Origin of the sequence: Rhodanobacter sp. AS-Z3 (assembly GCF_029224025.1) — a bacterium.
Lineage (GTDB): Bacteria > Pseudomonadota > Gammaproteobacteria > Xanthomonadales > Rhodanobacteraceae > Rhodanobacter.
Window position 1 is genome coordinate 3,262,519 of sequence record NZ_CP119392.1, and the last position, 57,671, is coordinate 3,320,189.

Genomic DNA, 57,671 nt, shown 5'->3' on the forward strand with positions numbered 1-57,671 from the left:
TCGCGGGCCAGCGTGGCGAGCTCATCGACATCAGCGGGATCACGCTTGCCCCCGGGCTGCTGGAACACCGCCGCACCGCGCTTGCGCACCAGCAAGATGCGGCCGCGATCATCGCGAATCACCGCCGCGACAATGCGTATGACTTGCGCGTCGCTCAACGGCTGTACGACCACGATTGCATGCATCCGTCCTTGTACGGCATCACGCCATGGAACGGGCGCGGGTCGCCATCGAACACCAGCGGCAGAAAATGGCGGTCGCCTTCCCACATCGGCAGCTCCATAAGGCGATCCAGCGCCACCCATTCCAGCGTGCCCTCGGGGTTGCTCGTCAGCGGCGTACCGCTGTAATGATCGATCACGAAGATGAAGCCCAGCCAGTCCTCACCCTGCTTGCCAAAGCCCGGCCAGTTGAGTGTGCCGCGCAGTTGCATCGACTCGCACTCGATGCCCGCCTCCTCGCGAATCTCGCGGCGCATGCATGCAGCGATATCTTCTTCCGGCTCCATCTTGCCGCCCAGGCCGTTGTACTTGCCCAGGTGCTGGTCATCCGGCCGCGCGTTACGGTGAATCATCAGCACCTCGCGACGATCAGGCGAGAGCACGTAACCGAGTGTCGCCACTATCGGGGTATAGGGCATGGAGGAATACCGGGGAAAACGCCAAGTTTAACGACAGATGGTCCGGTGCGCAGTCGCATCACCGGGCTTGCACCCACGCGGCAGGGCGGCGACCATCGACACATGTCTTCCCATATTCCGCGTCTGCCCCATCCTCCTCGCCTTCGTCGACTGCTGCACCTGCTGCTGCCGCTGGTCTTGCTGGCCGTCGTTCCCGGCTGCGCACCCACCGCACAGGCGCTGGACAGCAGCGACGTCGCGTTCGATGGGCAAAATTATCGAATCGTGCACGTCGATCTCAAGCGCGAAAACTTGTCATTGCACTGGCGCGACCCAACCAGCGGGCAACCGTTCGGCAGCATCGAAACACTGCGCCAATGGGGCGAGGCACGCGGGCAGCGGCTGCTGTTTGCCGCCAACGCCGGCATCTACGATCACAAATTCGCGCCACTGGGACTATATGTGGAAGATGGCAAGACGCTGGTGCCGTTGAATCTGGCGCACGGCAACCCGGCATCCGGCAATTTTTCGCTGCTGCCCAATGGCGTCTTCGCGGTGTATCCCGATGGCCATGCGGCCGTGCGTACCAGTGAGGCGTTCAAGGCGGATGGCCAGGCTGCGCGCTGGGCTACCCAGTCCGGCCCGATGCTGCTGATCGACGGCAAGCTCAACGAGCAATTCGTCGATGACTCGGCGAGCCTTAAATGGCGCAGCGGCGTTTGCGCAAGAACGTCCACTGACGTGGTGTTTGCTGCCAGCGAAGCACCGGTCAACTTCCATACGTTTGGACGGCTGTTTCGCGACAAGCTCGGTTGTCGCAATGCGCTGTATCTGGATGGCAGCATCTCGCAGCTCTATGTTGATGGCCAGGGCTACGCCGGTGCACCGGCTTTCATGGTCAAACCCTACGCAGGAATCTTTGCCGTGTTCGCCAAGCCATGATGACCCGCCGCTTCCGCCTGTTGCGGATCTCGCTGCTGCTTCTACTCACCTTGTTGTTCGCCGCGTTCCTCACCGGCTGGTGGCTGTTCGCCGGCAGTCGCGCGCAACTCGATGGCACGCGCAGCAGTTCGGATCTTGCCGCACCGGTCAGCATCACACGTGACGCGTTGGGCACCGTCACCCTGACCGGCAAGGACCGCACCGACCTCAGCTACGCGCTTGGCTACGTGCACGCGCAGGAACGCTTCTTCGAGATGGACCTGATGCGCCGCGCCAGCGCCGGCGAACTGTCAGCACTGGTGGGTCCGGCGGCATTGAAGCTCGACCTCAACCATCGTCGCCATCGTCTTCGCGCCGTGGCCGAGGCCGCTTATGCGCAAATGGAACCTGCGGAAAAACGCGAGCTTGATCGTTACCGCGACGGTGTGAACGCCGGACTGGCCGACCTGCGCGTGCGGCCGTGGGAATACCTGCTGCTGGGCAGTCAACCACAGCTGTGGCGTTCCGAAGACAGCATGCTGGTGATCGGATCGATGTACCTGGATCTCAACAGCGACGGCCGTAACGAACGCGAACTGCGTTTCGCGCAGATTCGAGCCGTACTGCCCGGGCCGTTGGTGGACTTCCTGCTGGCGCCTGACCCGACCTGGGAAGCCCCGTTGAGCGGCCCGTTGTCCGCCTCGCCGGTGATCCCGGCCGCCAGCCTTTTCGACCTGCGCCAACACGCATCGACGATCGCCTCGGTGACGCTCAACGCCGCGCTGGCACCGGCACTGGATGCACCGCGCCCCGGCAACAACAACTTCGCCGTCGCTGGCCGACTCACCGGCAACGGTTCGGCGATGCTGGCGAACGACATGCATCTGGGTCTGGGCGTACCGAACATCTGGTTTCGCACGCGCCTGCGCTATCCCGATGCCAGCGCACCGAACGGCGAGCGCGACGTCAATGGCGTCAGCCTGCCCGGCACGCCGGCGATGATCGTGGCTTCCAACGGGCAGATTGCCTGGGGCTTCACCAACAGTTATGGCGACTGGCAGGACTGGGTGCGCGTGCGGCGCGACCCGGCTGATCCGACCCGTTACAAAGTGCCCGAGGGCTGGGCCGCGCTCGACCATCACGACGAACATATCCAGGTGAAGGGTCAGCCAGACACCATCCTGAAAGTTGACGACACCCGCTGGGGCCCGATCATGGGCACCGATGCGGATGGCACGCCGTTGGCGCTTTCATGGATCGGTGCACAACCGCGCGCGTACAACGTCGAACTGATGCAACTGGAACGTGCATCCAGCGTGGACAAGGCGCTCGACCTTGCCCCAACGCTAGGCATGCCGCCGCAAAATCTGCTGGTTGCCGACAGCGCCGGCAACATCGGCTGGAGCCTCGCCGGCAACAGCATTCCACTGCGCGCCGGCATCGACCCGCTGCTTCCCTCGGACTGGTCCAAATTCGGCACGGGCTGGCAAGGCTGGGCGGCACCCGCGCAGTATCCACGCATCGAAAATCCCGTTGACGGAAGACTGTGGACGGCCAACAACCGCACCGTCGACGGCAACGCGCTGGCACTGCTCGGCAACGGCGGGCATGACCTTGGCGCACGCGCGCAACAGATTCGCGACGAACTGCATGGACGTGTCAGCTTCACTCCGGGCAACCTGCTCGATATCCAGCTGGATAACCGCGCCGTGTTCCTCAGCCGCTGGCAGCACTTGTTGCAGGACACGCTGGCCGACAACACCGATCCGGCACTGCAGCCGTTGCGTCAACTCACGGCAACGTGGCGCGGGCGCGCCGCCGTCGACAGCGTTGACTACCGACTGGTACGTGCCTTCCGTGCCCAGGTCAGCAAGACCGTGCTGGCGCCGTTTATCGCACGCGTGCAACAACGATTCCCTGACTTCAGCTGGCCCGGCGAAAGCAGTGCGGAAGCCGCTGTGTGGTCGTTGCTGCACGCGCAGCCACCACAGTTGTTCGACCCCGCCTACCACGATTGGCACGCCCTGCTGATCGCCTCGGCGAAGCAGGTGGCGGACGAACTGGGCAAGCAACCCGGTGGTCTCGCTGCGCGCAACTGGGGTGAGCGCAATCGCACCGATATCCGGCACCCGTTGTCGGCGGGCCTGCCGCGCTGGCTGGGCCGACATATCGACATGCCCGACCAGCCACTGGCGGGGGACAACAACATGCCGCACGTGGCGGGACCGGGCTTCGGTGCGTCCGAACATCTGGACGTCTCGCCCGGTCAAGAGGATCAGGCGATCCTCAACATGCCGGGCGGCCAAAGTGATCATCCGTTGTCGCCCTACTTCGGCGCCGGCCATCAGGATTGGGTTGCCGGACGTCCAACACCGCTGTTGCCCGGAGCCAACCAACACACGCTGACCCTGCAGCCGGCCGCTAGAGAACCCGGTGCAACAAAGGATTGATGCCCTCGCGCAAGCGCCTGACGATGGCGCTGCCGCTGGTGCGAATGGTGAGGTGCTGGTCGCCCTGACCGGCCAGCTCGATCACCGCCAGCATGCGCTGCAGCGGCAACCAGGTACGCCACCATTGCAGCAACACCAGCAGCAAGGCGCACAGCGCAAAACCCACCACGCCGACCAACCACGGCAGCGCCACGGGATTGAGCGCAGTACCCTCCTTGTCCGGACCGATCGCCACCAGCGCAGCACGCCCGCCGGACGCCTGCAGTGGCGTCACCCAGCTGACGGTTGCATGCTGACCATCGGTCAGGTTCAAAGCCTTGCCCGCGCTGTTGCTGACCGCCAGCACGCGATCCAATTGTGCGGACAGCGCTGCTCCAGTCCAGCCCAGACCAGTCGAAGGCGGTAGTGCCGAGCCAGCCACAGGCTGCATCAGCAAGGCCACGTCGGTATGCGCGATGCGACTGACCGCGATGGCAAACGCATCGTCCACGCGGCTGGCGGCAATCAGCACGCCCTGCAACGCGGCGCCGCGCACCAGCGGACTGACCGACACCCAGTACAGCTGAGCGTGATCCACCCACAGGCCTTGCTGCGGCTGGAGCTGGCTGATGGCGCCGGTGACCAGGGCATCGTGCTGAATGCTGGCGTGGTCTTTCAGAAAAATGCCGGAGGTGGCTACCGGCCGGCCCTGCGGATCGAGCACCATCGCGATGTCGTAGCCGCGTCGGCGATCCTTGAGCAAGTCGCTGATCGACGCACTGTCGACCGCACCACCCAGTTGTGGATTGGGAATAAGCGACTGCGCCACGTAGTCGACAAAGGCAGGGTCCTGGGCGAGCAGGTCGGCGCGCAGCTGCAGTTCACTGAGCCGGTTCGCTGCCAGCTCGCGCTCCACCGTCGCGGTCACGCGCAGTTGATCCAGCGCATGGCCACGCGCGGCGTGGTCAACCTGCCAGACCACTCCCGCCACCGCAGCGACAGCAAACAACATTACGGTACCGAGGCCGACCAACAGGAAGCGGCTGGCCGGATTCATGGCTGTTCGCCCGCGTTCAGTGCCGTGGTCAATCGTGGCCGCACTGCCAGAATCTGCTGGCTCACCGCGGCGCCCATCGGCAACGTCACCTTTTGGCTGACCAGTTGCGCGCGAGGATTCCAGAAGTACAGCGTGCCCGGACCCTTCGGCAGTCCGGCCAGGGTGAAGTTTCCATCGGCGCCCACTTTGACCATGTAGGGCGAAGGCACCACCAGCACATCCAGCTCCATCGAGTGGTGGACGTTGCAGCTGACCAGCACGATGCCGGCATGGCCGAAGGCATGATCAGCCTTTTCGCCGGAGCCTTGATAGCCAAGATCGAACGCCGAACCGGGCGTCACCGAGAACACGTTGTGGCGCACATCATCAAGATTCACGAAGCTCACCGTGCTGCCGAGCGGTACGGCAAGCGACTCGGGACTGAAGTCGCGATTATGCGTATACACCGTGTAGTGACCCGGGCGGGCGCGGCTGCCGCCGCTGACGGGCACGAAATAGACCAGCGTGTCGGCTTGTTCGCCAGCCTCTATCTGCTGACCGCGCGCGGGCTTCAGCATCACGTGACCACTGACTTGCAGGGTCGCCTGTGCTGGCGCAGCAATCGCAGCCGCCGCGGCCTTCTTCGCCGGCGCCAACTTCGGCACGGGGTGAGGTGACATCAGCGGGTGAGCGGGCGCGGCGACCGCCACCGGCGCCGCGATCGCAGCCGGAACCGGCGTTGCGGACAATGGCGCCGGCGCTGGCTGCAAGGCAGACGCTGCTGGCGCAGGCACAACTTTCGACGTCGCTGCCACGAGCGGTGCTGGCGCAGGCGCAGCGGCGATCGGGCCGGTTACGGCAGCGGCGTGCGGCCGTGGTGGCGCCATGCTGCAGGCGCTCAACATCATCAGCGCGCCCATCAAACCCATACGATACGTGTACATGCGACCCCCTGAGGTCATTCAACTCAACTGCGCCATCCGGCGAGTGCCGGATAGCGTCCTTCGCTTCGCACGGGCTTCCGTGCAGAACCCTCCGAATGGACGGCTATTTGGTGATGACGGCCGGATGCATCGGCGCCAGCTTTGCCAGCAACTTGTTCTGCGCTCGGAACGGCACATTGTTCTTGTCCATCGCGGTCTGCAGATCCTCGACCAAAGCGTTGAACGCCGCGCGATTGATGCCAAGCTTGCGATGCACCTTGACCATGTCCTTGCCGGTATAGGTGCACGGGCCATCAAGAATCACGCAGAACTGATCGACCAGTTCAGCCTTGATGTGCTCACGGTCGGAATCCGCGAAATACGAATGCGTGCGCGAGTCCGCCATCAGGTTGTCCATGAAGTCGTTCATCAGCGTGACCAACCCCGGCTTGCCGCCGAACTGGTCGAACACCGGCTTCAGTGCCGGATCGCGCGGAGCGCTGGCCGCCATCGCCGCGGACTGCGGCGGCATCGGCGCGACGTCTTGCGCCAGCGAGCCCTGACTGAGCAGGATGGCGGCGGCAAGCATGATGAAATGGAAATGGCTTTTTTGCATGAGGGTGCTCCCGGTAGGTCGAGGGTGACGATCAGAAAGTGGAACAGTGGCTCAGAAGCCGACCTGCACCGAGGCGTACACGCCACGCTGCCGATCCTTGATGACGATGTTGCCGAGATCGGCGTAAGCAAGGGTCAGCGACACGTGCTTGTTCGGCGCCCATGCCACGAAGGCGTCGTACCAGTCGTCTTCCTTGGCGATACCAAGGTTGTTCGGCTTCTGCCGATATTCCGCACCGACCGCCCAGTGACGGCTGAGCAAATAAGCCACCGAGGCCTCGAACTCCGGTTTGTAGGAATTGTTGAGATCGCCGCCAAAACCGAGGATGCCGATCTGGTTGGCCTTGGTGAAACGCAGCGTGCCGTCGACCAGCAGGCTCTGGCCAAGGAATAGCTTGGTCGCGCTGATGTAGTAGTCGGTGCCTTGCGAACGCTTGGCCCCGACAAACTTGACCACACCGTCCTGATTGTTCTTCTTGTATTGCGCACCGACCGACACCTGCGGCAACCAGCTGTCCTGGTCGAGCACAACATCGCCGAACAGGCGCACTTTCACGCCGACAATGTTCTGTCTGAAGGTAAAGCCTTCACCCAGCCCCAGCGCGGCACCGACCTTTTCGGTATTGAAGCGCTGCTGCGCAAACGACAGCTCGACCCGGTTGTACAGGCCAACCATCGCGCCAGCTTCGTCGACGTGGTAATCCGGCAGGTTCACCCGGGTATAGAACGCGTTCGCGCCAATTTCGTCACGGGTACCGTAGCCGCCAATCACCGCCCATGGCGTGAGGCCACCACCCGCCGAGCCTTCCAGCTGGGATACACCACCGGTCAACAACAGTTTGTTGCTCGTCGTCGGCGCGCCAGCGTCGCTGCCGGTAGCCGTGGCCGCCGCGGAAAGCAGGCAGCCGGCCAGCGCCAAGCCGATCGATCCGACCATTCGGGTCTTGCGATTCATATGCATTGAGGTTCCCCTTGCAGACAGCGCGAAATGCGCATGTAAAACCAGATACGAGCGAACTCACCCAAAGGATGCAATGTCGTCGCAACCAACGTCAGCGCACCACGTGCCAGCTGCCGTTCACACCATCCCCGTCGCGGTCGCCGGGTTTGTCGTCGCCAACAAACAGGTACAGCGGATGGCCCTGGTAAACCCACTGAAAGCCGCCGTCGCCGCGCAAGGTAACGCTGTATCCGCCGCCTGCCGTGACTCGCGAATCCGCCAGGTACGGCGGCCACACCGCCGCACATGACCCGCTGCAATGGCTGACACCCGAACTGCCATCGGGGTCGTAGCGGTACAAGGTGTGCCCACTGCTGTCCACCAGCAGACCTTTTACATCGCGCTGCGGCAGCGACGCGGCGCTGGCGGTGCCAGCCAAAAGCAACGCTGCGAAACAACGAACAACCATCATGGCAAGTCCCTGGCGAAAGGCAGGCGGCTTGCCTGCAGCAAAAAGGTACGTTCGGGGAATCGCCACGGATGCACCGCGCGTGTGCCGCTTGCCAGCGGCAGACGCTTGCCCTCATGCTGAAGATCATTGCCGCCGCGATCCGTGCAGCCCGGTTCGGCATGGGCAACCCGTGACTACAGGATGGTTCGAAGATGAGTGTCAGCAGCCCCGCCGAGCGCGACGAGTTGAATCGCCTGCTGCAGCAATCCGGTCGCAACGACCAGAAAGCATTTGCAGAGTTGTACAAGCGAACCTCGTCCAAGCTGTTCGGCGTCTGCCTGCGCATGTTGCGCGATCGCAGCGAGGCCGAAGAGGTTTTGCAGGAAACCTACACCACCGTGTGGCGGCGCGCCTCCAGTTTTGATGCGTCCAAGGCCAGCGCCATCACCTGGCTGGTGACACTGTCGCGCAACAAGGCGATCGACCGACTGCGGCAACATCGCGAGGAGCTGATGGATGATCCGTCTCATCTCGACGAATTGGTCGACGAGCAGCCCACACCGGCAGCTGATGCCCAGACCAGCCAGGAGTACCAGCGACTGCAGCGGTGTATGGATGAACTGGAGCCACAACAGCAGAGTTCGGTACGTGAAGCTTTTTTCACCGGCGCCACGTATAACGAATTGGCAGCACGCTGCAAGGTGCCGCTCGGAACCATGAAAAGCTGGATCCGCCGCAGCCTGATGCAATTGCGCTCCTGCCTGGACTCATAAGGCTTTGGAAATGAATACACCGATCGACGATGGCAACCACAACCTGCGTTACGCCGAGTACGTGCTGGGCGTGCTGGATGCAGATACGCGGGCGCAAGTGGCACGTGAGGTGTCTTCTTCCGACGAAGCCGCCACGGCAGTGGCACTGTGGCAGCGCCGGCTGATTCCCTTGGCCGACACGATCGACGAGGTAGCGCCGGCGCTGTACGTCTGGGCGCGCATCCGCGACACGCTGCAACTGGAACAACCTGCCAGCAAACCATTGCGTGTAGCTCGACCGCGCGAGGGGCTGTGGAACAACCTGCCGCTGTGGCACTGGCTGGGCCTGGGTGCCAGCGCGCTTGCCGTCGCCTTGCTGGTGGTAGTGTCGCTGCCGCGCAGCGTACCCACGCCGACCGCCGTCAACGCCAGCTACATGGCGTCGACCATCCAGCAGGACAACGGCAGCACCGGCTGGACGGCCACCGTGGACGTGCAGCACGCCCGCATGATCGTGGTGCCGGCCACGCCGATCGCGTTCGAGGCCGGACGCGCACCGCAACTATGGCTGATCCCGAACGGCGGCAAGCCCGTCTCGGTGGGCATGATCGCGCGCGACAAACCCACGGCGTTGCCGCTCACACCTGCCTTGTTGGCACAACTGGGTACGACAGCGGCACTGGCGGTATCGGTCGAACCCATGGGTGGCTCGCCGACCGGCCAGCCGACCGGAGCGGTGATCGGCAAGGGTTCCATCGGCACTGCAACGGATGCGCTGCGCAAGGTCAGCCTGCTGGTTGCCGCGAAGCCAAATCGCGCAGCGGCATGAACCCACGCACCGACTCCTGTACGACATTGGAGCGCGGTGCAAGCCGGCGTGAGTCAGCTCGGCAACATGCGTTCGCAAATCGCCAGGTAAATCGCCGGCAACGCTTCCAGTTCAGCGAGCGCCACGCATTCGTCGAGCTGGTGAATGGTGGCGTTGACCGGCCCGATCTCGACAACTTCGGCACCCAGCGGCGCGATGAAGCGGCCGTCCGAAGTACCCCCGCCGGTGCTCTGTTCGGGCTCGATGTCGCACAACTGGCGACATACCGCTACCACCGCCTCGCGCAACTGGCCACCGGGTGGCGTCAGGAACGGCTCACCGGATAGTTGCCAGTCGACCTGAACATCCAACCCGTGGCGATGCAGGATCGCCTCACTGCGCGCGCGCAGATCAGCCGCGCGACTGGCCGTGCTGTAGCGAAAATTGAACAGCGCCTGCAGCGTGCCGGGGATGACGTTGTTCGCACCGGTGCCGGCGTTGATGTTGGAGATCTGCATCGAGGTCGGCGGAAAATCCTGATTGCCCTCGTCCCAGTTTTCGGCAGCCAGCTCGGCCAGCGCCGGCGCAAACGCATGGATCGGATTGAGCGCTTTCTCGGGATACGCCACATGGCCCTGCACACCGCGCACCGTCAACGTGGCCGACAGCGACCCACGTCGCCCCACGCGAATCAGGTCACCCAACCGCGCCTTGGCGGAAGGTTCACCCACCACGCACCAGTCGATCTGCTCGCCGCGCTCACGAAAATGCTCGGCCACCTTGCGCACGCCATCAATGGCCACGCCTTCCTCATCGGCAGTGAGCAGCAAGCCGACCCGGCCGGAATGCTCCGGATGCTCGGCAACGAACTGCTCCAGCGCCACCACCATCGCGGCTACCGAGCCCTTCATATCGGCGGCGCCACGGCCGTATAGATGGCCATCGCGTACTGTTGGCTCAAACGGCGGGCTGACCCAGGAACCTTCCGGACCGCTCGGTACCACGTCGGTATGACCGAGAAACATCAGCGTGGGCCCGGCGGCGCCGTGGGTGACCCACAGGTTGTCCACCACGCCGTAGCGCAGATGCGTCACGGCAAAACCCGCACGCGCCATCCGCGCAGCGATGAGGGGCAGACAACCGGCATCCTCCGGCGTTACCGAACGGCGACGGATCAGCTCACAGGTCAGATCGAAAACAGCAGACATGGCGGCTCACAGGGCGCAGGGTTTGGTCAGAACATCGAGCATACCAAGGGATGCCCATGGGCCCGCAGATCAACCCACCAACACGGTACCCAACAGATGGCCCACGGCATAGGTGATTGCTGCTGCTGCCGCCGTAATACCGAACTGGCGGGCGATCGAAAACAGCATGCTGCGGCCGGTGAACAACGAGGTGCCGATGCCGATCAAGGCCAGACCCGCGGCGGTAGTGCATCCACTGACGATCAGCGCCGTACTGCCACCGACGAAGAAATACGGCGCCACCGGAAACATCGCACCGCAGGCAAACAGGCAGAACGAAGAGATTGCCGCACCCCAGGCCGAACCGCCCAGTTCGCCGGGGTCCACACCAAGATCCTCGCGCACCATCATGTCCAGTGCGGCACGGGGCGTCTCGGCGATGTGCTCGGCGAGATGTTCGGCGGCGGCCCGCTCCAGTCCCTTGTCGCGATAGATGCCGGCGATATGCTCACGTCCGTCGTCCGGTGACACCGCCAGGCGTTCGGCGCGTTCGGTGATCTGCGCCTGATAGAACTCGCGCGAACTGTTCACCGACAGCCACTCACCCAGCGCCATTGAGCAGGCGCCAGCGACCAGACCGGCCAGACCCGCCAGCAGGATGGCGCGATCACCGGTGGCCGCGCCGGCCATGCCCATCACCAGACTGACGTTGGACACCAGCCCGTCATTCGCGCCCAGCACCGCGGCGCGCAAGGTATTGCCACTTTGCGTGCGATGCCGGTGATCGCGCTGGTCTGCCTCATGGGGTGCAATAAAATGATCACGATGACCGCTGCGGTCGACCGGGGTGGCTGCGTGGTCGGCGTGTTCCATACGCACCACCGTTGGCATCACGAATTCCGTACCAAAATGCCTGGCAAACCAGCCCAGCGCACGCACCCGCAAACCGATGCGCGATATCGGCACGGGCACCCCCATCTCGCGCAGACGAGCTTCCCAGAACTGGGCGTTGAGCTGTTCGCCTTGCGCGATACGCCAATAGACCTGGCCTAGCCGGGCATCGGTAGCCAGATCGGCCAGGCGTGCATACAGCGCGGCATTGTCGCGTTCGATGCGCAGGTTGTTGCAGAAGCGGCGGGCACGATGACGGGTCATTTCAACGCCCGAAGATTTTCTTGAAGCCGTTGTCAGTGAAACCGACGCTCACCGAGCCATCGGCCAGCACCACGACCGGGCGACGAATCAACGCGGGATATTCCTTCAGCAACAAGGTCCACTCCGGGTCGCTGCCCGGGTTCTTGCGCTGCGGCAGCAGGTTGCGCCAGGTGGTTGAAGATTTATTGACCAGCTTTTCCCAGCCACCCAATGCCGCTGCCCACGCTTTCAGGGTTGCCGCCGGCACCGGATTGGCGCGGTAATCAACAAACTCATGTGCAACCTCGAAACGTGCCAACCAGTTGCGCGCCTTGCGACAGGTATCGCAGTTGGGCAGCCCATACAGCTTCGCGCTCATTCGCCACTCCGCAGCAGTTCGTTGATGCTGGTCTTGCTGCGCGTCTGCGCATCAACCTGCTTGACGATGATCGCCGCATACAGGCTGTGGCTGCCGTCCTTTGCCGGCAGGTTGCCAGCTACCACCACGCTGCCGGACGGCACACGGCCATAGCTGACTTCACCGGTAGCTCGGTTGTAAATGCGCGTGGACTGGCCAAGGAATACGCCCATGCCGATCACGCTGCCGCGTTCCACCACCACGCCCTCGACCACTTCGGAGCGTGCGCCGACGAAGCAGTTGTCCTCGATGATGGTGGGATTGGCCTGCAACGGTTCCAGCACGCCACCGATGCCGACGCCGCCGGAAAGGTGCACGCCCGCGCCGATCTGCGCGCACGAGCCCACCGTGGCCCAGGTGTCGATCATGCTGCCGGCACCGACGAAGGCACCGATGTTGACGTAGCTGGGCATCAACACCGCGTCTTTCGCGATGTGTGCGCCGCGACGCACCAGCGCACCCGGCACCACGCGTGCGCCAAGCTGCTGCAGTTCGGCGTCATTTCCATGCGCGAAACGCAGTGGCACCTTGTCGAATGCCTGCGCTGACCCGCCATCAACCACGCGGTTGTCGTTGATGCGGAAATACAGCAGCACGGCTTTCTTGATCCACTGATTTACCGTCCAGCCACCGTTGCCGTCCGGCTCGGCGACACGACGCTGCCCCGATTCAAGCAGATCAAGCACCTGACCGATGGCTGGCCGCAACTGGGTTTCGATTTCAGTCTGGGACAACGCACTGCGGCGTTCGAAGGCATCGTCAATCAGGGTTTCGATGGATTGCATGGTATTCATTCGATGATCATGGTGAAGGGGGAGCCGGATGCGGCTCGCGATAGAGCGTACAGTCTGGACGTCCGGAACCTGTGCCGGGATTCATCAATACTTAACCGCAACACGCCCATTGTTTCACAGCCTTGAGGAGGATTCGGCAATGAACCAGATCAAGATTGGCGTAATGGTCGGAAGCCTGCGCATGGATTCGTTCAATCGGCGGCTGGCCCGTGCCGTGGAACGGCTGGCACCGACAGACCTAGCGTTCCGGCATATCCAGATCAGCGACCTGCCGCTGTACTCGCAGGACTTCGATGCCGCTTACCCCGCAGCCGCCACCCGACTGAAGAAGGACATCGAGTCCGTCGACGCGCTGCTGTTCGCCACGCCTGAATACAACCGGTCAATTCCCGGCGTACTGAAGAACGCCATCGACATTGCTTCGCGCCCATGGGGAACCAACTCGTTCGCCGGCAAGCCTGCTGCGGTCATCGGCACCTCGATCGGCGCCAACGGTACCGCCATGGCGCAACAGCACCTGCGCAACGTGCTGGCCTATCTGGACATGCCGGTACTGGCACAGCCTGAAGTGTTCCTGCACTTCAAAGACAATATCATCACCGAAGACGGCAGCATCAGTAGCGACGGCACGAGGAAATTCCTGCAAGGTTTTGTTGACGACTATGTCGCTTGGGTCAGGCGATTTGCAGGCTGATGGCGAGCTACGCTGATGAGCTTGTCCGCGCCCGCCTTGACCGCACCGTGCAGCAGAGTCGGATGATCGAAATTTTCGAGATCCGCAATGATGGTTCAGCGGCGTTGATGCCACAGCCTCTGCGGTGAAGTGGTGGCAACACCGTTCTACCGATGGACTGATTCGCATGCCTTCTCGCATGCGACCTCCCGTCCCGCAGAAGCGAGACCCTGAAACGCTGTCAGCAAGGCCGGCGAGACCCTCTTGCCGGCTGGCGCTGCCCGAAGAATGCGTGATAATGGACTGATCCCACCTGAAAGGCGGTGCAAGCCCATGACGCAATATGATCTTGAGTCCTTGTTGGCACCGATCGGGGATGCGTCCCCATCGGGTGATGATCTTGAATACGATCCCGAGTTCATGGCGCTGGAGCGCGCCGCCGCGCCCAAGGCGGAACGCGCGATTGGTGACAACGTCAAGGCGGCCGAGGAACCCGACTGGGACAAGGTTGTCGAATTGGCCGAAGCCGTACTTCGACGCTCGAAGGATCTGCGCGCCGCCGTCCATCTCACCACCGCATGGATGCGCACCTCCGGCATGCCCGGCTGGAGCGCCGGACTGAGTCTGATCCGCGGTCTGCTGGAACATTTTTGGGACACCGTTTATCCGCAACTGGATGCGGATGACGACGATGACCCGACCATGCGGGTCAATTCCATTGTGCCGTTGGGCGATCTGCAAGGTGTGCTGCGCTACTTCCGCACTACACCGTTCGTGCAGTCGCCACGCCTGGGCCGATACGACCTGCGTAGTCTGCGTATCGCCAACGGCACGCTGAAAATCACCTCGACGGACGGTGAGTCGGAAGCCACGCTGACCGAAATCGAGGCATGCTGTCTGGACTGCAATGAAGATGATCTGGCTGCCGTTACTGCAGCAATCACCCAGTCACTGGAAAGCGCCAAGGCCATCGACGGAATTTTCAACGAGCGGCTCGGTACAGCCGGCCCCGACCTCAAGAATCTGCTGGGCGATATCTACGAGCTGAAGAAGTTTTTGGAACCCCAACTCGCGCGTCGACGACCGCAGGAAGGCGGCGCAGATGAGGCTGGTGCCGGCGGGCTTGAAGCGGCCAGCAGTGGTGGGGCTGCAGGTGGTGCTGCACGTGCTTCGAACGGCGCCATCGCCGGGCCGCAGGATGTCATGCGGCGGCTGGATGAGTTGTGCGAATACTACAGTCGCAACGAGCCATCGAGCCCGGTACCCATGCTGCTGCGCCGCGCGCAGCGGCTGGTCGGCATGGATTTCATGGACTTGTTGAAAGATCTGGCGCCAGGCGGCATTTCCGAACTGCGGGTGGTTTCAGGCACGCCAGACGAGTAACGCCTTGCAGGGCAGTCAACGGCAGCTGCAAGGTCAGTAAACACCCTTGCAGCTGCCGGCGCCGGCACGCACGAACAGTTGCCGTACCGAAGGGTCCCAGCTGAGCGTCAGCCCGCCGGGCAGTCCGGCCGTGATACCTGCCGACGCGATCTGGCTGATCGGTCCCACCGATGCCTTGTGCCCATCAGCGAACGTGACACCTGCACTGATCGTGTAGCGCACCGGATCAGCGCAGGCACCCGTATCCACTGCTTTGGACACCGTATTGGCACCGGCGAAATCCGGCATGGTTCCGGCGATGGCCGGGCCAGCTTGCTCACTGCCATCACCAGCCCGACAGGTGGTAGTCAGCGCATAACTCACCGAAAGTTTCTCCGGCGCGGCCACCTGCACCACAGCTACCGCCTCCGGTTGCGCGCCGCAGCCGAGCAGGAAAGCCTTGTGTTTGGGCACCACATGAAGCACGTAACCACCCGGTGAGAGCTGGCCGCCAGCAGCCAGCTCCAGTTCAATGCGGTTGGGCGACGCGCCGGCAAGGGTCGGCTGCAGGGCCTGCAGCTTCCCCGCCGCATCGGTGGCAGTCACCGTCGGGTTTTCGCACTGCGCATCAAACAAATTGGCACCCACCAGCGCAAAACTGATTTTCTGTCCGCTGTTGCGCAAGACAAACAGTGGTCGATGATCGGCCGTCTCGACGCCATCAATCACTGGCGGCAACTTCGCCGCGCCCGAGACACCCGCAATCTGACTGACCGAAACTGCGAGGGCATCGGCCATGGCAGTCGTGTCCGCATCGAAGCAGCCTTTGCTGGCAGCCAAAAATGCCTGTACTCGCTGCACTGCTGCATGGGCACGATAGGCGCTGCTTTTCGGTTTGGCGTCGATGATGTCCAAAGGCTGGTCGGCATCCTTGCCCAGCGTCTTGCGCAATGCAGCCTCCATATCAGCAAGCTGCTTGCTGGTAGATGCCAGACTGGATTTCGGCAAACTGGCTGCACGCGCAGACAGGTCGTGCTGCGCCACGTCCAACTCGGACATCACCACCGCACCAGTGAGGCGCGGCGCGATCTGTCCATGGACCAGGCCGGACGACCCCGACGCCAACAATCCGAGCAGGACCGCGACGCCGAGCCGTGGCATGCTCATCGGCGACCGTTCATCATAAGGCGCACCATGCCCACGGAGTCACCTTCCTGGCAGCCTTCCTGATCCGGCTGATCGGGATCGCAACCACTCTGCTGATCCGCCGGCAGACGCACGCCCGAGGGCACGATGCCATACGACCGGTAGTTCGCCGTAATCACGCTTGGGTCGATATACGAATCACCGTGATTGCCGTTTTGCGCACTGCCTGCACCTTGGGCCGTGGGTACGTTGATGGCGAATCCGCCCACCAGCGGCAACTGCTTGTTGGCACTGTCGACTGCGTAGAAGTAAGCCGGCGGCATACCGACGTTGGCGATCGTCTGTACACCTGTACCGATGACATAGATCGCTGCTGAACCCTTGCCCATGCGTCCGGTTGCACCCCAGGTACCGGTGCCGTTGTATAGCGGCGTCGTACCCAACTGGAACAAATCACCGTTGGTCACCGACAGATAGGACGTCGAGGTTCCGGCATTGACCGTGAATGTGCTGCCATCAACCGACGCCAGAGTCAGCGTCTTGTTGTTGGTCATGCTGAAACCGGCCGGCGACGCAAAGTTGCCAAGGGTGTCCACCATATTGTTGATGCGACCCGATGAGCTACCAAGCGTGGCCCCACCTGCGGCGCTGCCGCTCAACGTGGCCGCAGTGATTACGCCACCCGTACCTTCAGTGATCGCACCAGCAGAGCTCAACTTCGTCTTGGTACCGTTCACGGCGCCGTTGATCGACAAATCGCCGGTCGTGGTCGTCAGCGCCGTACTCGCGCCACCGCTGATCGGACCACTCACCATCAGTGCCTGCGCATTGGTCAGTGCGAAGTTTGCCGCACTGAAGGTGCCCAGGGTGCCGATGTGATTGGCGCCATTGAGCGCCGTCGCGCCGCTGGACTGACCCGTCAACGTGGTGGCGGTGATGCTACCGCTACCGCCTTCATTGATGGCCCCGGCGGACTTCAGCGTTGTTATGGTTCCATTGACCGCACCGTTGATCGCCAGGTCCCCTGTAGTGGTGGTCAGATTCGTGCTGGCACCACCGTTGACAGAACCGGAGACACCAAGCGCCTGTGCATTGGACAGTGCAAAGCCAGCTGCAGTGAAGTTCCCCAACGCACCGATCTTGTTTGCGCCACTCATTGTTGTGCTGCCGACCGAACTGCCGGTCAACGCGGTTGCAGTAATGATGCCGCCCGCACCTTCAGTGATGGCACCCGCCGAAGTTAGTGTCGTGGTCGTACCCGCCACCGCACCGTTGATCGCCAAGTCACCGGAAGTCGTCGTCAGTGCCGTACTGGCGCCGCCATTGACCGGCCCATTCACCGCCAACGCCTGTGCATTGGTCAACGCAAAGCCCGCCGCCGTGAAGTTGCCCAACGTGCCGATCTTGTTCGCACCGTTCAAGGTGGCGATACCGACCACGCTGCCAGTCAACGTAGCTGCCGTGATCACGCCCGAGGTCTGGTTGATGTTTCGACCGGCGTTGAGGCTCACCGTGTTACCCGTCAAGTTGCTGCTCAGGACCAGATCCGAGGCCGCACCAGTGGCTGTCAACGAGAGATTGCCAGCACCCCCGTTGGCCGAAGGCGCGTTGTTCACCGTCAGCGTCTGCGCATCGTTGAAGCTGAAATCACCGCCGGTGGTAAACGCGCCCAAAGCATCCACTTGGTTCGAGCGACCCAAAATGGTGCTGCCCGCCGAGCTACCAGTGAGTGTCCCTGCCGTTATAACGCCGCTTGCACCTTCGCTGATCGTGCCAGCCGAAGTCAGCGTCGTCGTCGTGCCGTTAACCGCACCATTAATCGCCAGGTCACCTGACGTCGTCGTCAGCGCCGTGCTGGCACCTCCGTTGACTGGCCCGTTCACCGCCAACGCCTGTGCATTAGTCAGCGCGAAGTTGGCTGCCGTGAAGCTACCCAACGTGCCAACCTTGTTCGCGCCGTTGAGCGTGGTGTTACCCACCGAGTTACCCGTCAGCGTGCCTGCCGTGATGACTCCGCTGGCGCCTTCATTGATCGCGCCAGCAGAAGTCAGCGTGGTTGCCGTGCCGTTAACCGCGCCGTTGATCGCCAGGTCACCCACGGTCGTCGTCAGTGCCGTGCTGGCACCTCCGCTGACTGGCCCGCTCACCGCCAGTGCCTGCGCATTGGTCAGCGCAAAACCCGCTGCAGTGAAGCTGCCCAGCGTGGCAATCTTGTTCGCGCCGTTGAGCGTACTGGTGCCCACCGAGCTACCCGTCAACGTACCGGCCGTGATCACTCCTCCGCTCTGGGTGATGGCACCACCGGAAGCCAACTCTGCCGCAGTGGCGTTGATGTTGTTGGCTAGTGCCAGATCGCTCGCCGAGGTCAGCGACACATCGCCGCCCGCCAGGTCCGTTGTGATGTTCAACGCACCACTGCTGGTGATCAAGTTGATGGCGCCTGTACCACCGGTCGTCGCCAATGGGCCACTCACAATCAGGGTCTGCGCATTGGTCAGCGCGAAGTTGGCTGACGTGAAGCTGCCCAACGTGCCCACTTTGTTCGCGCCGTTGAGCGCGGTGTTGCCCACCGAGCTACCCGTCAACGTGCTGGCCGTGATGCTGCCAGCCGCGCCCTCACTGATCGAGCCCGCCGAGATCAGCGTCGTCGTTGCGCCGGTGATCGTGCCGTTGATGACCAAGTCACCAACAGTGGTCGTCAACTTCACACTGGGACCGCCATCGAGTGGCCCAACAACCGTCAACGTCTGACCATTGGTCAGGCTGAAATCGGAAGTGAATCCGCCCAAGTTCTTGATGTGATTGTTGCCATCAAGCGTGGTATTACCCACCGAGTTCCCGACCAACAGATCCGCCGTGATGTTGCCACCAGCACCTTCAGTGATCGCCCCTGCCGAGGTTAGTGTGGTCGTGGTGCCGTTGACTGCCCCGTTGATCGCCAGGTCACCCCCCGTCGTCGTCAATGTCGTGCTGGCACCTCCGTTGACTGGTCCGCTTACCGCCAGTGCCTGTGCATTGGTCAGCGCAAAGCCTGCCGCCGTGAAGCTGCCCAGCGTACCGATCTTGTTCGCACCGCTGAGCGTGGTATTGCCCACCGAGCTACCCGTCAGCGTACCGACCGTGATCACTCCTCCGCTCTGGGTGATGGCGCCACCGGAAGCCAACTCTGCCGTAGTGGCGTTGATGTTGTTGGCTAGCGCCAGATCGCTGGCCGAGGTCAGCGACACATCACCACCCGCCAAGTCGGTCGTGACATTCAACGCACCGCTGCTCGTCGTCAGACTGATATTTCCCGTACCACCAGTCGTCGACAAGGGGCCGCCGACAGTCAAATCTTGGCCATTGGTCAGCGCGAAGTTGGCCGCCATGAAGCTGCCCAACGTGCCGATCTTGTTTGCGCCGTTGAGCGTGGTGTTGCCCACCGAGCTACCCGTCAGCGTGCCGGCCGTGATGGCACCGCCACTCTGTGTGATGGCACCACCGGAAGCCAGCTCGATCGTATTGGCGTTGATGTTATTGGCGAGCAACAAATCACTTGCCGAGGTCAACGACACACCACCACCCGACAAGTCGGTCGAGACGTTCAACGCACCACTGCTCGTGGTCAGGCTGATGTTGCCCGTGCCCCCGGTCGTTACCAAAGGACCGCTGACAGTCAGGGCTTGCCCATTGGTCAATGCGAAGTTGGCTGCCGTGAAGCTACCCAGCGTGCCAATCTTGTTCGCGCCATTCAGGGTGGTATTGCCGACCGAACTGCCGTTCAGCGTGCCTGCCGTGATAACGCCGCTACTCTGCGAGATGGCTCCGTTGGAGGTCAACTCTGCCGTGGTCGCGGTGATGTCGTTGGCCAAGATCAGATCGCTGGCCGACGTCAACGACACATCGCCGCCAGTCAGGTCGGTCGTCACGTTCAACGCGCCGCTGTTCGTGGTCAGGCTGATGTTGCCTGTACCACCGGTAGTTGCCAACGGGCCACTCACCGTCAGCGCCTGCGCGTTGGTCAGCGAGAAGTTGGCCGTCGTGAAGCTACCCACCGTGGCGATCTTGTTCAGGCCGCTGAGTGTGGCGTTGCCCACCGAACTGCCGCTCAAGATATCGGCGGTGACAACACCGCTTCCACCTTCGGTGATCGTACCCGCCGACGTCAGCGTAGTCGTGGTGCCATTCACTGCACCGTTGATCGCCAGGTCGCCTGTCGTCGTGGTCAGTGCCGTGCTGGCACCCCCATTTAGCGGACCATCCACCGCAAGCGACTGCGCATTGGTCAGCGCGAAATTCGCCGCAGTGAAACTACCCAGCATGCCAATCTGGTTGGCGCCGTTGAGCGTCGTGCTGCCGACCGAACTACCCGTCAGCGTGCCCGCCGTGATCACCCCACCAGCACCTTCGCTGATCGCGCCGGCCGAGGTCAGCGTGGTCGTGGTGCCGTTGACTGCACCGTTGATCGCCAGGTCGCCTGCCGTCGTCGTCAGTGCCGTGCTGGCACCCCCATTTAGCGGACCATCCACCGCAAGCGACTGCGCATTGGTCAGCGCGAAATTCGCCGCCGCGAAGCCCCCCAGCGTGCCGATCTGGTTCGCCCCATTCAACGTCGTGCTGCCGACCGAACTGCCCGCCAGCGTGCCTGCCGTGATCACGCCACCAGCGCCTTCGTTGATCGCGCCGGCCGAGGTCAGCGTGGTCGTAGTGCCGTTCACCGCGCCGTTGATCGCCAGATCACCCGTCGTGGTAGTCAATGCCGTGCTGGCACCGCCGTCGACCGGACCGTTCACTGCCAGCGACTGCGCATTGGTCAGCGCGAAATTCGCCGCCGTGAAGTTGCCCAGCGTGCCAATCTGGTTGGCTTCATTCAGCGCCGTGCTACCGACCGAACTGCCGCTCAACGTGCCGGCCGTGATCACGCCACCAGTGCCTTCGCTGATCGCGCTGGCCGAGGTCAGCGTGGTCGTGGTGCCGTTGACCGCACCGTTGATTGCCAAATCACCCGCCGTCGTCGTCAATGCCGTGCTGGCACCCCCGTCGACTGGACCGTTCACCGCCAGCGACTGCGCATTGGTCAGCGCGAAGCCGTACGCCGTGAAGCTGCCCAACGTACCGATCTGGTTGGCACCGTTGAGCGTCGTGCTGCCACTGGAACTGCCGGTCAGTGTGGCAACATCGAGAATGCCACCAGTCTGATTGATAGCACCGTTGCTGCTGGTCAGCGACGCAATACCGATCGTATTCAAATTGCTGTTGAGCGTCAGCCCATCGCGTCCGGCCAGCGTGATGTTGCCGCCACTGAGTACACCCGGGGTAACGATGGATCCGCCGTTCGCCACCAAGGTCAGGTCGGCTGTGCCCGTATCAATACCCGAAAGCGGCAGCATCAGCGCGCCGCCGGCAGTCAGATTCACCGTACCGTCAAGACCGCCGCTTAGCGCAGCAATCGTCAGGTTGCCCGCATCCACCAGCGTCACGCCGTGCCCCGCAGCCGTTACCGCACCGGCGAAATGGTTGCCGGCACTGGTCAGCGTGATGCCCCCCGAGCCTGCTTGCAGATTGCTGCTGCCTGCCACCGTCAGCGCGCCAGTTTGCGTGATGGCACCGCCGTTGCTAGTGGCCGCCAAGGTGCCTGCCACATTACCCTGACCCAAATTCAATGCGCCCGTGCTGGTGGCCGTCAACGCATCAGTAGCCAGCGCACCGAGCGTCAGTGCGTTTTGATCGGTGATCTGGGTCACGCCACCCGTGAGGTTCACTACGCCGGTGAACATATTGCCGCTGCTGGTCAGCGTGATTGCGTTGGCGCCGGCGTTGAAGCTCGATGCTCCTGCGACAATGAATGCGCCGCCCTGCGCAATGTCACCACCACTGGTGGTCACCGTAAGGCCACCCGCGCCCACAGTAAGCGCATTGGCGCTGAAGGTACCGCTGGTGACGGCCAATTGATTCAGCGCCGCTCCGCTACCCACCGCGCCGCCGAAACTGGCCAGACCGCTGGTGTTGACGATCAGGTTGCTGACGCCGTCAAGCGTAGATGCGAAATCGATCGTGCCACCACCACTGCTGGCCAAGGTTGCGTTGGTACCCAGCGTTACCGCATCGCCATAGGTCTGCGCACCGCTGGTGGTCACGTTGCCATTCAAGGTGGTGCTGCCAGCGCCGTCGGTGAGCACACTGGCCGCTGCCACGGTGCTGCCGAACGTCGTCAGTCCGCTGCTGTTTACGCTCAACGCACCCAGTGCACCATTGCTGCCGCCAACCGCAGCCGAGAACGTCACCGCACCGCTACCGGCGTTGACGGTCAGGGCATGCGCTGTCGCGGCGGCATTGTCCACCGTGCCTGCGAAACTCACCGCACTATTGGTGGTTGCCAAGGTGACATCACTGCTCAGCATTACCGCGCTGTGATACGTCTGTGCTCCGCCCGTGGTTACATCGCCGTTGATCGTGATGCCATCGCTGGCCGTCGCATCCAGATTCCCGCCCACGCCAAGTACCGGCAAGGTCAGCGCGGCGCTGGTGTAATTCAGCGTGAAGTTGCCAGTGACGCTGCCAGGCAAGGTCAAAGCGCCTGGATTCGCGTCAATGTTCTTCAACGACAGGTTGTTGATCGTGCCCGCAAAGGTCGTGCCTGCCTGGAAGTCATTCAGCTGCGTGCCCAGGTCGATGTCCTGCGTCGTCCCTGCCGTGCCGTTGTTTTGCGTGAACGTCGCCAGGCCCGTCACCGTCAGCGCACCGGTCTGGCTCAACGCTCCATTGCTGCTCACGGCCAGCGTGCCCGTCACCGCACTGGTACCTAACACCGTCGCACGATCGTTGGTCAGGCTGGTGTTCGCACCGTTCAAGCTGACGGCACCCGTCAACTGATTGGCATTGTTCAGCGTGATTGCGCCCGTGCCGGCATTCACCGTCGTGGTGCCACCGGCGGTCAGCGCGCCCGCGGACTGCGTGATCTCCGCATTCGTGCTGGCCAGCGCCAGCGTGTCCATGGAGGTCACACTGCCACCAAGGGTCACCCCATTGAAGCCGGTCAGGCTCACAGCGTTGCCACTCAAGGTACCGCCAGTCGACAAGACGCCGCCGTTGGCGGCCAGTGTCAAGTTGCCGCTGCCAGCCGCGATCGCGCTGCCCGGCAAACTCAGTGCGCCGCCGGCGATCAGGCTCACGTTGCCGTTCGCATTGTCGGTCAGTGCCGCCACGCTCAGGTCATTGGTGTCGGTCAGCGACACGCCAGCGCCGGTCGCCGAGACCGCGCCCACGAAGTCGTTATTGCCGTCGGCAAGCATGATCGCGTTGTTGCCCGCGTCGAAGTTTGACGTGCCAGCAACCACGAATTTTCCACCCTGCGTGATATTTCCGGCCGAGGTGGTAATCGACAGGCCGGAGCTTCCAATATTCAGGGCATTGCCACTGAAGCTGCCGCTGCTGCTGGTCAGGCCAAGGAGCGCACCAGTGGCGACGCTGCCACCCACTACGCCAGTGAAAGTCACTGCACCGTTACCGGCGTTGACGGTCAGCGCATGCGCTGTCGCAGTGGCATTGTCCACCGTGTCCGCGAAACTCACCGCGCTATTGGTTGTTGCCAAGGTGACATCGCTACCCAACAGCACCGCACTGTGATAAGTCTGCGAGCCGCCCGTGGTTACATCGCCGTTGATCGTGATGCCATCGCTGGCCGTCGCATCCAGATTCCCGCCCACGCCGAGTACTGGCAAGGTCAGCGCGGCGCTGGTGTAATTCAGCGTGAAATTGCCAGTGACGCTGCCAGGCAAGGTCAACGTGCCTGGGTTCGCGTCAATGTTCTTCAACGACAGGCTGTTGATCGTGCCCGCAAAGGTCGTGCCTGCCTGGAAGTCATTCAGCTGCGTGCCCAGGTCGATGTCCTGCGTCGTCCCTGCCGTGCCGTTGTTTTGCGTGAACGTCGCCAGGCCCGTCACCGTCAGCGCACCGGTCTGGCTCAACGCTCCATTGCTGCTCACGGCCAGCGTGCCCGTCACCGCACTGGTACCCAGCACCGTCGCACGATCGTTGGTCAGGCTGGTGTTCGCACCGTTCAAGCTGACGGCACCCGTCAACTGATTGGCATTGTTCAGCGTGATTGCGCCCGTGCCGGCATTCACCGTCGTGGTGCCACCGGCGGTTAGCGCGCCCGCGGACTGCGTGATCGCCGCATCCGTGCTGTCCAGCGTCAGCGTATCCCCGGCGGACACATTGCCAGCGAGTGTCACGCCAGTGAAGCCGGTCAGGTTGATGGCAGTTCCCGTCAGCGTGCCGTCAATCGTCAGGTCGCCTGCCGTGGTCGTCAGCTGCGTGCTGGTGTCGGCAGCCACCGTCTTGCCTGCCGCAACTGTCAGACTCTGCGCATTGGTCAGGTTGAAACTGCCGGCGGTGAAGTCACCCAGGTTAGTGATCGCGTTGGCTTGATCAAGCACGGTGGCTCCTGTCGAACTACCCGACAGGGTATCCACCGTAATAACGCTGCCTGCCGATTGCGAGATGGCTCCGCCTGTGTTCAAGGAAAGTGTCGTCGCATGGGTCGGGTTGACCACACCGGCAACGTTCAAATCACCGCTACTGGCATTGCCGATTTTGATCGTGCTAGCCGTGATGTTGTTCAGTTCCGCGTTTTCGATTTGCAGTTGACTCGTGCCAAGATCACCGACCGAAATGGTTTTTCCTGAGGTGTACTGCCAGATCGCAGCCGTTCCACCTGTGCCGGCATTGATCGTGCCGTCGATGTTCGCATTGTCGGAGTTGATGTTGACGTCGGCACCGGTGGCGACGGCACCGCCATTGGTGGTGTCGATCGTGCCAGCCCCGTTTACCGTGACGCGGGCGCCGTCAGTCAACGTGCGCAGAGTGACTTCACCACCGGCCGTTTTGATGCCCGCCGCTGCAACGTCCATGTCGCCGGTAGTGCTGGTAAGCAGCACACTGCCGGAACCTGCAGTACCGTTGGCAACCGCGCCAGTCGCCTCGGTAATATTGACCGCACCGGTACCCTTGGCGCTGAAGTCGATGTTGTTGACATCAGTCAGGACTGCGCCAGCCGCTCCGATCGAGCCATTAATGCCCGCTGCGGTGAGGGTCACCGTGCCGCCGCTGATCGTGCCGGCCGAATGCACAATATTGCCGTCGGTTGCCGTGAGCGAGACGTTGCCACTCGAAATGACATCCCCACCGATCGTCAGATCACCCGTCGCATTGCTGAGTTTGACCAGTCCGGACCCGCCATCGCCACTGACGGACACAGCGTCAGCATCGTTGACCGCCACGCCACCGGCGCCGGTGTTGGTGAATGCAAGCGTCGCCACTTGGGTATCGATCGCATTGGCAGAGCCAATCCCCGTCGCGGCATTGAGCGTGGCGTGACCTGCGCCGTTGGTAATACTTGCGGCGGTGCCAAGATCTGCATCGGTAATTGCACCGGCGCTCGCCGTCAGTGTGATCAGGCCACCTTGAGCCAGCACCGAGCCGTCGTTGATCCCGATGTCGCCCGTGGTTGAGCTCAGCGATATCGTGCCGGTCGCATTGGCTGCGTTGGTCTGCTGCAAGGCCTGGACAGTGACGCCGTCCGCTTCGGTGATGTTGATATTGCCAGTGGCGCCGTTGTTGACGACGTTGAGCAAGGTTGCGGCTGTGGTGAGGTCGATGCCCGTCGCGGCCGTTGCGTTCACCGTGCCGGCCGACAACGTACCAGCCGTCTGGGAAATATTACCTGACGTCGCTGCCAGTGTGGCTGTGCCACCACCAAGCGATATATCGTTGGCAATGCTGATGTTGTTTCCCGCGTTCAACGTCAGGTTGAGCTGGTCGCCACCCGCCGTGGAATCGTAAATCTTGTTGTTGATCGTGATGTCGTGGGCGGCGTTGAACGTGAGCGCATTGGTGCCCTTGCCGTTGTAATCGAGATCGGCATCCAGCGTGATGTTGCCCAACTGGTTGTTCGCGCCGGCCGCCGCGGTCGTCACTGTGACATTCGCACCACCGGTGAGGGCAGCGACTATCAGGTCCACACCGAGCGATGCAGCGTCACCGGACGTGGCGAACGGGGAGCTGGCATTTATATTGGTGTTGCCACCGCCGGCAACGATGTCGATGTTGTTCGGGTCGATCAGCCATTCGCCGCCCAGCCCGCCATCAGCCCGGGCCATGACCAGCGGCGCGCCCGTGACGGTGAGTCCGCCGTGGCTGGAGGTCTCGACAAAGCCGCCATTGCCACCATTGATGCCGCCGCGCGCCGAGAGCACACCGCCGACTATCGAATTGTTCTGCGAGAACACGGCGATACTGCCGCCATTGCCGCTATCCGTCGCATCGGCGTTGACTGTCGCACCATCGGCCACGTAGGCGCGGTTGGCCACGAACAGCCCTTCGCCACCCTGGATGCCACCGCCAATGCGCACCGAGCCGCCACCTTGCTGGCCAGACGCATCGATATTCGAGCCCACAGTGACCATGACGTCCTGGTCCGATAGCAACTGCGCGCTGCCACCGTGAACGCCAGACACATTGATGCTGCCGCTGTTGACGACATTGCCGCCATTGCCCACCAACCGCACCACGCCACCATCGGTGCTGATGCCGCTGGCGTCGATCACGCCCGCGTTGTTGACCAGGTTGGTGAACAGATCCTTGGTCGCCGAGGCTTGCAGCACCACGGTGCCGTCTTCGGCGCTCAACGTTCCTTTGTTGGTGACTGCCGCTTCCTTGGCGTCCAGTCGATCCTTCAACTCACCAGTGATCTGGATGTTGATCAGACCGTTGCCGTCGAAGTCGAGCGTGGCGTGCTCGGCGCCATCAAGATTGATCTTGCCGTAGTTGGCGAAGATCAGGCCATCGTTGAGGACGCTGCCTGCGACCAGGCTGACAGAGCCGCCACTCGCCGCCTGGATCAAGCCGTGATTGACGATGCCGGCGCTGGCACCAGCCACGTTGAGGTTGTAACGACCGGAAAGAAAGTCGTTCGGGGTCAGGTCGAGCGTGCTGGCCAACAATCCACCGACATTCATCTGCGCGGTGGCGCCGAAGATGATGCCGTGGGTATTGATCAGGAAGACCTGCCCGTTCGAGCTGATCTTGCCGAAAATCTGGCTGGGGTTCTGATCGAGAATGCGATTCAGAGCCACCGCCGAGCGACCTGGCTGATTGAACAGCACCGACTCATCGGCTTTCAGGTTGAAGGTTTGCCAGTTCAGCGCCAGCTTCTGCGAAGCCTGGTTGATGACGGTGCTGTTGCCGCTTTGCGTGATCGTTCCCGAACCGCCCACCACGACGCCGCCGGTGGGGCCGCCTGCCAAGGCATCGCCACTGAATACGATTGACCCCAGGGCGAGGCCCACGCAGAGGCTGATCGGCCAGGTTCGCCGCAGGGGCAGACCCACTTCCGACTTCCGAGTTGCATGGTCGCGCGCCGTCGCGCGCATCGTGCGCTGCTGTGTGCTCTTGCTCATGGTCGTCATCCGTCAGAACGTGAAGCTGAACCGAGAATAGATGTGGTAACCCTTTTTGTCGGACGCATCTTGCGATCCAAGGGGTACGGCACCGTTGAGGTGAAACTCGAAGTGATGGAATCGCGGCAGGCGGAAAATCAGGCCGCCACCCACGCCACTCAGCGTGGAGGTGGGTGACTCGCTCTCGCGATTGGCTCCGGCTGAGAAGCCCTTTGCGTAGTCAACGAACAACTGGAACTCAAGCAGTTCACGCCAGGGGCGCCCATAGAACGGCGAGACTTTGTCGCCAAAGCCTGGCGCGTCGACGTGATATTCCAGCGACGTGTAGTAGCCACGGTCGCGCAATGCGTCGGCGATGGGATAGGCCCGGATGCTATCGGGACCGCCCAAGGCAAACTGCTCCAATGGGATCAGCGCATCATTGCTGTATTGACCAACGATCTTCAGGTAGAGCCGCTGCGACTTGGTCAGAAACTGCATGCGTGTATAGGACAGTTTCCCGACAAGAAAACTATGGGCGTGCAGCGGGCTGACAAGATCCGGATCAAGTGAGTCGTCATTGATGGACTTGCGCACGCCTACCTGAAGGATATCGACGCCATTGAAGCGCCGATCGGTATGCAGCAATCCGTAGGTCAATTCTGCCAGCAGGAATTTTTCATCGGACAAGTGGATACCGAGGCTGTCCAGTCGTGACTCTTCGCGAATGAGATGCAGCGTGCTCACCATCTGCAAGTCGTCACGATTGATGAATTTCCAATCGGCGCCGCCGTAGTACATCGAACTGGGACCCTTCACGTCGAGCGCCGCAAACGTGCCGGTATTGATCTGCAACTCATTGCGCGAAGCGCCTACCACGGCAGTCAGGCCGGGAATGCTTGTTGCCGGCACACGATAGGAGGCTGCACCGTAGATGTTGTCACTGGGAACGAGCGCGTAGTCGACGTTCAGATTGAACACATCGCCTATACCCAACGGGTTGGCCCACTCGACGCCGGCCTGCGCGCGATAGCGACCCGTCAGAGGGGTGCCGTAATTGTTGGCGCCTAGCGTGAACTTCAGGGGCCGCTTCGCTTCGGTGGCGATCATCACCAGATCGGTGTCGCCGGTATGCTCGCCGGGCTGGAACGTGGAAGCGACCGTCACGCCTGGCAAGTCACGCGCATACAGCAAAGCGGAGTCCACGTCGCTTTTCAGCAAGGGCTTGCCGCGAAGCTTTTGCGCGGCTGCAGAGATCACATCGGGCTGATAGCGCTTGTTGCCTTTGACAATGATCTTGCCGATCTTTCCTTCCAGTACGCGAATCTCGACGATCTTGTCCGCACCGACGGTCTGCGCTGGCAGAAACGCGTTGGAAACGATAAAACCTGCATTGCGGTAGCGCTCGACAATCTTGTTGGCGACGCCTTGCATGTCGTCAAAGCTGAGCTCAACCGGGCTGCCTGCCTTGGCGGCCAACGCCTGGTATTGCGCATCAGCCAGCGACTGGATGTTCGCGGGTGTAAGGCCCACGTTTGAGTGATCCGCCACACCGGTGACCCGGAACCCCTGCACGGCAATTTTCTGCACGGCAGCCGAGTCGCGATCACGAACTGGCGGCACTACGTTGTCCGCTGTCGGCGGAGAAGCATCTGACTGCGGCGGTGAAGATACTTGTCCCGTCGCCCCTGCGTCACTGCCCTGCGCCCGCAAAGGGCCGCCCGTAAATACAAATGCCAACGCTGCCGCGAAGCAAACAATTCGCACGATTATTCCCCTTGGCCGCACCTATCGATCCATTGACGGCAGACGCTGATGATTCAGTGCCTGCCCGCTGCGAACTCCCAAGCCCCCTCACACTCAGACAATTGCTGCCTGCTGGCTTGTGTTACTTGCTCAAGGATACACCTTTGCCTCTGCAAAGAAAGCGGTCTGTCCGGCTGAAACCACCCGCAGCAACCGCCGGAAATAACCACGGCAAACGTCAGCAAAAACCTACGTCATGCTCCGGCGGATCAGCCGAACGGCCAGCAAAGCCCTGAGCTGCGCGCCTCCCCACTGACATGGATGAACGTCAAAGCACGCAACCCTACATGACAGCTAATCGCTCAAGCTTGCTTCAACACAGGGTTTAAAATCGGATTATCGAAACCATGCACCGAAATACCTGTCATGACTTAATCGAAAATATGCCGCCCACGCGAAAGTCATTCAATGTCGGATGAACGCCCAGTAGATCATCCCGGCAATCAAGGCGACTGCCATCGCCATCAACAACAACGGCTTCCATGTCAGTGTCGGCCGCATCGACAGCAGCGACGCCAGCGCGTGGCCGGAGTCTGCCGGATCGTTCCCACCCATGGCCACTCTATGCTGGCCACGCGAGGTGGTTATGGCAGAGGGTGGCACCAAAGCCTTGCGCGCGGTAACCACCCCGCCGCCGTCGGCCAGCGACTGCAACACCCGACGACGGCGTCCTCGATAGTCATCCCGCGAGATCCGGCCAAGCCGATGCGCGTCATCAAGCGCACGGAGATCACGATTGATGGCAGCTTCGCGTTCGGTCATTTCAGCTCCCTCAATACCCGGAAACCCACATCCCGTTGCGGCGAACCGCCATCCGACCGGCTGGAGTCGACACTACAGTCCGACCAATAGCTGTTGTAGCTGCCACCGCGCACCATCACGCTGCCGCCGCTGACCACCCACTCCCACACATTGCCAGTCATGTTGACCAGACCCCACGGGTTACGCGAGCGTCCCCGCGGCGATACCGGTGCACCACTGCCGTCCCCGCCACCCGCCGAAGGAAGAATGCAGTTGCTGTCCTCTGCCTGCTTCCAACTGCCGCCACCTTTCGCAGCGTGGAGCCATTCTGCATCGGTCGGCAGGCGATAGGTGAAGCCACCACTCAGGTCGCTGAGCCAGCGCGCATAGGCCCGCGCCTGATCGAGGCTGATATTGCTTATCGGCGCGGCGCCAAGATCTTTGTCGGCGACTGAAACGGCCGCGCACTTGCCGCTGCCGCGACAGAATTGATTGAACTCGTTGATCGATATCTCGGTTCGCGACATGGCGTAAGCCTTGCCGCCATTTACGCCAGGCACGACGACGAGCAAAGGTCCGCGCCCACCCTCGATGGCGTCCGAGCAGAACTTGCCCTTGCCGACAAGTTCGGGCCTGGCGCACGCGTCCGGACCACTTGCCGCCACATTGCCTGCCGTCGCCGGCTGGGCCACGGGCTTCGTACCGGGCTTGGTGGTCGCGGTGGGAGGCTTCCCCGGAACGGTGGTAGGAACCTGGGTTGTAGCCGGCTCCGGGACCGGAGCCACGACCGGCGTAGCCGGTGTCACGGGAGCGGTTACTGCCGCACGCTTGAGCTTGTCCAGCTGATCGGCAAGCGACTTCGCCGTCAACTGGCCGCGAGCCTTCATGCTGGCTTCGAGCTTGCCCAGCTCGGTCGAATCGTTGCGGCGAACGCTGTCGAGTTGCTTTTCCAGTTGCGCATACTGGGCGCTGCTTGCCGGCTGCTTGGTCGCCGCGATAATCGCGCTCGCCACGTCGTAGCGGGCCTTCGCCGTGCGCAAATCGGCATTGTTGCCAAGCGCACCAAGGCCCTGTCCAAGAATGTCCGAGGCACGCTGATAACGACCCTTCTGGAAGGCATCTTCGGCCTGGCCGAGATACGCGTCGGCCAGCAGCTTCGGAGCTTCGGTCCGCAGGAACGGATTGTCCGGCTGCAAGGCCTTGATACGCGCCAACGACTGGCTGGCTTTGCTGACGTCGCCGGCCGCCACCGCACTTTTCATCGACTCGATACGCGACTTGACTTCGGCGTCGGCGCTCTCCTGCGCAGCCGTTGCCTGCAGACGTGCCTGCAAGGTATCCAGTGCGGCCTTCTGCGCCAGCAGCTCGGCGGATTTCGGTACGTATTGGAGGCCAAAATCCACCGCAATCTTTGCCTGCGGCAGATGTTGCGGATCAGCCAGCCGCGCCGCCTCCCCCGCAATGGCGGCTCCCAACGCGTTGACCGCACGCTCGGTCTCTGGCGACTTGTCGGCATGCAGGGTCGCCATGGCGGTGGCCACATCACGCTGCCAATCCGGCGTCAGCGTGGGCTTCGCACCCAAACTGGCCAACGACGTTCTCGCATCAGCGAAGGCCTGCGCCTGTTGCTGCTGGGTCTTCTGCTGTGCCGCCGTTCGGGCGGTTGCAACGTCAGCCAGCAGCTTGCCAAAACCCGCTTCGGCCGGATCGAGCTGCTGGCCTGCCTGACCGACGCGCTCGGCGGCGTCCAGGTTGCCGTCTGCTATTTGTTCACGCGCCAGCTTGATCAAACCGGTGTTCGCTTGCGCGCGCACGGCGGCATAGTCCGCGGAATCTGCGCCGATCTGGCTGCGCGCGGTGCTCAGTGCACTCTTGACGTCCTGCAGCCAGACCACCGTCGCTTGCGGGCTGGCCAGCAAGTCGGTCACGCGGCTCTTGGCCAGGGCATTGCGCTGCGCTTCGCTGGCAGCCTTCTGTGCCAGCTGGTTCTGTTGTTCCAGCAGACTCTGACGGGTGGACGACAGACTGGAGTCGCCAGGGAACAGGTTGATCCCGAAACCGGCAATGCTGATGGCACCTGCCAGATCGCCTGCCTTCTGCCGCTCGGTTGCCTGCCCAGCCAGAACTCCCTTCAAACGGGTTGCCTGTTCCGCCAGTCGCGGATCGTCGACCAGCAGGCTTGCCGCATCTCGATAGGATGCTGCCGCCTTGGCCCGCCAGTCGTCTGCATTGACCGGCTGATCCAGCAAGCCGGTGAGTGTCTGCAAGCCTTGTTCACGCTGCTGCTGCAACTGCTGCGCCTTTTGCTCCTGCAGCCGCTGCGCTGCCAGCGCCTTGCCGATTTCGTCCAGTTGCGCGCTGCGTTGCTTCAGTCTCGCCGAATCCGGGAACAGACTGATGGCAAGTTTGAGTTCCTTGGTCGCGTCGTCGACATGGCCGGCGTCGATCGACTTGCCGATGGCGGTGTCGTACTTCAGCTCCAGCTCGGTGTTCTTCAACAAGGTGCTGTTCGGATCGATCGCGCGGATATGGCTCAGCGTGGTGACCACGTTGTCTGGCTGATTCTCGAAAATGGCATCGGCGCTGATCTGGTCGCTCAGCTTGGTATCGAGCGAGTTGAGCAGGTCATTGCGCTGCTTTTCCACCTCAGTCCGCTTGATGTCCAGTGCCGGCGAATAAAGCTTGAGGTCATCACGCAGTTTGAATACCTGCTGGGTACCGGCGTAGTCGTATCGATTCTTGTCCGGGCTCCAGTAGGCATCGATACGGGCAAGCAGGTAACTCTGGATCAGTTCGCCCTGGTCGACGACGGTGCGCTTGCGATCGTCGTCACTCAAGGTGTCGAGTGCCTTGAGCGCCTGCGCTTCATTGGCGTAGTGATCGGGGCGCGTCATGGTGAAACGCGCGATGACTTCGGACAGATGATGGTTGTGCTGATAGGTCGTCCACGCCCATGCACCACCGGCCACCACGAGAATGGCGGGCACGCCGTACAACAGGTATGGCATCGCGCGTTCGCGCGCGCCTACGTCGCGCAAGCCGTCGATCAGCTCATTCGCACTCTTCAGGCGGTCGGCCTTGGTGAAGGCAACGCTCGCGCAGAGTGTCTTGTACTGATGTTTGGTCAGCCCCTTCACCGGTGGCGGTTTGCGGCCTTCCTTCATCGCCACTTCGGCGCTGGCCTTGTCGTACGGGTGCTTGCCGGTAAGCAGCTCGAAGGTCACGCAACCGAGCGCGTAGACATCGTCACTGGGAACCGGGTCTTCGCCCCGGATCATCTCCAGGCTGGCATAAGCGGGCGTCAGGGCACCCAGCGTACCGGCGTCGAATACGGTTTCTTCGCCAACCGAATCACCCATGTGCTTGCCGGCACGGGCGATGCCGAAGTCGAACACTTTCGGCACACCCTCACGGGTGACCATGACGTTGGCCGGCTTGAAGTCTGAATGCACCACACCGGCCGAATGCGCGCGAGTGAGTGCACGCGCCATGCCTTCAATCAAAGGCCGCGCCTGTGTCAGCGACATGCCGTTGAAGGCTTTCTCACGGATCAACTGCTTGAGATCGGAGCCATCGACGTACTCCATCGTCATGAAGACGATGGTGCGGTCCTTGTCAAAATCGTAGACGCGCACAATGTTGTCGTGCGCCAGTTGTTGCGAACGCCGCGACTCGCGCTGCAACGAGATCAGTGAATCGGGATGACGACGGAATTCGTCGTTAAGAATTTTCACGGCAACGTAGGGATCGCGATCGCGCGCCTCCACCTTGCGTTCGTCGCGCGCCTTGAACACCACGCCCATGCCGCCGCGGCCGATCTCCTTCTCCAGGTAGAAGCGCCCCTTGAGCAGCGAGCCAACCGTAACGAAGTCGGAGGCTTCGCCTTCGGAGATGTGATTCCAGCTGGAGCTGGTACCGGTCACCCCCTGATGGGTGCCCTGGGTGCCAGTCAAACCTGCCGTTTGACCTTCCATCGGCCCCGTCGGCGTGCCCGAAGCGGGCTTCACGATGGTGGCCTCGTCGTCCACTGGTGGCTGCGCCTGACGAGAGGTGGGCTTGACCACGGTGACGTCGTCATCCACTGCGCCGGCTGGCGGCGCGACCGGGCGAGAAGCCGGCTGCACTATCGTGGCGTCATCATCGATCGCTGCGGGCGAAGTCGGCGGCGCAGCAGGCGTGGGACGCTGCGTGGCAGGCTTGATCTGGGTGGCCTCGTCATCGTGTAACTCACTACCGGAGGCCGCCTGCACAGCGGCCAACTTGGCCAGCAAGGCCTTGGCCACCATCGGCTCGAGCGTCCCCTGCTCGCGCTGCTGCGCCACCCACTCACATTCGGCCTGATGCTCTGCTTCGGGCAGCGTCCCGCGTGCCCCAAGGGCATCGAACAAGGCGGCGAGCTTGAGTTTGTCGGCCTGGTAGGCGGAAACCAGTTCGGCTATGGAATTCATGAGTGGGGACTTTTCTTCATTCTTGGATGCGTACGACTACGGCAGAGATGTTGTCCCGACCGCGCCGGCTGAGTGCGAGGTCGAACAAGCTGGCAACGAGATCCTGCGGCTGCGGGTTGCGACGACATTCGTCGTCAAGTTCGGCATCAGACATTTCCTTGTTGATGCCATCAGAGCAAAGCACGAAAGCCATTCCCGGCCGGTTACCAGCGACCACCCAGTCAACGAACAACTGCTCTTCCGCGCCGACTGCGCGCGTGAGTACACCGGAGCCGGCCTGCGCCGGCTCGGCAGGTGCGCCAAAATGGGTGATGTCGTCATCACCGCCATGCACATGGTCGCGGGTGATCTGGCGCAACTGCCCGTCTTCGAAGCAATACACGCGGCTGTCGCCAACCCAGCCGCAGAGCATCAGGTCATTGTCCTGCACCAGCACCACCACGGTGGAACCAATCAGGTCGACGCCACGCGTTACGGCGGTCTGCAGCAGGTCGGTATTGATCTGCGAGAGCGTGTCTTCGATCAATTCGATGAAGTCCAGTGCGCTACCGGTGCGTGGCAAGGCACCGAGTCGCTCGACAATCATCGTGCTGGCGTAGTCGCCGGCCGAATGACCACCCAATCCGTCGGCGACGACCCACAGGCCAACGTCGTCGCGCACAAGGATGGCGTCCTCGTTGTGCTTGCGAACCTTGCCGGTCACCGTGCGTCCTGCTGAAACATAGCGAGTCATCATGCGCCCATCTCGATGATCGTCAGCGGCCAGCGGGCCGCATCCGTGCCAAGGCCCGCCGCTTGGGCCAGCCGCTGTCGTGCTTCGTCAATCGAGGAGAGCGCCAGACTGCTGGCCAGAACACCTGCTGGCAGCTGCAACAAGGATGAATTTGCCAGCAGCAGCAAACGGTCGCCAGCAGCCGCCTCGCATTGAACCTCTCCACACGTCGGTTGCTCGGCGGCGCCCAACCCGGGTGCCACCGGTGCAGCACTGCTGAATAACAAGTCGTCAAACTCGTCGCTGACGGCGCCACCAGGCAAGCGGGCCGGCGCACTGCCCTGCGCGAACAACGGCTGCACTCGCCCCTGCCGGTAGTGCCACGCGCTGGCGCTGCCAATGCGCAACAAACTGGCCTTGCCGCCTTCCACATGCGCGGCAATCACCGCGCAGTCTTCCAGCACCGGATCGATCAAGTCTTCACTGGCCTGACGCAACGGCGGATTCAGCATCAACAGCTGGCTGCACAATGACTGCATACCGCCGTCCAGGTCGTCGCAAGGCAGCGCCCGGACGATGGCGGAAACCGCGTCGACGGCGCGCTGACGGGCGCTCGGCAACCCGACTTCAGCAGCCAGCACGGTCAGTCCGCACTCGGGGCGTGACTCCACCGCAGCCTTCGGCATCACTCCCATGGTCACGCCAACAGCCACGGTTGTCGTGACCGCAGCCGGAACAGTGGTGAGGGGTGGCGCCACAACTGCGGGAGCCCCCAGCAAATCCGATAGCAGGCCAGGATCGTCAGGCAACCAGGCTGGCGCCGGAGATGGCGACGGAGCAGGCCAGACGGGCGCTGTTGGTACCGCGGCCACAAGATCGTCCAGCAGATTGCTGGCATGCTCCGACAGCGATCGCTGAGGAGAGCCCGCTTGTTCAAGCGGCACTGATGAGCGCCACGGTTTGACGCCGCTGCCGGCATCGAGAAATGCGGCGTAGGCGGCCGGAGCAGGCAGCCCGTTCGTGGCCAATGCACATGCGGGAACCCGCTCGCTTCCCGCAGTCCACCACAGACACCAGGTGCCAGACGTGCTGGCCAGACGACCCCACAACTCGGCCAGAAAGGCTTCCGCCGATGGAACTGCCGGCAGAGGAAGGCGCCAGTGCGTCGCCGCCCGCCAGTCGACTTCAGGCAGCGCGGTCGATGCGGCCGAAAACCGTCTGGCCAGCGGATCGCCCAGGTCAGCCACCTGACCATCAAACGCCTCGACCGTGATACGGGCGTCCGCCTGCGCCTCGGCATGGACGTTTTCGGCGGCCTTCAGCCAGCCGACCGCCTCCGTCAAAGCCCGCGACGTGGCAGCCGGGTCACTTGCCAACGGTGCGGCAATAACCATCGGAAAACAGCGTCCGACTCGGTCAACACCAGGCCCCATGATGCCAAGCCATGCCGAGTCACCGCAGACGCCTGCGCCAAGCAGGAACCGCCAGACCGGACTGGCGTGGTAAGCGTCGCGCCAACCTGTTCCCAGTTCGTTGCGACTCTCCGCCACCGCCGTCTCGAAGTGCCCGTCCCACACGTCCACAAAACTCGACGGCAACCGACGCTGCACGAAATCCCCTGCGCAAGGCAGCTTTCCGAAAAAGCCCGCGACGGGATTCGGCATCGCCTAGCCTCCACACCGGAAGCTGGATAGCGCATTGCTGAGGAAGGGATTCTTCAGGTTGTTGGCCTGAATGGTCACCTTGGCCACATGTCCACCGAAGTTGAAGCTGGCCACGAAACGCAGGTCCGATTGCTTCTGCAGATTCGCTGCCTGCAGCGCGCGGAAGAACGCCCAGTCGCCGTGATAATCAAACGTGGTCAGCAAGTTGCCTGCCGTGTCATAGGCCGAGATGGATACATGGCCCGGCGCGGGGCCCGGCCATTTCATGCTGGCCGTTGTTGCACCACCGGACTGGTATTCGTATTTCTGGCCATCAACCTCGATCACCAGCTTGCCAATGCCGGGGTCCAGCACAGGGGCGAGAAGGGTGAAGTCCACCTCCGGCATGTTGCCGCTGCGGAAAAACATCTGCTTGATTCGATCGGCACCCTGCATCTGCGCCAGCATGCCGGCCGAACCACTGACCGCACCGGGGCCGGTCTTCCACTGCCAGTTGCGCCCGCTGGCATCAATCAGCTTGCCCACGGTCTGGTTGTAGAAGCCGTCGAAGCGACCACCGTAACCAAACATTTCGCCGAAGTTCTGCAGCGGAATGTCGTTGTTGCTTGAGGGTGAAAACGGATAGCGACCACGCGTGTAGTCAGCGCAATCCTTGGCCACCATCTGCTGGTACTGGTCATCGAGCGCGCCCTTGGTACCGCTGGCTACCAACGCCTGACTCTTCCCGGTCAGCGCGGCAAACCAGCCAGAGGCCGGTGCAGGCAGCTGACCGGCAGCCTGCTGCGCCATCAGCATCTGCGGATTGGGCTGGCCCGCCGCCGAACTGAAGTCACCCATGGTCAGCAAGGTCTTGCTGAGATCGTCGAGTACCTTGAGGGTCTGGTCGATCGGTGCCGCACCCGGCGCACCTTCGCTCAACTTGTTGAGCTGATCGAAGTGATCACTGATGACCTGTCCCGGCTTGCTGGCGGCTGCATCGGCCGCCGGGGCTCCCGCCCCGGCACCCGCTTGTGCCAACGCGCGCGCCAGCGCTGACTGAGTCGCCTTCTTCTGAGCCAGGTTCTTGACCACGTCCTCGGCCTTGTCCTTGGCATCGGTCGGTGGCGCACGCATCAGGTCATGCGTGTTGTCACTCACCACTTTCAGCAACAGCTTCATCGGCGAATTGGTGCCGGCCAACTTGGCTGCAATGGTGCTGGCATCCTGGATATTGTTGATTGGTTGCAATTCCAGGTCGGTCAGGATGCCGTCCCAGGCTTTGATGTAATCCTGCTCGTAAAGTGCGAGTACCTGCTGGGCAAGACGGGCCTTCTGCAAGGAGTCGATCTTGGTTGCACCGAACACCCAATCGTCGGCAGCGAACTGGGCAACGGCCTGATCAATGCCCTTGTCGACTTCTTCCTTGAAGACCGGCTGCGTGAACAGGGCCGGCAGCGGCTCCGATAGCGGCGCACCACTCTTGCGTCGGTAGACGTTGCCCAGCAGACCCAATTCCTTGTCCAGCCGCAGCGGCGGAAACGCGCCACTGTCCGCGGTCAGCTTGATGTTGCCGTAGATCAGCGTTGCCAGGTCCGCGGTGCGCAAAGTGTTCCGTGCCTGCTCGACCAGACTCGCATCCAGACTCAGCGCGCGCAGCCGGCCTTCATGACCGACCAAGGCGTCAAAATGCTTGGTCAGTGCCTTCTGCAGCACCGGATCGGAAGGAAACAGTCGACGCCATTCGATATTGGCCAAGGCCACGATCTGGTCGTGATCCAGATGCTCGGGCTCGCCCAGCATCAGGTAACCCTTGAGGTAGTAATAAAGCATTTGCGGATCGGCGGCATTCGCCGACAAGCCAGCCCGGAACTGGGAAGCCACGCCGGGCAGCAACAAGGCATTCAGCTCGCGATAGTAAGCGTCACGCACTTCGTCGCCGACCGCATTGCCCTGATACAAGCCGAAACGCATGGACAGGGGCACGTCGCCTTTGTGCTGCTCCGCAACGTCCACGGCGCTGGACAAGGACTCCAGCCGCTGCAGCACCATCGCAAAATACGCCTGCTGGTTCGGCGCCAACGACACGTCGTTTTGTGCCGGATACTTTTGCAGTACCGACTGCACCTGACTGAGGTAGTTCGCGTTGCGGCGATAGCTGCTGGCCAGTCCGAACACCAACAAGGCGCACACCAGCAGAACACCAATGTAGATGGCCGCCTGCAGCAAGGTCTTCTGGCGTTCCAGCTTGGGGTTGGTGCCGGCAAAACCGGATTCCTTGAACAACACGTCGCGCAGCAGGCGTTCGACGAAGAACGTGCGACTCTGCGCACCCGGTACATGCAGGCGAGACGCATCGAGGCCAAAGGTTCGCGCGACCGCGCCCATCATGCGGTCAATCGGCGTACCTTCCTGCGTGCCGGAGGTGAAGTAGGCTCCGCGCAACAACAGTGGCGCATCGTATTGATGGCCGGTAAACACGCCTTCAACAAATTGCCGGGTGATCCCTCGCAAGGCACTGAGCTGTTGCGGGAAGGACAGAATGGCCGCGCGCCGTGTGCGGTCACGCTCGCCATGCAGGCGATCGAGAATGCGGGTATTGAGACGATCCAGCAGCAGGTTGAACTCTTCGAGAAACTGCTTGGCGGCGCTGCCGTCCATGGTCTTGTCGACCGGGAACGACATGCCCCAGACCTGACTGCGCAACTCCGGATTGAGGTCGTCGAAGAACTCGGTGAAACCGGCAACCAGATCGCACTTGGTGAATACCAGATAGGCCGGAACACCGATGCGCAGATGCTTGGCTAATTCGTCCAGTCGCTGGCGCACAGCCTGGATATGTTGCTGGCGTCCCGCCTCATCCAGCGTCAGCAGATCGGACAGGCTCATGGCGACGATCACGCCATTGATCGGACGCCGCTTGCGATATTTGCGCAGCAGTTCGAGGAATTCCGTCCACGCCGACGCGTCGGCGCTGCGATCGGAGTCCTGGGTGGTGTAACGACCAGCGGTATCCAGGAACACCGCTTCGTCAGTAAACCACCAGTCGCAATTGCGCGTGCCACCGACGCCGCGGATGGCTTCCTTGCCGAACTTGTTCGACAACGGGAAATTAAGGCCGGAATTCTGCAGCAAGGTGCTCTTGCCCGAACCGGGTGGCCCGATTACCACATACCAGGGCAGCGCATAGAGGTTGGTGCCACCACTGCGATTCTTGCGCAGGGTTTCCACCGCTTCCTGGAAGCGGCCCTGCAACTGCGCACGCTCGTTGGCGGAGCGGTCGTCGCGCTCGCCACCGGACTGGGATGAGCCCTGATCACTCAGGTCACTGGCCATCTGCTTGGCCTTGCCGCGCACACGCATCTGCTGCACTTGCAGCCAGACCGCCCAGATCACCACGATCACGATGATCACCAGCAGGCGTACCACGGGACTGGACAACGGCTGTGACTCACCAAAGCCGAGATAGGGACCGCCAAACCAGATCAGCAACGACAGCAGCAGCAAGCCGACGAGGGTCATGAACAGACGGGATTTGAACAACGCAAGAAGCTTGCCCACGGTGTTCAGTCCTCCGGACTATAAAGAATTTCAACGCGACGATTGCGCGCGCGGTTGGCCGGCAGATCCGGCGGCAAGGCAATCGGTTGTGACGACCCTGCACCGCTGGACTCCAGCCGACCGGCGTTGTCGATGCCCTGACTGAGGATCTGCAAAACCGACTTCGCACGCTCGGCAGACAACGCGTAATTGTCCTTGAAGCGCAAGGAATGCACCGGCTGATCATCGGTGTGGCCGACCACCACAACCCGACCCGGCACCTGATTCAGTGCCGCCGTGATCGCATGCAACATCGGGATCTGCTTGTCAGTCACCTCGGTTCCACCCGAGGCGAACATCGCCGTCGCATTGAGCCGAACCAGCGCCGATCCATCCGGTTTTTCATCCACCGTCAAAGCGCCCGCCTGTTCCTCCGGTGCCAGCAATTGCTTCAGGCTCTTGCGCGCAACCGGCGGTTGCGCCTGCCGACGCAGGGCATCATCCGGCGGCACCGCCGTTTTCAGGCCGATCTGCACGACCTGCGCGCTGACCGGTGACGACAACTCGTTCAAGCGCGTGAAAAAGTACAGAAAAGCACCCAGCAGAAGACAAGCCGCGGCGGCCACGATGACCCACAACGGCACGTGCCGAACCAGTGGATTGCGCCTATCCTCGATGCCCCTCCAGTGCGGCGCCAGCTCTTCGACAGCCGGTGGTCGCTGACTCTTGAGGCGTCGATACAACTCTTCCTGGATGTCGGCCAACTTGGCGCGACCATCGGCCTCGATCTGGTAGCGTCCGCCAAAGCCCAGCGCCAGACAGATGTACATCAACTCGATCAGGTCGATGTGTTTGGAAAAGTCGGCACACAACCGATCGAGGATGATGAAGAATTTTTCACCACCGTAAGACTCACCGTGGAAGACCACCAGCAGCGTCTTTGCCGCCCAACCACTTTGCTGTCCCCAGGGCGTATTCATCACCGACTCGTCCAGCGTTGCACACAGCACGTAACGCGCGGCGGTGATCGTCTGGGCTGCGATACCGGCGGCCTGCGCGTTGCTCTCGAACTGACGCACCTGGGCAATCACCTGCTCACGCAGGTGCGCGGCATCGGGCTGTGACACGCTGTTGCGCAGTTGCACCGCCAGCAACAACAGCGGACTGGCTGCCTGGACCAGCGCATTCAGGCCACCACCGAGAAAGTCACTGATGGCCGCCGGCGGCACCGCTTCGGCACGCGCCGCAGAGCTGCGGGCAGCCACCACCGGCGTCGTTGGTTGCGCAGCCGGCGGAGGTGCTGCCGGAGCAGGCGCCGCTCCGCGCGGGCGAACAACGGTCGCATCACGCATCGCGTCGTCGTCAAAGGGACCGTTGCTGTTCATGCGCTCAACCTCTGATCGCCCACAGTTGCAAGTCGAGGCCGGCGAACTCGCCACCAAAGTGGAAAGCTATCCCGCCTGACGTCTTCAGATCGCGCCACATGGCCGAATTCTTGTCGAATTCGAAATACAGGTAGCCGGAGTTATAGGGAATCTGCCGCGGAGCCACCGGCATGGGCGCCACCGGGATACCGGGCAGCTGCAGATTCACCAGGTCGCGAATTTTCTCGACCGGACCAATCTTGGACTGTGCCGGCAACTGGCGACGCAGGTCTTCGGACTTCATATCGGCCTTGGCCGCGAGCACGAAGGCCGAGCTGTCGATCAAGCTGAGATCGGGAACCACGGCCACCCACACACCGAACTTCCGCTGTTGCAGCGGAATCGGAATGGCCGTCTGTTCCATCACCGCGCTCAGGCTGCTGCGCAAGGCAACAATCAATGGCTCGAAACTCGCATACAGCGCCTCATGCCGATACGGCGAAAATGCCGGTGGGCGCTTGCCTGGCGCAGTGAAGGTACAGAATTCGCCCGCCATCTCGGCCAGCACCCGGTAGAGATCCTCCGGATGCAGAATGGGTGCCGCAGCCAGGTGGGCCACCAGCGGCTGGTAGCGATTGACTACCTGCAACAGCAGAAAGTCGGCAATTTCCGCGGCACCACCACGATCGGTTACCGCAACACGGCTGGCCAACGCTTCGCCACGCTGGTGCAGCAAGCCCAGCAACTCAGTGAGAAAGGTGGTCAACTTGGCCGCGGCATGGCAGCTCAACACCGTCGGCATGAACGCGTCTTCGAGAATCACCCGGCGATCGGAACGGCACTCCACGATGCGCGCTACCGGAATCTGCGCCAGACCTTCCAGCGGCTGCGACTGCGGTAGCAGCCGGCTATTGAGGCCGCCTACTTCCAGCGCAGTCATGCCGTCAACGCTGCCCGACGCGTCGCGAACTTCGGTTTCCCGCACGCGGAAGCGAAACAAGGTTTCAGCAGACGCGTCGGGTCGACCAGTGTCCGGCTGTGCTGGCGAACGCAACGGCAGGGTGAGAAAAACCGTCTGATCGCGCCAGTTTGCATCCACCTCCAGCGCGAGCGGAAGCGGGTCGTCCGAAGGCATGCAGAACGGCGTTCCGTCAGGGAATACACCGCGGGCACGCTTGATCCCGAGTTTGCCGATGGCCAGCAGGTCGGTTTCCAGCTCCAGTTCGGAGAAACCCCAGGTGTAAGGCCGCAGATTGCCGGCGCGCAGTTCGACAAAGCGCTCGAGATAGCGTTCCTGCTGCTGCAGATGCTGGGGCCGGAGGAAAAGACCCTCGCTCCAGACGACCTTGTTGATATCCGTCATGCGTCGCACCTGCCCCTGTGAGTATCCCCGACTGCGTTGCCGGGCCTTCCGATGCCGGCCTTGAACTGCCGACACGTTGCTGGACCGTCTTTCCGACTTGCTATCTGCCATGCCCCCCGACACGGCTAGTGATGCGACTTTTGCATTCTCCGCGCCGATTTCAGGCGTGACAACTGCTCTTCATAGGCTCGTGCAAACTCGTCACCGAACAGGCGTCTGAAGCACTCGTCCGGATCACGCGACAAACCGTCGAAATTGTCGCGATACTTGTCCCAGTATTTGCCCTTGCCGGCAAACGCTGAGCGCTTTGCGCCGTCAGTTTCCTGCTCGAAACGATCCGGATTGAAGTGCACCAGCAAGGACTCGAACGCGGCACGTACGCCCGCCAGCATGGCCATCTGGTGGCAGCGGATATCATCAAACGCGTCTTCGAAAGCCAGCGTGCCGGACATGAAGGCATTATTCGGCGGGGCCATGATCTTGGCCAGCGCCTCTTCCGGATTGGGTGCAAATTTCAGCGGATTGTTCTCGGACCGCTGGATAATCGTGACCGGCAGACGAAAGGTGTTCTTGATCTCGGCCCGGGCACGCAAAACGTCCATGACGCCATCGACAACGACCCTGAACATCTGATCGACATCGGCCGGCAACCCCGCAGCTGCCGCAGCTGGCGCATAGGCCGCCACCGGCGGCGCGTAAGCCGGCGGCGCGGCCACCGGTGGTGCCATCACCGGCGCCGGGGACGAAGCGGCGGGCGACGAGAAGTCACCCATGGTCAGATCCCAGTTTTCGGGCAGCGCATTGGCGCTTGACTGCCGCTGCTCGGTCGTCATCGGTGGATGGAAAAAATCTTCCGTACTGGAGGTGTGGTTCCAGCCCGAGCTGGCATTGCCCGTCGTGGCACCCGAGAGCAGCCCGGCCGTATTGTCTGTCGGCCCGAGAAAACTGAGTGGATCAAGTTCGCCACTCAGACTCGGCGCCAGGCCGCCGGGAATCAGGTCGGCGTCGAGGGGAATGCCGCCACTCGCCGGTGGATACGCGGGCGCACGCGGCGCCAGGTCGAGCAAACCGAAATCCAGCGGGTCGAAAGCTGTCGCGGGAATCGCTTGCGCTTGTGCCGGTGCTGAGCCCGGCAAATCAGGCAACCCGGTCGCACTGGCCGCGTCTTGCAGACTCACCTCCACCTCGAAGGTGTCGATCAGCAGCCGATCGCCCTCTTTCAACGCGGAAGGGCTGCCCTTGACCAACGGTGCATCGTTGAGAAGCATGCCGTTGGTGCTGCGATCCTCGATGAAGTACATGCCATTGAGGTAGCGAATCATCGCGTGGACACGTGACACGCCCGATGCACTTAGCACCCAGTCGCAATCCTCGGAACGACCGATGCTGCCGCCAGCTCCTTCAAACACCCTGCTGCTGCGACTGCCGAACTGGGCAGCCTGACGGCCAGTAACTGCAAGGATCAGGCTCTGCGACATCGACACGCGTATTTCCCCAACAACTGTCAGACCAGCATGACCATGACGAACGAAGCATCTCGAGCCATGCAAAGAATCAGGTTTCAAGCTTTGCGAAAGATCGGCATTCGAAGACCGCAACGCCGTGAGCTGAATTCACGATCAGACTGACCGCAGAGACTTCCACATCCACAACCGAGCATCCTGCTCAACTTCGTACCATCCCTGCCCGACTCCCTTGGCTATTCGGCTGGCGAAAAAGTCGCCGGCGAGCCACGGCCATGAGGCGTAGGCAGTTGGAGCTGCCAGATGACCGGCAAACTACAACGAATTTGCCGCCCGTCATCGTATCGCCCAACGCAAGGACGAGCAAGGTCAGGACACATCCAAATCACGCCAACCAGTCCCCTCAACCGACACTGCTGCCGGCAAGGCGCCAGGCCAAGACTCAGAGAAAACTCAGGTCGTGCCACCCGCTCCATTCAGAAGAGTCATTGCCGGCTCGATGAAGGCCGCGCGACGACTCTCGAACTTGTCGATCACCAGAGCCGCCAGCATGTTGATCCCCGCCACCACAGCACAAGCGGTCAGATGATCCGGTGGCGGCACCGGGGTCTCCTGCGTAGCAGGCGCGAGGCTCCCGCCAGACCAGCCCGCGGCGGCAGCCACCCATGCACCGGCTGACTTGTAGCCACCCGCATTGGCGAACTCAAACGCAGCACGCCGATTGCTTTCGTTCGGCTCACGCACCCATCGCTCCGCAAGTGAGGCGCCGGCCTTGTCCTCAGGATCAAGCACCTGGTCACGCGCACATTGGCACAACCAAGCCACGGCATAGCGCTTGGGCAGCATCCTCGCCAACAGTTTCAATGCATCCTGTACCTGCCCTGCCGCCACCAGCGCCTGTACGGCGGATTGCGCAGTCATTTCGGGGGTGAGCAATGCGTTGGCCTGTTCGGACAACTCCATCTGCATCGACGCCTGCATGAGTCCTGACATTTGCGTCTCCTCCCGGTCAACCAATCATGATCAGGGCGCCGGACATCTGCACCATGCCACTGCCCTTGAGCATCAACATGGGTGCCTTGACGGTGGTCATCGCGGCGCCCGCCAGTTCGGCCATGCCATCCGAGTGGATCTTCAATGACGCACCTGCACCGATATCCATCGTGGCGCCCGCCTTGATCCCGACTTCGACCTGACCCTCGACCTTCACGCCTGCACTGCCGGTGATCTTGATGTTGACGCCCTTGATTTCGATCGTCCCATCATTCTTCATGACGATACTTGATGCGCCAGTGACCAACTCGATTTCGGTGCCGGCGCTGAGCTTGAAGCTCTTGCCGATCTTGCTGGTGGCGTTGCCGGTGACATCGAGTGTGTCATCGTTCTTTACGGTGATTTTCCGATCATTGTCGATCGTCTCGGTCTGGTTGTTCTTGATCTCCACCGTCTGGTCGTTCTTGATCGTCACTTTCTCGTCGTGATCGATCGTCACGGTGTGGTCGTTTTCGACTTCTTCGAGCATGTCCTTCTGTGCGTGTATGAAGAACTGTTCGCTGCCTTTCTTGTCTTCGAAACGCAGTTCGTTGGCATCGTCCGCCGCACCAAGAAGGCTGCGCGATTTGATACCACTCTGGGTCTTGTTGTCAGGCAGCGCGTAAGGGGGCGTGTTGTCTGCGTTGTAGACCGATCCAATGATCAACGGCCGGTCCGGATCGCCCTCGAGAAAGCTCACCACGACTTCCTGGCCAATGCGCGGAATGCTGACCGCGCCCCAACCCTTGCCCGCCCAAGGTGATGCGACCCGCACAAAGCATGAACTCAGTGCGTTCTTCTTGTCGGTCTTGTTCCAGTGAAAGGTCACCTGCACGCGGCCGTGCTTGTCTACCGCGATGTCTTCGTCCGTGTCACTTCCGGTAACCACGGCAGTCTGCAAGCCCACCACATTGGGCTTGATCGCAGAAGGCATGCTGCGATACGGCTGGCGGCTTTCGATGGCCTGGAAAGAGCAACGAAACGGAGCGGCACTGCCGTCACCGGAGGCATAGTCGGACTCCTCCAGATGAATCAGGCTGCCGACAACCAGATACTCCTGGTTCAACGCCTCGCTTGGGAAATCTTTCAACTTGAACAGCGCGCCGGTAGCCAGGCCTTCTGCATCGCTGCTGCCGGCGTATTGCATGTGAGGCACGTTCGCCGCCTCAACCCTCACCCGCGCATAGTGCTGGCCGTCAGCGGCCAGCACATGCAGACCTGGATAATCAAACACATCCAAGCCGGTCAATTCGTGATACTCGCCACCACCGTTGGCCGACTCGGTAGCCAGCAACGAGGCCTTGGGCTTGAGCGGGTCGTAGTCGGTCAACTGGAACTTCAGCGAGTGCACGGAACGCTGCTGGCTCCACTCGGACACCGTCGCCTCGTGGCGTTTGCCACGTTGCGTTGGCGGGCAATACGGAAGGGTTTCAAACGGGCTGACGGCGGAGTGCGCGCCAAGCGCATCGGCCAGCACCATCGTGTGTGCACTTGCCGTATGCGTGAAGTAGTAATAAATGCCTTCCTGCTCCATCAACCGGCTGATGAAGTTGAAACAATCCTCACGATACTGCACACAGTATTCGCGCTTGGCATAGGTGGCGGTCAGACTTGTCTTGACGTCGGCATAGCCAAAGTCACCGAGCACCGCCTTGATGATGTCAGGCACGCTCATGTCTTTGTAAATTCGGCAATCCACCTTGTGCGAGAGCAACCAGGGCTTGGGTACCAGGCTCACGGTGTACACCGCATGGCGCACGTTTTCGATGGACTGGAATCCCGTCTGCGAAGCCTCTGACACAATCCCGTTGAAGTAGCGCTTGTAACCGGTGACAAGTTCCATTTTCACCGTCATGGGCTTGCCGAGCAGTTTGCGCAGATCAACATCCACATCTTTGCTCAGCAATTGCACTTGATACGAGAAAAGTTTGCCCAGATGCTCAGCCGCTGACATCCGCACAAACAGCAATTCGCTGTCGTGCGCGCTGGAAATGGTAATTTGGTGAGCCATCGTCTACTTCTCCGAAGAGAGACGTTGCCATACCTGCGCGGCACCGCCCCTTTGAATGGAATGCAGCAGGGCACTAATCCTGTGCTGCCATAACCGGCTCGCGCAGACGGACCTCTGTGAAGGCCCTCCGCTTGCTGCAACCCGGCATCACCTCAATCGTCCTTGCGCCGCCCCAACACAACCCAGCCCTCGACCGGCCGCCCACTCTCTTTGCGCAACCTGTCCGAACGAACTACCACATCACCAAACCCGGCGTGCTCAAGTGTCGTCTCCACATAACCACGCGCATGACGGTAGCGACCACTGGGGGTCAACTCGAAACCCTGGTCATCCGAAAGCGATGCCTCGAGCGTGAAGCCCACCCAGCCACCGGGTCGCAGGGCGTCGTGAGATGCCTGTAGCACCGGCTGCAACTCGCCAAAATAAACCAGCGTATCTGCGGAAAGTACCACGTCGTAGGCTTGTGGATGCTGTTCCAGCCAATGCGTGATCTCGGCAACCTCGAGTTCCTCGTAGCCGCCGCGCAGCCGCGCCTTTTCGACCATCCGACCGGACAGGTCGACGCCAGCCAATCGCCTTGTCCATGGCCGCATCGGCCCCGCACAAAGCCCGGTTCCGCAACCGGCATCCAGCACATCCAGCGCGCCACGCGGATCGCCCAGGAACTCGCCCAGCGCGGACACCAGCACTTCGGGGGCGCGATAACCCAGGTTCTGCAACAGTTGCTCGTCGAAGCTGTCGGCGAAACCATCAAAAGTGTCGCGTACATAGTCGTCCCCGGCCCGGGAGGGCGCCTCGGCCCCGCCACAGGCAGCCAACATGTGCTGCGGGACCGGATTGTCTGGCTCACGCGCCAGCCATTCACGATAGACCTGCGCCGCTTCACTGGGCTGGTTGAGCGCATACAAACCCACACCCAGAGCCTGCAACGCTCGCAAGTCATCCTTGTCCAATGCGATGGCACGACGGAAACACTCCACCGACTGTTCAAGGTGCTCCATGCTCTGGGCGAAATTCCGCAAAAACGTGCCCATCAGGTAATAACCACGAGCAAACTCTGGTGCCATTTCCAAAAGTTTGGAATAAGCCTGGAATGCTTCTTCGGGGCGCTCCTGTGCCTCCAGCACCACCGCCAGATTGTTCATCGCGTTGTAATGATCGGGACCACAATCCAGTGCCCGCCGATAGCAACCCTCAGCCTCGGCAAGGTGCCCGCTTTCTTTCAGCACATTGCCCAGATTGTTGTGGGCATCAGGGTGCTTCGGCGTGATCCGCAAAGACGTGCGGATCAATTCGGCCCCTTCGTCGCTGCGTCCGCGTTGATGGCAGAGCACACCGAGATAATGCAGCGCATCAGGCTGTGCCACCCGCAATTCCAGCACTTCGCGGTACCCGCGTTCGGCACCATCCAGATCATCTTTCTGGTGTGCCTGCATTGCCTGCTGCAGCAAGACGCGCCAATCCATCACATCCAGCTGCTTGGCCGGCTTGCGAACTGTGGCCTTGGCCGAATTCCGGTTCATGGCCATCCAATCACCCGATCAACACCGTCATGCATCCCAGCACGATCGTGCCGCCGTGCGCCGTGCTGTCGCCCATTCGAGCCGCGGGCTGCCCGCCGATCAGTACGGTGGGAGCCCCCATGATTATGCTGTCGGGCGGTCCAACACATACCGCCATATCACCCAATCGAGCTGCCGGCAGACTGCCTATCAACACAGTCGGTTTGCCTGGCGCCAGAATCGGTCCGCCGACATGCGGAATAATGCCGGTCACCATCGGGCATACGTGCATGTCCGTAAGGCGGGCTGCAGGTGGCATATAGATTCCCTCACTCAATCCAGATCGTGAAAAACGCGAGCGTGCTTGACCTCCGGCACATTCTCCCCTCACCGCTGCCAACCCGAAGGTCAAGGCTCCAGCGCAACCCGCTGGGAACCTGGCTCACAACAAGGGATAACCGTTATGGCGCTGCACAACCATGGCCACCCCCAGCCACGAACCGTGTCGCGGATGAATGATACGCCATCGCTCATGGTCGAATCCTGGCCGAACTGCCCACGTAGCGTTCTGCGCTCACCATGCCGAAATCAATAGCCGCCTGAACCACCCCAGTTCCGGTCAATTCATTGAGATCAAAAATCGTCTGGCAACGTTGTGCGTCGGCGAAGTCGATCATCACGAAGTTGGGCATGAACCGCTTCATCATGCCGCCTGAACCATAGCTATTGCGCATCATGTAAGCCGGCAGGTTGTCATCGACATATTCCGCCATGCCCTCAAGCCACAACTTCTTCATCCCGTCACCAAACCCACCACCGGCCCAGTTCGAACTGTCACGGGATTTGATGTTTCTAAGAAAGCCGGTGGACGTCCAATACATCATCCCCATCACCCGTGGATCACCACCGTTGATCGCGCGACCAGCATTGATGATGGTGGTTTGCTTGCCGACGTTTTCCTGGAGCTTCTTCTTGTCCGACTTGCCATTCATCGCGCTGGTGCCGCCTTTGCCGTGATACTGCATGCCGACAAAGTGGGGATCATAGGTTTTCTGCACGCCGTCCTTCTCGTACAGGCTCTTGATGCCGACGATGCCCCGGCCCGGCTGCGCGCCGCCGACTTCCAGCAATCCAGCACCCGAGAAAAGCACCACCACACTGCCCGCCAGATCACCCGCTGTCTTGAGATTGAGGTTCCCACCGCCGGTATAGATCGAATTGCCAAGAACATCAATGCACATGTCCGCAATCTTGTTCCAGTTCTTGCAATGATCAAACTTCAGGAACAGAAACTCGCTGGACTTGGTCGAAACAAACCTCCTGGCATCCTGCAACATGCCCTGCAGACCCTCACCCCAGGTTCCGGCCATCAACTGATTGCCGCCGACGACCTTGTGCATGCCCGGGCCATGGTAGGCCTTCAGTACACCGGAGCCCTTCAAGCCCGACGAGCGAACGGCGATTCGAAGGTCAAATATTCGAGCGCCGGCTGCCGCTTGCCCGCCAATATCCAGAGTCTGGGTCTTCTCGTTTCCTGACCCTGTGTTGATGCCGGCATCATGAGTTCCGGCAAACACCAGCTCGTTGATGGTTCTGTTTTGATAGTTGCGATATGAGACTGTCACAAACCTGCCTTCCCCTGGTTCTCACGCGCGAGGTCGAGACGGCGCGCTGATTGGTTGTTTCGCAGAAACTCGCGTACCAGACAGCAACAACGTGGCCGGTCCGCATCACATGGCGGGAGCTTCGGAAGGAGTTTGAAATCACACTCATCCGTAGCGCTCATCTCCGGCCGCTCCACACTGAACGCGATCGATCCCATGAAGTTCTGCCGCAAACTAGTGCTGGTGCGCCCTGGGGGGAGCAACTCTTCAACCCGTCCAAATTCGCAAGGTCACTCCTTTGGCAAGCTGCATGACTCTCCAACGCGTTCTTGATCAGTGAGCATGCCGTCCACAAGCAACCATCCAGCACCCTCCCCCTGCTCACGCGACCGAATCCATCACGCCAGATGCAGCTGCTTGAGCGCCTTGCTTTTGACACTGGCGAAGAAGCCCTTCTTCACGTGCGTGCCCTTATTCGATGCCAAGCCTTCCAATTGCAGGCGCGAGCTGGCGATGTTCTTGCTGGCGATCTTGATCAGCGGCTCGATCTGCTTCTTCTTCATTTCCTCGACGCGATCCATCCACCCCGGCAAACCGATGTCAGCGATCAAGATGTCCGCGACCGACGAAGTGTCCGCGCACGAAATCAGATAGCAGCCGAGCACCGGGCACTCGGCAAACACCGAAAGATCAAGCGCGTTCGGCTCTGCCAAGCGCCGATTACCCGCGCGCATGTCCTTGATGTCCAGACCAAGCGAAAACAGCTGCAAGCCAAGACTGGCGAGCGTATTGGCGACACCGATGGCGGCTGTGGTGACAGTGCCCAAGTCGGCGAACAGACCGCCAATTTTCGCACCTGTTGCCACGGTCTGTTGCGCCAACTTCACCGAGTGCTGGGCAAGATCACGTTTGATGATCATCTGCACGGCTTCTGCCCCGGCATACGGGTCACCCTTGCGGAAACCTTCCTTGTAATAGGTGCTCTTGTAGAGATTGTGACCGTCCTGTGCGACAGCTTTGCCTGCCTTCGCCAGCTTGACCGAACTGGTCACCACGCCAAGATAGGGCGTTACTTCCGCGATCAGATCATGCAGAACCTCCCCACCGATCGCCGCAATCACGTCGTGGATATTGTCCACGTCCGCACACTCGACCATGAAGTTCTCGAACGCCTCCTTCATCCCCGGGAGTGTTGCTACCTTGGTCGCCGCACTGCCCCCTTTGGCCAGTTTGCCTACCGATGACTTCATCGATTTGCCGGTCGAGAGCAGCGACTTCGCGGTGGAAAGTTGACCAGAGCGACCAAAGACCAGCTTGGTGCCGGTAAACATGTTGACGACGAGCTGACGGCGAGCCTTGGAGAGTTCGGCAAACGCCATGAGTTCTTCGCGGCTGATCGGTCTAGCGGACATCAGGATGGCCCTCCATTCGAAGAATTGCTCCGCACATCGCGGTGCGCAAAGCCACTGAACATCGAAACATGTTTCATAACCGCCCCATTTCGCAATCGATATCAAGTAGCGATGAATCCCCCACTCTTTCACGCCAAACAGAACAGGGAGCGAACCTGACCCTGCTTACAGACCCTGTTTACAGAAAAGGAGCGTGTTGATTGAGATTAAGTAGTCAAATGAACCTGACATTTCTTATCAGATGCTACTTGGTGCACTGGAAATCGTCGGCCGCGGCCAAGGCCGGCGTGGCTGCCTTAACCGCCTTACAGTAAAGCGACACAGCGGCCCAAGCGTAACTGTCAGCGTTATTCAGCGACTCAGTCAGATCGAGGTTCAGGTAATCGGGGTCATTCGCATAAGCCTCATCATCGGTGTTGAGGTATTTGTGAGTGGCCTCGTGAATGATCAGTTGCGCCAGGCTGATGTCGGTGAACTCGGTGGCCCGACCCAGCGGGACATGGATCTCGCCATGCCGGAATCCACAGGTGATGCCGCTGGACCAGCGAAAGCTTGCGGCGCGCCAAGTCATCGGGTCGAGGCTCGTCTTTTCTGCCGAGACATAACCCAACGTCCCATGATCGGCATTGGCAGGATCGACGCCCTTGCCACTTTTGATATCCCGATGATCTGCATCGATATCAATCAGGTAGATACCGGTATTCAGGTGAAAACTGATCGACAGCATTGCTCTGCGGATTTTCTCGATCACGGTGCGTCGGTCAGTCTGTAAAATCTTCTTCAGACGAAGTCTCTGGTTCACGACGTTGCTGTCCAGCGTGCCGCCGCCATCGTCGCCTGCAATAAGTTTGAAATGCGTCGCCAAAATGTCCTGCATCAGCTGCGATTCTTTCTTGCGCAGGAAGCAGATGCCAGCGAACTGGTCGTTTGCCTTACGGATGATTTGCTGGGCCCGGTTCGCCCCGGCGACCAGCATCGCGCGATTTGGGGAGCTCGGTCGATGACCTTCCTTGTAGCCCACCAGTAGCGATCCCGACAATGCCTCCATGCGGTCGGTGTAGCCGCGTCGTGGGTCCGCCGGCACGTGCATGCCGACAAGGTTTCGCACACGGACTTCGGCTTCGCGCAGCGCAGTCGTGGGCTTCTTGATACTGATATCCATGATTGACCTCTATGTCATAAAAACTGCAGACACCGGTTGCTATTGATGAGTGTGCGCAAGACCATTCCACCGCGGCGTTTTTCCAAGGCATCTGGGCTGCGCCAAGACGGCTACAATTCGGAATAACACGCACACCCACTCCGTAACGCCACTTCGGTTTCTTTGACTTTCATCCTCCGCGTCAGAAACCCGCAAGTGACGTCTATCTACGTCCAAGGAATAAGCAAAGCACCGCGAATCAAGCTTCCCCTCCTTTGCAATCAAGACTCACCCAAACCCGTACGAAAACTCCCCATCCGTCACCCCCACCTGCACCTTCGCCACCTCCTCCCCAGCAATCATCTTGGTCAGGAACGCACGCGAGATATCCGGCAACATGGAGTTGGTCAGAATCGCGTCGATCATGCGTCCGCCCGACTCGGTCTCGGTACAACGTTCGACTACCAGCTTCACCACGTCCTCGCTGTATTCAAACGGTATCTTGTAGCGAGCCTCGACGCGCTTCTTGATGCGGTTGATCTGCAGCGCGACGATCTTGCCCAGCATCTCGGGGCTGAGCGGGTAATACGGAATCGTCACTAATCGACCCAGCAGAGCTGGCGGGAAGATTTTCAGCAGCGGTTCGCGCAATGCCTTGGCCATGCCTTCGTGATCGGGCATCAGCTCCGGGTCTTTGCACAGACTGGCGATCATCTCGGTGCCGGCGTTGGTGGTGAGCAGGATCAAGGTGTTCTTGAAGTCGATGGAACGCCCCTCGCCGTCTTCCATCACGCCCTTGTCGAAGACCTGGAAGAAGATTTCATGGACGTCCGGATGGGCCTTCTCGACCTCATCCAGCAACACCACGGAATACGGCTTGCGACGTACCGCTTCGGTGAGCACACCACCTTCGCCGTAACCCACATAGCCGGGAGGCGCGCCCTTGAGCGTGGAAACGGTGTGCGCTTCCTGGAACTCGCTCATGTTGATGGTGATGATGTTCTGTTCACCGCCGTAGAGCGCTTCGGCCAGGGCCAGTGCGGTTTCGGTCTTGCCGACGCCGGAGGTGCCGGCCAGCATGAAGACGCCGATCGGCTTGTTCGGGTCAACCAAGCCGGCGCGCGAGGTCTGGATACGCTTGGCGATCATCTCCATCGCGTGGTCCTGACCAATGACGCGTGCGCCCATCAGCTTGGCCAGGTTCATCACGGTCTCGATTTCACTCTTGACCATGCGGCCGACCGGGATGCCGGTCCAGTCCGATACGACCGAGCCCACTGCCTGCTGATCGACCGACGCCAGAATCAGCGGATGCTCACCTTGCAACTCGGCCAATTGGCCCTGCAGTTCATGCAACTGCTTCAACGCGGCAGCGCGGTCATCGCCCGCCAGTGCAGCCTCACCTGCAGGAGCGGCTTCTTTCACCTGTGCTTCCTGGCTGGCCGACTCTTCCAATGCGCTGCCGGTACCCTCGACCGGCGCACTGGAACCACGCAACTTGGCACGGATCTCCAGAATCTTGTCGACCAGATCTTTTTCAATCACCCAGTTGGCTTCGAGCGTTTCCAGTCGCGCCTTCTGCGTTGCCAGCTTTTCACTGGCATTGGCTTCGCGTGTGGTGACATCCACACCCACATTCTTTTCACGGGTAATGATGCCCAGCTCGGTTTCCAACGCCTGGATGCGCTTGCGTGTGTCATCGACCTCCGCCGGCACGGCATGCTGACTGATCGCAACGCGCGCGCAAGCGGTATCCAGCAGGCTGACTGATTTGTCGGGCAGCTGGCGCGCAGGAATGTAGCGATGCGACAGCTTCACCGCCGCCTCCAGCGCTTCGTCGAGAATCTGCACTTTGTGGTGTTTTTCCATGACGCTGGCCACGCCGCGCATCATGAGAATCGCTTTCTCTTCGCTGGGTTCGTCGATCTGTACGGTCTGGAAGCGACGGGTGAGCGCGGGGTCTTTCTCGATATGCTTCTTGTATTCCGCCCAGGTGGTGGCGCCGATGGTGCGCAGGTTGCCGCGCGCCAGTGCGGGCTTCAGCAGGTTCGCTGCATCGCCGGTTCCCGCCGCGCCGCCGGCACCGACCAAGGTATGGGCTTCGTCGATGAACAGGATGATTGGCTTGGTCGAGGACTGCACTTCCTCGATGACCTGCTTCAGGCGATTTTCGAACTCGCCCTTCATGCTGGCACCAGCCTGCAACAGACCCACGTCAAGCACACGCAACTGCACGTCTTTCAACGGTGGCGGCACGTCGCCGATGGCGATGCGCATGGCAAAGCCTTCGATCACCGCGGTTTTGCCGACACCCGCTTCACCCACCAGCATCGGGTTGTTCTGGCGGCGACGCATGAGGATGTCGACCAGCTGACGAATTTCGTCGTCGCGGCCGACGATCGGGTCCATCTTGCCGCTACGCGCCTGCTCGGTAAGGTCGATGGTGAACTGGGCCAGCGCTTCCTGCTTGCCCATCTGCGCCGGGGACATCGCGCCACTGGCTTCACCGGGTGCCGAGCCGCCACCCATCCTGAAACCATCATTGGCCATCAAGCCGTCTTCAGGTGACCCGCCAACTACCTCGGCAAATTTCTCGACGAGCGCCTCCGGCTTGATCTTGTCAAACTCGGCGGAAATGTTGACGAGTGCGTTGCGCAAGTTGCGCGTGCGCATGCAGCCGACGATCAGGTAGCCGGTACGGACCTGTGCCTCGCCAAACATCAAGGTGGCGAACACCCATGCACGTTCAACCGCTTCCTCGACGTTGCTCGACAGATCGGAGATGGACGACGAGCCGCGCGGCAGGCGATCCAGCGCATCGGTGATGTCGCGCGCCAGGTTGGATGGATTCAGATTGAACTGCTTGACGATACGATGCAGGTCGGAGTCCTGCAGCTGCAGGATCTGGTGAATCCAGTGCACCAGTTCGACATACGGATTGCCACGCAACTTGCAGAAAACGGTGGCGCTTTCGATGCCGCGAAAGGCGAGTTTGTTGAGCTTCCCGAACAGGGCGCCCCGACTGATTTCTGCCATGGTGATCAATCCTTATTGCGGTTGTGGTCAATACAGACGTATCGAGTGAATCGATACAGGATCATGCGCCGAACGCATGACGATCATTGAACTGCAGCTACCTAACCGACAGGCTTGAGAATGACCTCATCGGCGTCGGCGTGGCTTTGACGTCCACCCATCCAGGTGGTCAGGCCCATCCTTACGTTGCGGCCCAGCTGGGTAACCGGCACGTCGGAATGCTTCAGGACAAGCTGAAGATCCCAGGCCTTTTCCTCACCCACATAGGTTTTGACAGCTGCCACCAGTTCATCAAGCGCAGTACCGCCGGGCAGGAAGTTGTTGAACTGTTCCCTGCTCAGAGGACCTAGTCGAAGACGAAAACGTTGCTGACTGCCCCATACGTACTCACCCGTAACTGCCGTGAGTCCCAGCGCAGCCACTTCAGTGGAGGCACCCAGCCGCAGATGTGCCGTGGGCGGCAGGCGCATCCACTCGGCAACAAACTCAACGACCGCCACCGGAATGCGAAAGAACCGTTCAAGCAACCCCTTCAGTCCCTCGGCATTGCGCGTCTGCTGCAGTAGGCGGCCGGCAAAGAAGCGCTTGAACTGGTCCGGCAGTGCGTCACGGGAATCCAGATTCGGCGTGGCCAGCCCTACGAACGCGCCCATGTAGTGCTTGAAGCGATCTTCCTGGGGGCGATCCAGTTGGACAGTCGGCTGTGCATCGGCCCAGCTGCGATAGAACAAACTCATCATGCGGTGATGAAAGATGTCCGCGAACGCACTAAGGGTGTGATCTTTCGCATTGATCTGGCGATCAAGCGCGTACTCGGTCAGATGCAGCGGCAGTGGCGCATTGGGACCAAACAAACCGAAAAACAGGCCGTACAGACGTGCGGGTTTGCCAGCAGAAGCGGGCTGATACCTGTCGATGGCGCGCGGCGCAAACGCCAAGGTCGGAGTCTGGCATAGGCGAACGAAGTCGTCTGAAGCCTTGGCCGAACGTCCCAACAGGGGACGGTCCGGATGCGCGCACTCAAGCAGGCGGGCAGCTTCGAGAAAGTCGAAGGCCTCCGGCTTGTCGCGTAGCGCATTTTCAAGCGCTACAGCGTCTGGCGCGTTCCCAGCGTGGCTGGCCATCGAGCAACCTCGTTGCGTTCCAATGTACGCAGAACGGTTTCGGTAAAGGAATTGACTGACACGTATCGCGCAAAGAATTGCTGCATCACTGCACCAAGCAGGAAAGC

The 57,671-nt window shown here is 61.4% G+C and carries 38 protein-coding genes (2 of these 38 only partly in view); 6 read left to right on the forward strand and 32 right to left on the reverse strand.

Annotation, left to right across the window (positions count from 1 at the left end; genetic code table 11):
- Together PY254_RS14635 and PY254_RS14640 are read right to left on the reverse strand one after the other, a co-directional pair.
- On the reverse strand, window positions 1-158 hold the 5' end (the start) of the coding sequence (locus tag PY254_RS14635) for an NUDIX hydrolase (protein ID WP_281015236.1). The gene continues 241 nt to the left of window position 1, outside the view; only the first 158 of its 399 coding nucleotides appear in the window; it begins with the start codon at window positions 156-158; its stop codon lies off the left edge, out of view.
- A complete protein-coding gene (locus PY254_RS14640; protein WP_281012772.1) occupies window positions 155-640 on the reverse strand; it encodes an NUDIX hydrolase in 486 nt (161 codons plus the stop codon). The genes PY254_RS14635 and PY254_RS14640 overlap by 4 nt, the downstream gene beginning before the upstream one ends.
- A gap of 102 nt (window positions 641-742) precedes the next feature.
- Between PY254_RS14640 and PY254_RS14645 the strand changes: the two genes are divergently transcribed.
- Complete coding sequence (locus PY254_RS14645; RefSeq protein WP_281012773.1) at window positions 743-1,561, forward strand: phosphodiester glycosidase family protein; 819 nt, start codon at window positions 743-745, stop codon at window positions 1,559-1,561.
- Window positions 1,558-3,990: a penicillin acylase family protein gene (locus PY254_RS14650; RefSeq protein ID WP_281012774.1), complete on the forward strand. Its 2,433-nt coding sequence runs from the start codon at window positions 1,558-1,560 to the stop codon at window positions 3,988-3,990. Before PY254_RS14645 ends, PY254_RS14650 begins: the two co-directional genes overlap by 4 nt.
- Here PY254_RS14650 and PY254_RS14655 read toward each other — a convergent pair.
- The 5 genes from PY254_RS14655 to PY254_RS14675 form a co-directional block, all read right to left on the reverse strand.
- Window positions 3,962-5,026 (reverse strand): hypothetical protein, encoded by a 1,065-nt coding sequence (locus tag PY254_RS14655; protein ID WP_281012775.1) that lies wholly within the window; start codon window positions 5,024-5,026, stop codon window positions 3,962-3,964. The genes PY254_RS14650 and PY254_RS14655 overlap by 29 nt on opposite strands.
- Complete coding sequence (locus PY254_RS14660; RefSeq protein ID WP_281012776.1) at window positions 5,023-5,949, reverse strand: cupredoxin domain-containing protein; 927 nt, start codon at window positions 5,947-5,949, stop codon at window positions 5,023-5,025. The genes PY254_RS14655 and PY254_RS14660 overlap by 4 nt, the downstream gene beginning before the upstream one ends.
- A 103-nt stretch (window positions 5,950-6,052) precedes the next feature.
- The gene (locus tag PY254_RS14665) at window positions 6,053-6,544 is read right to left on the reverse strand and encodes a group I truncated hemoglobin (RefSeq protein WP_281012777.1); all 492 of its coding nucleotides are present in this window, start codon (window positions 6,542-6,544) and stop codon (window positions 6,053-6,055) included.
- A 51-nt stretch (window positions 6,545-6,595) separates the two neighbouring features.
- Entirely contained in the window at window positions 6,596-7,498 is a 903-nt protein-coding gene (locus PY254_RS14670; protein WP_281012778.1) for a DUF3034 family protein, read from the reverse strand.
- Window positions 7,499-7,595: 97 nt separating this feature from the next.
- Window positions 7,596-7,955 (reverse strand): COG4315 family predicted lipoprotein, encoded by a 360-nt coding sequence (locus PY254_RS14675; protein ID WP_281012779.1) that lies wholly within the window; start codon window positions 7,953-7,955, stop codon window positions 7,596-7,598.
- Between the two features lie 191 nt (window positions 7,956-8,146).
- On the opposite strand from PY254_RS14675, the gene PY254_RS14680 reads away from it, so the two are divergent.
- Both PY254_RS14680 and PY254_RS14685 read left to right on the forward strand, forming a co-directional pair.
- Window positions 8,147-8,707 (forward strand): sigma-70 family RNA polymerase sigma factor, encoded by a 561-nt coding sequence (locus PY254_RS14680; RefSeq protein ID WP_281012780.1) that lies wholly within the window; start codon window positions 8,147-8,149, stop codon window positions 8,705-8,707.
- Between the two features lie 10 nt (window positions 8,708-8,717).
- The gene (locus PY254_RS14685; protein WP_281012781.1) at window positions 8,718-9,515 is read left to right on the forward strand and encodes an anti-sigma factor; all 798 of its coding nucleotides are present in this window, start codon (window positions 8,718-8,720) and stop codon (window positions 9,513-9,515) included.
- A gap of 53 nt (window positions 9,516-9,568) precedes the next feature.
- On the opposite strand, the gene dapE is transcribed toward PY254_RS14685, so the two are convergent.
- From dapE to dapD, 4 genes are all read right to left on the reverse strand, one after another.
- Window positions 9,569-10,702, reverse strand: a complete 1,134-nt coding sequence (gene dapE / locus PY254_RS14690) for a succinyl-diaminopimelate desuccinylase (protein ID WP_281012782.1) — start codon at window positions 10,700-10,702, stop codon at window positions 9,569-9,571.
- A gap of 69 nt (window positions 10,703-10,771) precedes the next feature.
- Entirely contained in the window at window positions 10,772-11,836 is a 1,065-nt protein-coding gene (locus PY254_RS14695) for a VIT1/CCC1 transporter family protein (protein ID WP_281012783.1), read from the reverse strand.
- Window position 11,837: 1 nt separating this feature from the next.
- Window positions 11,838-12,194, reverse strand: coding sequence for a Spx/MgsR family RNA polymerase-binding regulatory protein (locus tag PY254_RS14700; RefSeq protein WP_281012784.1), 357 nt, complete (start codon window positions 12,192-12,194; stop codon window positions 11,838-11,840).
- Window positions 12,191-13,018 carry a 2,3,4,5-tetrahydropyridine-2,6-dicarboxylate N-succinyltransferase gene (dapD, locus tag PY254_RS14705; protein WP_281015237.1) on the reverse strand — a complete coding sequence of 276 codons (828 nt, stop codon included), beginning with the start codon at window positions 13,016-13,018 and terminating at the stop codon, window positions 12,191-12,193. The genes PY254_RS14700 and dapD overlap by 4 nt, the downstream gene beginning before the upstream one ends.
- Window positions 13,019-13,166: 148 nt before the next feature.
- Between dapD and PY254_RS14710 the strand changes: the two genes are divergently transcribed.
- Together PY254_RS14710 and tssA are read left to right on the forward strand one after the other, a co-directional pair.
- Complete coding sequence (locus PY254_RS14710; protein ID WP_281012786.1) at window positions 13,167-13,721, forward strand: NADPH-dependent FMN reductase; 555 nt, start codon at window positions 13,167-13,169, stop codon at window positions 13,719-13,721.
- 312 nt (window positions 13,722-14,033) lie between these two features.
- Window positions 14,034-15,083 carry a type VI secretion system protein TssA gene (gene tssA / locus PY254_RS14715; protein ID WP_281012787.1) on the forward strand — a complete coding sequence of 350 codons (1,050 nt, stop codon included), beginning with the start codon at window positions 14,034-14,036 and terminating at the stop codon, window positions 15,081-15,083.
- Window positions 15,084-15,116: 33 nt separating this feature from the next.
- Here the strand turns inward: tssA and PY254_RS14720 are convergent, their stop codons facing one another.
- From PY254_RS14720 to tssF, 21 genes are all read right to left on the reverse strand, one after another.
- Window positions 15,117-16,229, reverse strand: a complete 1,113-nt coding sequence (locus PY254_RS14720) for a hypothetical protein (protein WP_281012788.1) — start codon at window positions 16,227-16,229, stop codon at window positions 15,117-15,119.
- Window positions 16,226-27,646, reverse strand: coding sequence for a filamentous hemagglutinin N-terminal domain-containing protein (locus PY254_RS14725; protein WP_281012789.1), 11,421 nt, complete (start codon window positions 27,644-27,646; stop codon window positions 16,226-16,228). The genes PY254_RS14720 and PY254_RS14725 overlap by 4 nt, the downstream gene beginning before the upstream one ends.
- 12 nt (window positions 27,647-27,658) lie before the next feature.
- Window positions 27,659-29,248, reverse strand: coding sequence for a ShlB/FhaC/HecB family hemolysin secretion/activation protein (locus tag PY254_RS14730; RefSeq protein WP_281012790.1), 1,590 nt, complete (start codon window positions 29,246-29,248; stop codon window positions 27,659-27,661).
- 588 nt (window positions 29,249-29,836) lie between these two features.
- Window positions 29,837-30,193 carry a hypothetical protein gene (locus PY254_RS14735; RefSeq protein WP_281012791.1) on the reverse strand — a complete coding sequence of 119 codons (357 nt, stop codon included), beginning with the start codon at window positions 30,191-30,193 and terminating at the stop codon, window positions 29,837-29,839.
- Window positions 30,190-34,620 (reverse strand): protein kinase domain-containing protein, encoded by a 4,431-nt coding sequence (locus PY254_RS14740; protein WP_281012792.1) that lies wholly within the window; start codon window positions 34,618-34,620, stop codon window positions 30,190-30,192. The genes PY254_RS14735 and PY254_RS14740 overlap by 4 nt, the downstream gene beginning before the upstream one ends.
- A gap of 16 nt (window positions 34,621-34,636) precedes the next feature.
- Complete coding sequence (locus PY254_RS14745) at window positions 34,637-35,356, reverse strand: PP2C family protein-serine/threonine phosphatase (RefSeq protein WP_281012793.1); 720 nt, start codon at window positions 35,354-35,356, stop codon at window positions 34,637-34,639.
- Window positions 35,353-36,996: a type VI secretion system-associated protein TagF gene (tagF, locus tag PY254_RS14750; protein ID WP_281012794.1), complete on the reverse strand. Its 1,644-nt coding sequence runs from the start codon at window positions 36,994-36,996 to the stop codon at window positions 35,353-35,355. Before tagF ends, PY254_RS14745 begins: the two co-directional genes overlap by 4 nt.
- 3 nt (window positions 36,997-36,999) lie before the next feature.
- Complete coding sequence (gene tssM, locus PY254_RS14755) at window positions 37,000-40,533, reverse strand: type VI secretion system membrane subunit TssM (RefSeq protein WP_281012795.1); 3,534 nt, start codon at window positions 40,531-40,533, stop codon at window positions 37,000-37,002.
- A gap of 5 nt (window positions 40,534-40,538) precedes the next feature.
- Window positions 40,539-41,864: a type IVB secretion system protein IcmH/DotU gene (gene icmH / locus PY254_RS14760; RefSeq protein WP_281015238.1), complete on the reverse strand. Its 1,326-nt coding sequence runs from the start codon at window positions 41,862-41,864 to the stop codon at window positions 40,539-40,541.
- A gap of 37 nt (window positions 41,865-41,901) precedes the next feature.
- Complete coding sequence (gene tssK, locus PY254_RS14765) at window positions 41,902-43,239, reverse strand: type VI secretion system baseplate subunit TssK (RefSeq protein ID WP_281012796.1); 1,338 nt, start codon at window positions 43,237-43,239, stop codon at window positions 41,902-41,904.
- Between the two features lie 125 nt (window positions 43,240-43,364).
- Window positions 43,365-44,717, reverse strand: coding sequence for a type VI secretion system-associated FHA domain protein TagH (gene tagH / locus PY254_RS14770; protein WP_281015239.1), 1,353 nt, complete (start codon window positions 44,715-44,717; stop codon window positions 43,365-43,367).
- Between the two features lie 438 nt (window positions 44,718-45,155).
- The gene (locus tag PY254_RS14775) at window positions 45,156-45,695 is read right to left on the reverse strand and encodes a DUF6931 family protein (RefSeq protein WP_281012797.1); all 540 of its coding nucleotides are present in this window, start codon (window positions 45,693-45,695) and stop codon (window positions 45,156-45,158) included.
- A gap of 16 nt (window positions 45,696-45,711) precedes the next feature.
- Entirely contained in the window at window positions 45,712-47,745 is a 2,034-nt protein-coding gene (gene tssI / locus PY254_RS14780) for a type VI secretion system Vgr family protein (RefSeq protein ID WP_281012798.1), read from the reverse strand.
- Between the two features lie 152 nt (window positions 47,746-47,897).
- Complete coding sequence (locus tag PY254_RS14785; protein WP_281015240.1) at window positions 47,898-49,211, reverse strand: tetratricopeptide repeat protein; 1,314 nt, start codon at window positions 49,209-49,211, stop codon at window positions 47,898-47,900.
- 67 nt (window positions 49,212-49,278) lie between these two features.
- Window positions 49,279-49,566, reverse strand: coding sequence for a PAAR domain-containing contractile injection system baseplate protein (locus tag PY254_RS14790; RefSeq protein WP_281015241.1), 288 nt, complete (start codon window positions 49,564-49,566; stop codon window positions 49,279-49,281).
- Between the two features lie 211 nt (window positions 49,567-49,777).
- A complete protein-coding gene (locus tag PY254_RS14795; protein WP_281012799.1) occupies window positions 49,778-50,872 on the reverse strand; it encodes a phosphatidylinositol-specific phospholipase C domain-containing protein in 1,095 nt (364 codons plus the stop codon).
- Window positions 50,873-51,249: 377 nt separating this feature from the next.
- A complete protein-coding gene (locus PY254_RS14800) occupies window positions 51,250-52,395 on the reverse strand; it encodes a hypothetical protein (protein WP_281012800.1) in 1,146 nt (381 codons plus the stop codon).
- 112 nt (window positions 52,396-52,507) lie between these two features.
- The gene (locus PY254_RS14805; RefSeq protein ID WP_281012801.1) at window positions 52,508-53,425 is read right to left on the reverse strand and encodes a M35 family metalloendopeptidase; all 918 of its coding nucleotides are present in this window, start codon (window positions 53,423-53,425) and stop codon (window positions 52,508-52,510) included.
- Between the two features lie 267 nt (window positions 53,426-53,692).
- Window positions 53,693-56,440, reverse strand: coding sequence for a type VI secretion system ATPase TssH (gene tssH / locus PY254_RS14810; protein WP_281012802.1), 2,748 nt, complete (start codon window positions 56,438-56,440; stop codon window positions 53,693-53,695).
- Window positions 56,441-56,541: 101 nt separating this feature from the next.
- Window positions 56,542-57,564 (reverse strand): type VI secretion system baseplate subunit TssG, encoded by a 1,023-nt coding sequence (gene tssG, locus PY254_RS14815; protein ID WP_281012803.1) that lies wholly within the window; start codon window positions 57,562-57,564, stop codon window positions 56,542-56,544.
- Window positions 57,528-57,671, reverse strand: partial view of a type VI secretion system baseplate subunit TssF gene (gene tssF / locus PY254_RS14820; RefSeq protein WP_281012804.1) — the final stretch only. It continues 1,740 nt past the right edge of the window; 144 of the gene's 1,884 nt are visible here — the last part of the coding sequence; its start codon lies off the right edge, out of view; the stop codon is at window positions 57,528-57,530. The genes tssG and tssF overlap by 37 nt, the downstream gene beginning before the upstream one ends.

Bases quoted from the DNA above. Each gene is read 5' to 3' on its own strand.
- PY254_RS14640 (WP_281012772.1), bottom strand. From the start codon at position 640: ATGCCCTATACCCCGATAGTGGCGACACTCGGTTACGTGCTCTCGCCT.
- PY254_RS14645 (WP_281012773.1), top strand. From the start codon at position 743: ATGTCTTCCCATATTCCGCGTCTGCCCCATCCTCCTCGCCTTCGTCGA.
- PY254_RS14650 (WP_281012774.1), top strand. From the start codon at position 1,558: ATGATGACCCGCCGCTTCCGCCTGTTGCGGATCTCGCTGCTGCTTCTA.
- PY254_RS14655 (WP_281012775.1), bottom strand. From the start codon at position 5,026: ATGAATCCGGCCAGCCGCTTCCTGTTGGTCGGCCTCGGTACCGTAATG.
- PY254_RS14660 (WP_281012776.1), bottom strand. From the start codon at position 5,949: ATGTACACGTATCGTATGGGTTTGATGGGCGCGCTGATGATGTTGAGC.
- PY254_RS14665 (WP_281012777.1), bottom strand. From the start codon at position 6,544: ATGCAAAAAAGCCATTTCCATTTCATCATGCTTGCCGCCGCCATCCTG.
- PY254_RS14670 (WP_281012778.1), bottom strand. From the start codon at position 7,498: ATGAATCGCAAGACCCGAATGGTCGGATCGATCGGCTTGGCGCTGGCC.
- PY254_RS14675 (WP_281012779.1), bottom strand. From the start codon at position 7,955: ATGATGGTTGTTCGTTGTTTCGCAGCGTTGCTTTTGGCTGGCACCGCC.
- PY254_RS14680 (WP_281012780.1), top strand. From the start codon at position 8,147: ATGAGTGTCAGCAGCCCCGCCGAGCGCGACGAGTTGAATCGCCTGCTG.
- PY254_RS14685 (WP_281012781.1), top strand. From the start codon at position 8,718: ATGAATACACCGATCGACGATGGCAACCACAACCTGCGTTACGCCGAG.
- dapE (WP_281012782.1), bottom strand. From the start codon at position 10,702: ATGTCTGCTGTTTTCGATCTGACCTGTGAGCTGATCCGTCGCCGTTCG.
- PY254_RS14695 (WP_281012783.1), bottom strand. From the start codon at position 11,836: ATGACCCGTCATCGTGCCCGCCGCTTCTGCAACAACCTGCGCATCGAA.
- PY254_RS14700 (WP_281012784.1), bottom strand. From the start codon at position 12,194: ATGAGCGCGAAGCTGTATGGGCTGCCCAACTGCGATACCTGTCGCAAG.
- dapD (WP_281015237.1), bottom strand. From the start codon at position 13,018: ATGCAATCCATCGAAACCCTGATTGACGATGCCTTCGAACGCCGCAGT.
- PY254_RS14710 (WP_281012786.1), top strand. From the start codon at position 13,167: ATGAACCAGATCAAGATTGGCGTAATGGTCGGAAGCCTGCGCATGGAT.
- tssA (WP_281012787.1), top strand. From the start codon at position 14,034: ATGACGCAATATGATCTTGAGTCCTTGTTGGCACCGATCGGGGATGCG.
- PY254_RS14720 (WP_281012788.1), bottom strand. From the start codon at position 16,229: ATGAGCATGCCACGGCTCGGCGTCGCGGTCCTGCTCGGATTGTTGGCG.
- PY254_RS14725 (WP_281012789.1), bottom strand. From the start codon at position 27,646: ATGAGCAAGAGCACACAGCAGCGCACGATGCGCGCGACGGCGCGCGAC.
- PY254_RS14735 (WP_281012791.1), bottom strand. From the start codon at position 30,193: ATGACCGAACGCGAAGCTGCCATCAATCGTGATCTCCGTGCGCTTGAT.
- PY254_RS14740 (WP_281012792.1), bottom strand. From the start codon at position 34,620: ATGAATTCCATAGCCGAACTGGTTTCCGCCTACCAGGCCGACAAACTC.
- PY254_RS14745 (WP_281012793.1), bottom strand. From the start codon at position 35,356: ATGATGACTCGCTATGTTTCAGCAGGACGCACGGTGACCGGCAAGGTT.
- tagF (WP_281012794.1), bottom strand. From the start codon at position 36,996: ATGCCGAATCCCGTCGCGGGCTTTTTCGGAAAGCTGCCTTGCGCAGGG.
- icmH (WP_281015238.1), bottom strand. From the start codon at position 41,864: ATGCGTGATGCGACCGTTGTTCGCCCGCGCGGAGCGGCGCCTGCTCCG.
- tssK (WP_281012796.1), bottom strand. From the start codon at position 43,239: ATGACGGATATCAACAAGGTCGTCTGGAGCGAGGGTCTTTTCCTCCGG.
- tagH (WP_281015239.1), bottom strand. From the start codon at position 44,717: ATGTCGCAGAGCCTGATCCTTGCAGTTACTGGCCGTCAGGCTGCCCAG.
- PY254_RS14775 (WP_281012797.1), bottom strand. From the start codon at position 45,695: ATGTCAGGACTCATGCAGGCGTCGATGCAGATGGAGTTGTCCGAACAG.
- tssI (WP_281012798.1), bottom strand. From the start codon at position 47,745: ATGGCTCACCAAATTACCATTTCCAGCGCGCACGACAGCGAATTGCTG.
- PY254_RS14785 (WP_281015240.1), bottom strand. From the start codon at position 49,211: ATGGATTGGCGCGTCTTGCTGCAGCAGGCAATGCAGGCACACCAGAAA.
- PY254_RS14790 (WP_281015241.1), bottom strand. From the start codon at position 49,566: ATGCCACCTGCAGCCCGCCTTACGGACATGCACGTATGCCCGATGGTG.
- PY254_RS14805 (WP_281012801.1), bottom strand. From the start codon at position 53,425: ATGGATATCAGTATCAAGAAGCCCACGACTGCGCTGCGCGAAGCCGAA.
- tssH (WP_281012802.1), bottom strand. From the start codon at position 56,440: ATGGCAGAAATCAGTCGGGGCGCCCTGTTCGGGAAGCTCAACAAACTC.
- tssG (WP_281012803.1), bottom strand. From the start codon at position 57,564: ATGGCCAGCCACGCTGGGAACGCGCCAGACGCTGTAGCGCTTGAAAAT.